This is a genomic window from Acinetobacter sp. A3 (assembly GCF_012371415.1).
Lineage (GTDB): Bacteria > Pseudomonadota > Gammaproteobacteria > Pseudomonadales > Moraxellaceae > Acinetobacter.
The window spans coordinates 1-49,697 of the sequence record NZ_JAAZQW010000019.1 but is presented as its reverse complement, the minus strand read 5'-3'; the positions used below and the strand labels follow the sequence as shown (position 1 = coordinate 49,697).

Sequence of the window (49,697 nt, the reverse complement as noted above, 5' to 3'; positions counted from 1 at the left end):
TCCCCACTTGTTTTTAAGTGGGGACTAAATTAAGGCTTATAGGATGAATTCATAAGGTGTGTTCAGCGGACGCTTACGTTTAATCGAGCGAATCACCAAACTGTTTACATCAAACAATAACCTTGTACAGCAGATTGAATTGATATTGAAGTTTCAGCTCTTAAACCTTATATGAATCAGGGATGGCAATATATTCCACAAGAAGATGAGCGGGATAAAATATCCAATAAAAAAGGACTGAATTCCTTAAAACTCAGCCCTTTCAAGATCTAAGCAAAACAAACTCGTTTAGACATCTAAATAATCCAAAATACCTTCTGCTGCCTGACGACCTTCCCAAATTGCAGTCACGACCAAATCAGAGCCACGAACCATATCGCCCCCTGCAAAAATTTTCGGGTTTGAGGTTTGGAACTTAAATGTTTGCTGTTCTGCTGCCACCACACGACCTGAACCATCTACCCCAATATTGGCAGTGCTAAACCAATCCGCAGGGCTGGCACGGAAACCAAAAGCAAGTAATACGGCATCTGCAGCTAAAACTTCTTCTGAACCTGGTACAGGCTCTGGGCTGCGACGGCCACGGCTATCAGGCTCACCCAATTGAGTTGTCACAACTTTCACACCTGTGACTTTGCCATTTTCTCCGACAATTTCAATCGGCTGACGATTAAATAAGAAATTCACCCCTTCTTCACGTGCATTGGTCACTTCACGGCGTGAACCTGGCATATTGGCTTCATCACGACGGTAGGCACAAGTGACTTCCTGCGCACCTTGACGAATTGAAGTACGGTTACAGTCCATGGCAGTATCACCACCACCCAGTACAATCACTTTCTTGCCTTCAACACTGATGTATTCTGTAGGGTCTTTTTCCCAGCCTTGGCAACGGTTGACATTGGCAATCAAGAAATCCAGCGCATCATAAACGCCATCTAAATCTTCACCGGCAAAGCCACCTTTCATATAAGTGTATGTGCCCATGCCCATAAATACCGCATCGTAATCTGCAAGCAGTTGTTCAATGGTGATATCTGTACCAATTTCAGTATTTAAACGGAATTCAACCCCCATGCCCGAGAAAATTTCACGGCGGCGTTTCATCACGTCTTTTTCCATTTTAAATTCTGGAATACCAAAGGTCAGTAAGCCACCAATTTCAGGGCGTTTGTCAAAGACGACAGGCTTTACCCCGTTACGCACTAAAATATCGGCACAGCCCAAACCCGCAGGGCCTGCGCCAATAATGGCAACTTTTTTATCAGTCCATTTCACATGCGACATGTCTGGACGCCAGCCTAAAGCGAAAGCAGTATCGTTGATGTACTTTTCAGCATTACCAATGGTCACTGCACCAAAGCCATCGTTCAGAGTACATGCACCTTCACACAAACGGTCTTGTGGGCATACCCGTCCACATACTTCAGGCAAAGTATTGGTTTGATGGCACAATTCTGCTGCCTGAAAAATACGGCCTTCCGAAATCAGTTTAAGCCAGTTTGGAATGTAGTTATGCACAGGGCATTTCCATTCACAGTATGGGTTACCACAGCCCAAACAACGATGGGTCTGATTGGCCGCTACTTCTGCAGTAAACGGTTTATAAATTTCCACAAACTCATTTTTGCGGACATCGAGATCTTTTTTCTCTGGATCTTGGCGTGCTACATCCAGAAATTGAAAGTCATTATGTAGGCGTTCTGCCATGTCTTTCTCCGTAGGTGGGTGTAGATAACTTCACTTTTACACTGGGTATAAGTCTAAAGTTATCCACACCTGCCGAATGCTGAGTCGTGGATTATTGTGGATCTGCTTGGGTAGTTTTCAACAAAGTCTGCAAGTTGGCAGCTTTTGGTTTCACTAACCAGAATTTACGGCTATAGAAATCAAACTCATGGCGGATTTTATAAGCCCACGCACTGCCTGTTTCGGCAATGTGTTCATCTAAAATACGTCCTAAGAATGCTTTATGTTCTTCCATCGCTTCCGTTGAAATACGATTCAGCTCAATCAGTTCATGGTTGTAACGGTCAACAAAGTCATTATCTAAGTCCAGTACATAGGCAAAACCACCTGTCATACCTGCACCGAAGTTATGTCCCACTTTGCCAAGTACAGTCACAATCCCGCCTGTCATATATTCACAACAGTGGTCGCCTGCACCTTCAATCACCGCAAATGCGCCTGAGTTACGCACCGCAAAACGCTCACCTGCAGTACCCGCAGCAAATAATTTACCACCAGTTGCACCATATAGGCAGGTATTACCAATAATAGCCGTATTCTGCGTTTGGAATGGCGAACCTTTTGGTGGGAAGATGGAAATACGTCCACCCGCCATGCCTTTACCAACATAGTCATTGGCATCGCCTTCAAGTTTGATATGCAAACCTCCTGCATTCCAAACACCTAAAGATTGACCCGCAGTACCTGAAAGATTCACTTTGACAGGATGATGCTCCATGCTCAAGTTACCATAACGACGAGCAATTTCACCTGAAATACGTGCACCAATAGAACGGTCACAGTTACTCACGTTAAAGTAATACTCGCCGCCTGTACCTGCTTCAATTGCAGGCAACATCTCTGCAATCATTTTTTCAGCCAAAACGCCTTTGTCAAATGGTGCATTGCCTTCAACTTGGCAGTATTGCGCTTTGCCTTCTGCCGCAGGGTGCGATTCCAACAAAGCACTTAAATCTAAGTGCGCATGTTTTTCGGTTTCACCTGGTAAAATTTCTAGCAAGTCGGTACGGCCAATCAAGTCTTTCAAGCTCGCCACACCCAATGCGGCTAACCATTCACGGGTTTCTTCAGCAATAAATGTGAAGAAGTTGATTAGCATTTGCGGTTCACCAATATAGTGTTCCTGACGCAAATGATCTTGTTGAGTCGCTACCCCTGTTGCGCAGTTATTTAAGTGGCAAATACGTAAGTATTTACAACCCAAGGCAATCATTGGGGTTGAACCAAAGCCGAAGCTTTCTGCACCTAAAATTGCCGCTTTCACCACATCTAAGCCAGTTTTTAAGCCACCATCGGTTTGCACACGAACTTTGCCACGCAAGTCATTCACACGTAATGCCTGATGCGCCTCACTTAAACCCAACTCCCATGGCGAACCTGCATGGTGAATAGAGGACAATGGCGATGCTGCTGTACCGCCATCATAGCCCGAGATGGTAATGAAGTCGGCATAGGCTTTGGCTACACCTGCTGCAATGGTCCCCACACCTGGTTCAGATACCAACTTGACTGATACCATGGCTTGTGGATTGACTTGTTTTAAATCAAAAATCAATTGTGACAAGTCTTCAATCGAATAAATATCGTGGTGTGGTGGTGGTGAAATCAAAGTTACACCTGGCACAGAATAACGTAACCGTGCAATCAACCCATTCACTTTACCGCCTGGTAACTGACCACCCTCGCCTGGTTTTGCACCCTGTGCCACTTTAATCTGCAACACTTCTGCAGAGGTTAAGTAAGCAGGCGTTACCCCAAAACGTCCCGAAGCAATCTGTTTGATTTTCGAGTTACGAATCGTGCCATAACGTGCAGGGTCTTCACCGCCCTCACCTGAGTTTGAACGTCCACCAATGGTGTTCATGGCAATAGCAATAGCTTCATGCGCTTCTGGCGACAAAGCACCTAAAGACATCCCCGCAGAGTCAAAACGTGGCAAAATTTGCTCAACCGATTCTACTTGATCTAAGGCAATTGAATTGTCTGTTTTCAATTTAAAGAGATCACGAATAGTCGCAATAGGGCGATTGTTCACGATTTCTGCATATTCTTTAAAATCTGCATAATTGCCTGAACGTACCGCTTTATGTAACGCATTGATCACATCTGGGTTAAAAGCATGGTATTCCTTGCCAAAGACAAATTTCAGCAAACCACCCTGATCAATTGGCTTACGTGATTTCCACGCAGTGTCTGCCAGTTTTTTCTGATCATTTTCAAGGTCGGCAAAGGTAGCGCCCTGAATACGGCTCGGTACACCAATAAAGCAGGTATTCACCACTTCAGCAGACAAACCAACCGCTTCAAATAATTGTCCACCACGGTAAGAAGCTACAGTTGAGATACCCATTTTTGATAAGACTTTGAGCAAGCCTTTTTCAATGCCTTTGCGGAAATTGCTTTGTGCATAGACAGGGTCACCCAATAACTCACCTTTGGCAATCAAGTCATTGATCACATCATAAGCCAAATATGGATATACCGCAGTTGCACCAAAACCGAGCAATACTGCAAATTGATGTGGGTCACGAGCAAAGCCAGTTTCGACAATAATGTTGGCATCGGTACGTAAACCGACTTGAATTAAGTAGTGATGTACCGCACCTGTGGCCATGACGGCATTGGCAGGCAAATAACCTTCACGGATTTTTTTATCAGTAAGCACCAATAAAGTTTTTCCATCACGCACCGCTTGCGCAGCTGCTTCACAAATACGCTGAATAGCAGCTTGCAAACCTTCACTTTCTGCATAGTTCAGATCGATGTCGGCAATTTCATAGCCTTTACGCCCCAAAGTGCGAATCTGATGCATTTTAGAATTGGTCAGTACAGGGCTTGAAATAATCAAGCGGTCTGCATGTTCTGGGCCTTGCTCAAATACGTTTTGTTCACGACCTAAACAAGTTTCCAACGACATCACGATAGATTCACGCAATGGGTCAATCGGTGGATTGGTTACCTGTGCGAACTGCTGACGGAAATAATCCGACACATGGCGTACTTGACGTGACAATACCGCCATTGGGGTGTCATCCCCCATTGAACCAACAGCTTCCTGACCACTTTCTGCAATTGGACGCAATAACTGGTCACGTTCTTCAAAGGTCACCATAAACATTTTTTGTGCAGCTTTTAAGGCATCACCTTTTAAGCCGTGATCACATAAATATTCTTCAAGCTCTGGGCTACCTTGTAAACGGATTGAATTTTCACGTAACCATTCACGGTAAGGACGCATTCTTTTCAGATGGTTATTCACATCCTGCGTATCGAGCACTTTGCCAGTAAAGGTATCGACTACCAAAATTTGACCTGGGCCAACACGTCCTTTAGAGATCACATCTTCAGGCTCATAACCCCACACCCCAATTTCAGAGGCCAAGGTGATGTAGCCATTTTTGGTAATCACCCAACGTGCAGGACGTAAGCCATTACGGTCCAGCATACAGATTGCATGACGGCCATCCTGAATGACTAAACCTGCAGGGCCATCCCACGCTTCCATGTGTTTAGAGTTGAACTCATAGAAAGCACGTAAATCGGCATCAATGGTTTCTACGTTCTGCCATGCAGGCGGAACTAACATACGTAGAGCACGGAATAAATCCATTCCCCCACCCACCAGAATTTCCAGCATGTTGTCTAAGCTAGAAGAGTCAGAGCCTGTACGGTTCACAATAGGCTTCAGCTCAGTTAAACCTGGCAAAAGTGGGTTTTCAAATTTAGGCGTACGTGCCATCGCCCAGTTACGGTTTGCGGTAATGGTGTTGATTTCACCATTGTGTGCCAAATAACGGAACGGTTGTGCCAATGGCCAACGTGGTAAGGTGTTGGTCGAAAAACGCTGGTGGAATACCACGATATGTGATGCCAAACGTTCATTGGCAAGGTCCGTATAGAAGTCTGCAATCGCAGCAGGCATCATCAAACCTTTATAACTGATCACAGTTGAACATAAGGTGGTCACATAAAAATATGGATCAGCAGTTAATTGTTGCTCTGCACGACGACGTGCCAAGAATAACTTGCGGTTAAACTCAACTTCTGTCACACCAATTGGGCAGTTGACAATAATTTGCTCAAAGGCCGGCAAAGATTGCATCGCAATTTCGCCCAATGCCTCATTATTGGTTGGCACCACACGCCAAGCCAAAACTTTACAGCCTTCAGCTTCAATTTCTTTAGTCAGAATATTTTTAGCACGAGTCGCCAAGGCAGGGTCTAGATTTAAAAACACTGTACCTACGGCAAAGATTTCGCTTAGGGTAATGTCACTTAAGCGTTTTGCCTCTTCACGGAAAAATTGCTTTGGCATTGCCAACAGCAAACCACAGCCATCCCCTGTTTTACCATCTGCGGCAATCCCGCCACGGTGGGTCATACAACTTAAACTATGAATAGCCGTTTTAACGAGATCATGGCTTGCATCACCCTGCATATGGGCAATTAAACCGAAACCACAGTTATCTTTAAACTCATCCGGTTGGTATAAACCTTGAGCGGGAGCTACAGTATTAGGCGATGGCATGTGCATAGCGTACCCTTCTTTTACTTGCCCAATTGGGCCAATTAAACAATCTAGTTTTGCGATTTAACTCAATTTACTTCTCTAAACATCAATCTTATGTAAATGAAGTTTCACGCATTTGTTTAAGTCTGATTTGGCTTAAACCTCAAACGTGTCATTCATCATTTACACAACTTTTACACTTTAATGTAGCAGGCAAATTTGACAGTTTCGCACAATCATTGAATCTTTTTTGCGCCAAAATAGGGACAACAACTCAATTCACGCACCAATAAAAGCAAAAACAATGCCAACTTTAATTTTTAGTTATACACGCGCTAAACATCAGCATCATTCAAGAAAAATCGTAGTTAGTTCACATTTTTGCTATAAATTCGCACTATTTTTGTGCACTTCATTATTTTTATACACCATGCTGCGCCATTTTAGAACGTATTTTTAATTCAGGATGATCAATTTTTTAGATCAAATTGGTGCAATGGAGCCAAAATAGCTCAACTTAAAAATAAATGAAAAAGACGAGTAAAAGTGAAGCTTAAGCAATCGCTTAATTACGACATTGTAGTAAAAAGCGGTGAAGAATTTAAATTATTAATTAAAAGGGTCGTGCACTTCTTCAGATTCTGGTGTATCAGGCTGAACCTGAGCAGGGACAGTACCGCTTTGAGATTGCTGCACATCCACCACATTACCTGCCTGATCACGACGTGTAATTGTGGTACTGGTGGTGCTATTTTGCGGAGAAGTAGGTTGGGCACTTGCTGCTGTATTTGGTGTCGCCTGCGGACGTGTTAAGACACTTTCATCTATTTTTGGTACAGCAGCAGGCCGTAAATTTACCGCGTGTAATTTGGTATTTAGCCCCATCTCATCTGCCCCTAAGTCATTCACATAAGGAATATAATCTTCCCATTGCACAACAACAGGCTGAATGGTTTCAGGAAACTGGAAAGGTAAATTCGCAAGGTCTTGAGTGGCTTCACGTTTATTTTTATAGTTGCCATACAGCATCACATATTGTTCTGCCTGTCCCTCGCCACTTAAACGAATATAAAATAATTTACTGCGCTCAGACTGTTTTTTTATAAAGCTTTTAATGACATTTTCATCACTGACTCGAAACAGCTCAATACTACTGTTATTCTTTTGTTCCTGAATGAATTTTGTGCCACGAAACTCAGCTTCATGTACGCCTGATGCTGTTAAGCGAGCAGTCAATTCCAATGGACGAACTTCTTCAAGCAACCCACCTAAGTATGTGGTTGCTGCCACTTTTTCAGGCTGAATTTGTAATTCAATTTCAGACTCAGGCTGTTTTTCAATTTCAACCAGTTCTTCACGGTCAGTCACTGCCCAGAAAATAAGGGCTGCCAATAAACACAGCACCGCACCCAGCAACCAAATCGACTGTTGAATTTTTTGCCAGTGTGTACGCAGTGCTGTCATAAGCTGCCTTTATGCTTGGTTAGCTAAAATTGCCTGTTTCATCAATTCCAGATCAAACTCTTTGGTGATGATGGCTTGACCCAATTGCTTCATCAGCACCAAACGCAATTGACCATTCAGCACTTTTTTATCGTGTGCCATATAAGCCAAGAACTGATCCAGTGGAATCTGCGGACATACTATCGGTAAATTGGCTCTAGCAATGATATTTTTTGTACGCTGCACATCTTCTGCAGAAATCCAGCCCATTCGCTGTGATAAATCTGCTGCCATCACCATCCCTGTAGCCACAGCTTCACCATGCAACCATTCACCATAGCCTAAATATGACTCAATGGCATGCCCAAAGGTATGACCTAAATTCAGTAAAGCACGCTCGCCCTGTTCTTTTTCATCATTGGCGACAATTCGAGCCTTATGCGCACATGAGCGATAAACCGCTTCTGCCAACAACACAGGATCTCGCGCCACCAGAGCTTCCATGTGAGTTTCCAACCATGTTAAAAATTCAAGATCACCCAACAGTGCATATTTGATGACCTCAGCCAAACCTGCAGACAGTTCACGCTCAGGCAAGGTATTCAGCTGAGACATATCTGCCAACACCACTTGTGGCTGCTGAAATGCACCAATCATATTTTTGCCTAGTGGGTGATTAATCCCTGTTTTACCACCGACACTAGAATCGACCTGCGACAACAAGGTGGTTGGTACTTGAATAAAATACACCCCACGCTGGAAACTTGCCGATGCAAAACCTGCCATATCACCAATCACACCACCGCCTAAAGCCAACACGGTGCAATCACGGTTAAAGCCTGCTTCCAACAGCGCATCAAAAATAAGGGTCAAATGCTGAATATCTTTGTATTTTTCCCCATCAGGCAAAATACATGTTGCCACTTTCTTTCCAAGTGCTTCAACGGCAGTCACATAATGACTCAAATACAAGGGTGCAACTGTGGTGTTGGTGACAATCATCACTTGCTGCCCCTTAATATAAGGAGCCAATAAGTCTTTGGGTTGAAGGTCACTGCCTATGAAAATGGGATAACGGCGATCGCCGAGTTCAACATGTAAAGTTTGCATGAAAAGAGTCGCTTTCTACCTAAGATATTTGCTCTGAAACAATCGTATTTAAGATTTTTTGCGCCAAATCTCGCGCAGCACCCTGATTGGTTTCAATAATATAATGTGCTACCTCACGATACAACGGATCACGTATTGCAAGCAAATCACGTAGTCGTTGTTCGGGATTTTCGACTTGAAGTAAAGGGCGGTTTTTGTCGCGATAGGTTCGCTGGAGTTGAATTTCGACAGGAGTATACAGATAAACAACAATACCGCGTTGTTTTAAAAACTCACGATTAGGGGCTTGAGTTACTGCACCACCACCTGTGGCCAGCACAAGTTTATGTCGCGTAGTTAACTCATCAATGACCGCTGTTTCACGACTACGAAACCCTGATTCCCCTTCTTTTTCAAAGATCCATGGAATCGTTGCACCTGTTTTACGCTCAATTTCATGATCACTGTCTAGAAATTCACGCCCTAACAATTCTGCTAAATGTCGTCCTACAGTAGTCTTGCCTGCCCCCATCGGCCCTACCAAATAGATATTTGGTAGGGTTTCAAACTCTTTGCTTAGCAAGGAGTCACCTATAAATTTTGTTTAAATTGAAAATATATTAATGATTTCTTGAAACACTGTCATTAACAATTCGTGGTGTAACAAAAATCAGCAACTCACGTTTGTTATCCGACTTGATATCTTTACGGAATAAACGTCCGATATAAGGGATATCGCCCAAGAACGGAACCTTGGTTTGTGAGTTGGCAGTTTGTTGCTCAAAAATACCACCCAAGACCACAGTTTCACCATTATCTACCAAGACATTGGTATTGACTGCGTTCTTGTTAATAGTGAGCTGACCTGTTGGTGTTGGTGTACCTGGTGAGTCACTAGTGATATTCAATTGCATTTGCACCTTGCCATCTGGCGTAATACTTGGCGTCACGTCCAGACTTAAAGTTGCATCAATAAATTCAGTGGTCGATACAGCATTGGCACCGCCACCTTCAGAAGATTGATATGGAATTTGAGTACCCGATGCGACTTTGGCATTTTGCTTATCTGCAGTCAGTACTTTTGGTGTTGAAATCACTTCACCATAGCCGTCGGCTTGTAATGCAGACAATTCCAAATCCAACATAAAGTCAGATAAACTGATTAAACCAAAGGCAATACGGCTTGCCCCAGGACTGGTCACGCCTAAATCGACATTCAGATTTTGTGGACGTTCAATTTCATATTCCCAACGACCAATACCACCTTCTTCCTCAAACTCTGGCTCACGTAAGTTCCACAAGGTCGTGTCACTACCCCCGACCAACAAATGATTATTGTTGGTGATCCCTTGTGACAAGATGCCCCATTTCACACCCATCTCTTTGGTGAAATCTGTGGTTGCACGTACGATACGTGCTTCAATCATCACTTGCTTCACAGAGACATCAAGCAAGTCAATCATCTGACGGATTTGATCAATTTTTGCTGAAGTATCATTAATAATTAAGGTATTGGTACGTGGATCTACAGACACTGTACCGCGAGGGCTGAGCAAACTGCCCACGCTATCGCCTAGTGGATCAATATTTGAACTAGCATTTACACTTGAACCACCACGTGAATTGGAAGCATTTTTTCCTTCCGTAATAAGCTTCTCAATATCTGCAGCTTTAGCATAGTTCAACTGAATATATTCAGTTTGCAGAGGTGCCAATTTAACACTCTGTGCAATCGCTTTAGCTTCTTCTTCTTCTGCTTTAATCAATTCAGACACTGGCGCAATCCAGATCACGTTACCATTACGACGCTTGTCTAAATTTTTGGTTTTCAGAATAATGTCTAAGGCTTGATCCCAAGGCACATCTTTTAAACGTAAGGTGATATTGCCTTGTACGGTATCTGCAGCCACCATGTTGATGCCAGTAAAGTCTGCTAACAGCTGTAATACACGACGCACTTCGATATCTTGGAAGTCTAATGAAATCTTTTTACCTGTATAGCTTTGTGCTGCACGTGGCTTAAACGGGTTTTTATCAACTGGGCGTTTTAAGCTGATGGTGAGCTTGTCTTCTGCCTGATAGGCCATATATTCATAGCTACCTGCAGCCTGAATGGTGATCACGCCATTGCTACCATCATTATGCGCATCAATGGTTGATACTGGGGTTGCAAAGTCATTCACATTCAGGCGACGAGCCAAATGCGCAGGGACTTTATTGCCCAAAGTACGTACGACAATTTTGCTGCCTTGTTGCTGTACATCTACAGGGGTGTTGCTACCCAATAGGTCAATTACCACCTGACCTTCACCTTCGCCACCACGTTGGAAGCCAATATTGGAAATTCCTTGTGCGCTACGTTGTGCAGTCACTGCTGCAACAGGTGTGGCTGTAGTTGAGTTGATCTTTAAAATAAAGGTATTGCCTTCAACACGTGTCGTAAACGCACCTGCATCAGCCAAGTTCACAGTTAAACGTGAACGCTGCGCATCTGAGCTGACCTCTACAGAACTGGCTTCTTTGGTCGCCACTGCAATACTGTTTTGTTTCAACGTTTGTTGTGCTTTATCAAAGTCTAGAATCAAACGCGCAGGTTGTTCCAACTGATATGCCGCTGGCTGTGGTGGTAAGCCATTGAACATGACACGAATTTCCGTGCCTTGTCCCGGAATTTGCATTGGTACAATATTGGTAATGCTCACTTGGGCATTAGCCACTTGCATCACCGCCATTGCGACTGCGCCCATTGAAAACTGACGGAACAAATTGTTCATTGTATTACCATCCCCAAAAATAAAATCTTTCACACTGTTATTCATTTTTATTCCTTTAATTTATGGCGCAGGCCCAATTAAAACCAAACTTCTTGGACGTTCTACATAACCTTCACGACCATCTGGAATAATCTCGATTAAATCAATTTGCGTTGGTGTAATGTTCACCACACGACCATGATTTACCCCCATATAACTGCCACGCTGGATACGCTCAATTTCACCATCTGGTGTTTGAATCAATGCCAAAATTTGACCATTTTGACGCATACTACCTTTCATGGTCAGTGATTCAAGTGCGTAGTTTTCCAGCGGTTGTAACTGGCGAGCAAGGTTCGGATAAACACGCTTCCCTGCCATAATTTTAAGTTCAGCGGCCAAAGAACTTGGCATAAATGGGCTTTTCAGCTGATGCGCTGCATAGTTGAATGTTGGCGCAGGCTCAAACACGGGTGCAGGCTCAATTGGCAATGGTGGCTGATTACGGATTTCAGCCATTTGTGCATTCACTGCATCAATACGAGAATCACAACCCACCATTAACACAGTTGCTAGTAGAGCCAACGAAAGCTTTTCAATTTTCATTACTGTGCCCCTCCAGCAGTGTTAGCCGCAGTTTGTGTATCTGCACTACCCACGTAACGATATGTCTTCGCTTGCGCTTTATATGTCACTTGTGGAATATCTGTTTTCTTGTCTTTATTTTCAGTCGCCACAATTTCAAAATCATGCATGGTCACAATACGCGGCAATGCAGCGGTACCACTTACAAAAGAACCAAAAGCGTGATAGTCACCTGTTGCTTCAATCGAAATTGGCTGTTCAATAAAGAACTCTTGTTTAATCTCATTCTCTAAGCGAATGTTTTTAAACTTCAAGCCTGAATTAACACCTGTTACGTTGATGTCTTCAACTAAGCCAGGAATCTCAGTTTCTTTCGGCAATTGCTCAAGCTGCTGGTTAAAGTTAGCTTCCATTTCTTGTAATTGCACTTGATATTGTTGCAAATTACGCAATTTAGAATCTTTTTCACGGAACTCGTTTAATAAATTCTGCTCTTGTGCATGCGCTGCAGCAATGGCATCTAACTTCGGCTTAATTACAACAAAGTAACCTAGTGCCGCAATTAAGAAAATAATGAAAATCCAGCAGGTAATTTTGACCGAAAGTGGCCAACCACCATAGTTATTTGGATCAAGGGTATTAAACTGCTGAAAAAACTTCTCAACGGTCATTTTCTTTTTCGGAGCAACAGCAGCTTCCTGATTTACTTCATCAAATTCATCGAGACTCATTGTGCTGCCCCCGCTGCTGATGTTGAATTAGGATCTGTAGCGGTCACTGGAATTGCGATTTCTTCTAAATCAGAAGTCACCACAAATGTGCCATAACTTTCCTCAACACGAGGAACTACAGAACTTGGTGCTTTATCTTTATTTTCTTCTTTGGCTAAGAATGAATTCATAAATGCATTGCGATACCACGGCGATGCTTCCAAATTACGTAAGAATTCTGCAACCGTATTTGGACTTTCTGCCTTGCCTTCAAAGGTAAATTTATTGCCAGTACGCGTCACTTTGGTCAAATACATATTGCTTGGTGTCACACGCACAAGCTCATCCACCAAACGTACTGCAATTGGACGTTGGCTTTGTAAGCCCTGAATCAGCTTCATACGCTCTACAATTGCATTACGCTGTTCTTGTAAGCCTTCCAAAGATTTTAATTGTACATCTAGGTTTTGGTTGGTACTGATGACCAATTGATTGGCTTGTTCTTGATCTGCCAATTTTGCATTGTAGAAAAACCATGCCAATGCGACGGCCAACACCCCTACAGCAGCTGCTGCAATACAAAATACAATAAATTCTTTTTTACGTTTTTCTCTTAGCTCATCGCGCCAAGGGAGTAAGTTAATCTTTGCCATTAATCAAAACTCCTCATTGCTAAACCACATGCCACCATCAAAGATGGTGCATCACTTTCAATTCTTTTAATGTCGATTTGTGGAGAGAAGCCCATTTGCAAGAATGGATTGGCAATGGTCACACGGTAGCCCAGTTTTTGCTGCAATAATTTCGCAAGACCTGGAATATTGGCATTCCCCCCTGCCAATAAAATGTGATCAATTTCGTTAAATTGTGAAGATGAAAAGAAGAACTGCAATGAACGTGCGGCTTGTTGTACCACAGCCTCCAAGAACGGTTCTAACACCTCAACGTCGTAATCATCTGGCAAGGTACGGCTCTTTTTGGCACGTCCCGCTTCTTCATACGATAGACCATAACGGTTTTGAATTTCTTGAGTCAGCTGTTTACCGCCAAAGGTTTGCTCACGCGTGTAAATAATTTTGTTATTTTGCAGAACCGACAATGTGGTCATGGTGTGACCAATGTCTAAAATACCAATCGTGTTCACACCCATTGGCAGGGTATCGGAGAACACTTTAAAGGCATTTTCAATTGCAAAACTTTCAACATCAGCAATTTTGGCAGTCAATCCACCCAACTTTAATGCTTCAACTCGTGCTTCCACGTTTTCTAAACGGGTGGCCACCAGTAACACATTGACACGGTTTGGATTGGCTAAGCGATCTGGTAAAACTTCAAAATCCAGACTGACTTCGTCTAATGGGAATGGAATATATTGCTCGGCGTCCATACGAATTTGAACTTCACGCTCATCGCTGGTCATATCTGCATCCATTTCAATGATTTTGGTAATTACCATTGATGTTGGAATTGCTAAAGCTGCAGATGTAGATTGCGTGTTTGCTAAGTTCAATGCACGTTCAAGCGCATCCCCGACTGCTTCTGGATTGAGAATATTTTTTTCGACCACACTGCCTTCTGGAAGAGGGACCAGCGCATAGCTTTCGACCCAATATCTCCCATTCTTAACAGAGAGTTCTAATAACTTAACAGAAGTAGAACTAATATCTACACCTATTAACCCCTTACTTGGCTTACGATATAACCTACGCACAATAGTACCATTCCTATTATTTTTTTATCCCCAAAAAAATTTAACCTACTAATCTGCGCTGGTCTATAATTTTTTACGGATACAATAATTCATCTAACAATCCGTAAATCTACTCGCTATACTGACCAGCAATTAGTTTGCTATTAGCGCTTATTAAAACGCACTTGTTATGAAAAAGCTATCTTGTTCGGGTCGTGTTCATCCATTTTTTTTGATCATTATTATAATTTTGGTCGCAATACCGATGGGTTTCTATGGCATGTATCTCTATATTGCCCCATCTTTGCCAGAAATGACCACCTTAAAAAAAGCACCATTACTAAAGCCATTGCAGGTTTACAGTGCCGATAATGAGCTGATTGCAGAGTACGGTGGCAAACTTTCTGTACCTGTTGATTACGAACATATTCCTGAAAAATTTATTTTAGCTTTTTTGGCTGCCGAAGATTCTGCCTTCTTTGAACACAGTGGCATTAGCTTCAAAGGCCTTGGGCGTGCTGTGAGTGAAGCGGTAACGGGCTCTAATGTGCAAACAGGTGGCTCTACCATTACCATGCAAGTTGCGAAAAATTATTATTTAAGCCCTGAACGCACCCTAAAACGCAAACTGACCGAAATTTTTTTAGCACGAAAAATTGAACAGAACCTGAGTAAAGAAGAAATTTTGACCTTGTACGTCAATAAAATCTTTTTGGGTAAAAATGCTTATGGTATCGCGGCAGCTGCAAAAATTTATTACAACAAAAGCTTAGAAGAACTCTCTATTGCACAAATGGCAATGATTGCAGGTTTACCCAAAGCACCGTCACGCTATAACCCTGTCGTCAATCCTGAACGTGCTTTAGAACGTCGTAACTGGATTTTAGGACGCATGTTGCAATTAGGGTATATCAACCAAAATGAATACCAAAAAGCGATCGCTGAACCCATTAATCTAGATATGCCTGATCGTAGCATCAGCAATAAACACCCATATATTGGCGAAATGGTTCGTTCAGAATTGGTGAAAAAGTTTGGTGAACAAGCGGTAGATTCTGGCTACAAAGTCTACACCACAGTAGACAGCAAGCGTCAAATGTACGCAGAACAAGCCGTACAGGAAGGTTTGGAAGCCTATGATCGCAGACATGGCTGGCGTGGCGCTGAAGCGCATGACAAGCCTCTTACAGAGTTTCGTGCCTATGCCAATACCTACCCGGCCCAAGTCACGAAAGTGCTGAACAATTCTTTTGAAGCCTTAATGCAAGATGGTTCAACCGTAACGGTACCTTGGTCTGGGATGTCTTGGGCACGTCCCTACCGCAATGCCAATAGCGTTGGCAATGCACCCAGTCGTGCTGCACAAGTTGTAAAAGTTAAAGATATTGTACGTTTACGTCCAAATGACAATAAAACCGCATGGGCATTGGTACAAGTACCCAAAGTGCAAGGACAATTGGTTGCAATCAACCCCAATAACGGTGCCATTGAAGCGTTGGTCGGTGGTTACAACTTCTATCAATCTAAATTTAACCGCACCTTACAGGGTTGGCGCCAGCCAGGTTCTATCATTAAACCCTTTGTTTATGCACTGGCTTTAGAGCGTGGCATGACCCCACACACCATGGTCAACGACAGCCCCATTACCATTGGAAAATGGTCGCCACGTAACTCCGATGGTCGCCATTTGGGTATGATTCCATTGCGCCGTGCGTTGTATTTATCACGTAACACAGTATCTGTACGTTTATTACAGGACGTTGGGATTGAACGTACCCGTCAGTTGTTTATGGATTTTGGTTTGCAGGAAGATCAGATTCCGCGCAACTACACCATTGCATTAGGCACACCACAAGTCTTGCCTATTCAAATGGCGACAGGTTATGCCACCTTTGCCAACGGCGGTTACCGCATTCAACCACACTTCATTAACCGCATTGAAGATGCCTATGGCAAAGTGATTTACCAAGCCAACCCTGAATATGCTTGTATTACCTGTATTAATGCCAAAGAACAAATGATAGAAAGTGCCGAAGCCACAACACCTGATGATGAAGTGATTGAAGTCACCAATCAAAAATTGGCAGAGGCAGAAGTTGCGCAAAATTCAAAAATTTTGGCAGAACGCAGTCAGTACAAACAAGCTCAGCGTATTCTAAAATCTAGTTCTGCCTATGATATGTCCAATATTTTACGTGATGTGATTCAACACGGTACTGGTCGTGCTGCGCTCAGAATTGGCCGTGGTGATATTGGCGGAAAAACAGGAACCACCAATGATGCCAAAGATGCATGGTTTGCGGGCTTTAACAGCAAGCTGGTGACTGTGGCCTGGGTCGGGTTTGACCAACCGACCACTTTAGGTCGTCGTGAATACGGTGGTGTGGCCGCTTTACCAATTTGGACGGACTTTATGGGCAATGCGCTCAAAGGCACACCCGAAGCCTGGGTAAGCTTGGACAACAAAGCCAAAGCACCACAGCGTGAGCTGAATCAACTGACGGCAGAACAGCAACAAGATTACCGTGCATCTCCACCTTTGGCACGTCCGTTGTATCGCCCTGCACCTGCTGCACCGGTACGTGCGCCTGAACGCGATTTTGATGACTTGCCAGGCGAGGAAGTATTGATTCCAGACAACAACACGCCACCACCAATGCAAACGCCAGAAAATGCACCGACCAAACCAACGCCTGCACCTAAACCTGCACCCGATGCTTTGGAAAACTTAATTGATGAAGTCTTGTAAGCACAGACACCATCAGCTAGCAAAAAGCCCTCATTCGCAATGATGAGGGCTTTTTTATGAGCACAGCTTGGACTTGAATAGCAGCCCGATTTTTAAAACCTAGCGCTTACTTTTTTTGGAACAGGTAAATTTGATGTTGTGCAGATAGTTCAAATTGAGCATGTTGCTCTAATGCCTGACGACGCTCAGGTTTGGCCTTATAGGCATAAGGTGTCATCGCAATCAAATGTTTTAAATCTGTTTGACTGAGCTGTAACGGTGTCTTCACCACACTGGCATCCACCAATTCAAAAGCATCTTGTAATTGAGTAACAAATTTTTCAGGCTCATGCGGTTTGACATCTTCAAACAAGGCCTGACGCATGGCCAGCAAGTGTTCAGGCGCTGGCGTAACCACCAGCAAATAGCCTTGGGGCTTGAGTACCCGTAAAATTTCCTGCTTGGGTATTGGACTAAACAAACTGCTGCAAACATCAATGCAATGATCCAACACAGGCAAAGTTGCACCTGTACCCACCACCCAAGTCACTTCTGAATTCAGTTTAGCCGCCACTTGTACTGCATTTTTGGCAATATCTACCCCTACACATTGCATGACTTCAGCTTGCATAGCTGCCGTGTAATAACCTTCGCCACAACCAATATCTAGCAGGTTTTCTATACGCAGTTCACGCAATTTTTGTACCACTGCCTGTTGCAAAGGTGCATAGTGCCCCGCACTTAAAAAGGCACGGCGCGCCTGTACCGAAGCAGGTGTATCCCCTGGGTTTTTACTGTGTTTATGCTGCACGACATGCAAGTTGACATAGCCTTGTTTCGCAACATCATAACTGTGGTTGCTGGCACAGCGCCACGTTCTGTCATGCAGTTGTAAGACCTGTCGACACACAGGACACATCAGCAGATTCATGATTTTCTCCAAAGCAGGCGGCATAAAAAAGTCGGCAGGTGCCGACTTTTCAAGGTTTTTCGGTTCTTTTGGCTTAGCGTAATTTTAAGGTCATTAGACCCAAAACCACCAGCATAATTGTAATAATCCAGAAGCGAATCACTACTTGGGTCTCACGCCAGCCTTTCTTTTCGTAGTGGTGATGCAACGGCGCCATTAAAAAGACACGTTTATTGCGCATGCGCAGTGAACCAATTTGCAGGAATACTGAAATGGCTTCCACCACAAATACACCGCCCATAATTGCAAAGACGATTTCCTGACGTACCATTACAGCAATAGTACCCAGCATTGCCCCCAAAGACAGTGCGCCCACATCGCCCATAAACACTTGTGCAGGATGCGCGTTATACCACAGGAATGCCAAGCCAGCACCAATCATTGCTGCGCAGATCACCACCAGTTCAGAGGCATATTTCACATAAGGAATATGTAGATAATCTGCAAAGCGAACATCCCCCGCCAAGTAGGCAAATACGCCCAAACCTGCAGCAACCAGTACGATTGGCATAATTGCCAAACCGTCTAAACCATCGGTCAGGTTGACTGCATTCGAGGCACCGTTAATCACCAAATAGGTAAAGATAATAAAGCCAATACCCAATGGAATTAGTGACAAAGGAATGCTGAAATCTTTAAAGAATGGGATCAAGACATCCAGCATATCTGCAGTTTGCGCAGGGTTTGGCTGTTGGGTTGCAATCACATACAACGCAATACCTGCCCCTAACGATGCCACCGAAGTCCAGAAGAACTTTTTACGTGCTGGCAAGCCAGCATTGTCTTTGTAGCGAATTTTAATCCAGTCATCCGCCCAGCCTACAGCGCCAAAGATCACCATGACCGCAAGTACAATCCAGACATAAGGGTTAGATAAGTCTGCCCATAACAACGTGGAAATACCAATCGAGAGCAGGATTAATACCCCACCCATGGTAGGTGTACCCATCTTTTTGGCATGCCCTTCTGGCGCATAAGAACTGACTGCTTGACCGTATTTCAATGCTTGCAGTTTACGAATCATCACAGGGCCAAGCACCAAGCCAATGCCAAGTGCAGTCAATACACTCAGTAATGAACGTAATGTTAAATAACGAACCACTTGAAACGAACTGTGATAGCCCGCAAGCTGTTCAAATAACCATAACAGCATTTAAATTTTCTCCATCAATGCAGCCATCAACGTTTCCATATGGGTATAACGAGAACCTTTGAATAGGAAACTCATGGACTGAGGTTGATGTGTTTTTACCAGATCAATTAAAAATGGCAAGGCTTGTTCCTGCGTTACAAAGGCCTGTAATTTTTTTCCAAATTGGGTGCTACGTGCGCCCTCTTGAGTCGCAGGTGAAAATTCACCCACAGCCACCACAAAATTAATGCCACGAATAGAAACTAAATCCCGTCCTAGCATATAGTGTTGCTGTGCCGCACTATTGCCGAGCTCACCAATATCACCTATCACCATGACCCGCACACCCGTTTGCTGCGCCAAAACTTCACCTGCAGCACGCATAGAAGTTGGATTGGCATTATAGGTGTCATCAATGAACAAATGTGCGCCTTGATGAATAAAGTTTAAACGGCCTTTTGCCCCTTGTGCTTGCTCCAAGCCCGCCACAATATCATCTAAACTCACTCCAATTGCCAGTGCAAAGGCTGCAGCAGCCGTAGCATTTTTTACATTGTGTTCGCCGGCAAAAGGTAAATTGACCTGACGTATGCCTTGTGCGGTATTTAAGCAAAAACTTGCCGATTGTGGCTGCAACTGAATTTCTGTGGCAAAAACATCACCGCCTTCACCAAAACTTAGACGCTGTTCTGACTGAACGGCTTGTTGAATCTGTTCAGCAAAATCATCGGCAGCAGGCACAATGGCAGTACCTTGTGGTGCAAGATGTGCATAGATTTCTGACTTCGCCCGACAAATGCCCTCACGTCCACCAAATTCACCCAAATGTGCCGTACCAATATTGATAATGCCTGCCACATGCGGCTGCACCAAGTTTGAAGTGTAATCGATTTCACCTTGATGACTGGCACCCAATTCCATTACGGCATATTGATGGCTTGTGTTCAATTCCAGCAACATCATCGGCACTCCCAAATCATTATTCAGGTTGCCACGGGTAATTAAGGTCGGTGCCAAACGTGACAAAATACTGCCGAGCATTTCTTTGGTGGTGGTTTTACCACTGCTGCCTGTTAAAGCAATCACTTTTAATTGTGGATGTTGCTGACGACGAAAGGCACCCAAGTGTCCTAAGGCTAAACGGGTGTCAGATACCACGAGCTGACAAATATCTGCGTCGACAGGCTGGCTGACAATCGCCATTGAACAGCCCTGGGTCGCCACTTGAGCCACAAAGTCGTGTGCATCAAAACGCTCACCTTTTAATGCCAAAAAGGCATCGCCTGCTTCTGCATGCCGTGAATCAGTCAAAATACGTTTAATCTCGCCCTGTGGTGTTTGTCCGTTCAGCCAATAACCTTGTGTTGCCTGTTGCAATTGTTCTGTAGTCCAAGGTTCTAAAATTGCAGTACTGGTGGTGGAAGTGTGCATACAAATTCCTTATTGCGCAGGGTAAGCAGAAGGTGAGCAATGTTGTGCATCTATCGCAGCTTGCACTTCAATCACATCATCAAACCAGTGTCTTACCCCATCTATTTCTTGATAATTTTCATGACCTTTGCCTGCAATCAACACAATATCACCTGCCTGTGCATGTTGAACGGCATATTTAATCGCTTCGCGGCGATCATGAATTTCATGTGTTTGTGCCACTGACAAATCTACACCTGCCTGCATATCGGCAAAAATTTGCAAAGGATCTTCTGTGCGTGGGTTATCTGAGGTCAAGAGCACGACATTGGCATAATCCAGTGCTGCTTGGGTCATAAGTGGGCGTTTGCCACGGTCACGGTCACCACCACAACCAAATACTGCCCAAAGCTGTGCGCTGACATGGCGTTTTAGGGTTTGCAGTACTTGAATCAAGGCATCTGGGGTATGTGCATAATCCACCACAAATAAACGCTCTGCATCACGCAGCACTTGCATACGGCCTGGCGCACCTTTCAGTTGTGGTACAGTCGCAATCAAGTCAGTCAACTCAAAACCTGCCTGCTCAGCCGCAATTAAACTCGCCACCAAGTTTTCAACATTAAAATGCCCGAGCAATGGACTTTGCACCACATATTCTGCCGTAGCAGTTTGTAAATGGAAACGTACGCCATTCAGACTGTATTCAATTTGCTGTACTTGATAATCAGCCGCTTGCTGAGTTGAATAAGTCAAAATTTTCGGTTGTGCAGGATTCTGCTGCGCAGCTTGCAGCATGATCTCAGCATATTCATCATCCAAATTAATAATCGCGACTTTTAAACTGGCAAACTGAAACAACATGGCTTTAGCGGCAGCATAGGCTTCCAAAGTGCCGTGATAATCCAAATGATCACGGCTCAGGTTGCTGTATACCGCAATTTCGATGTCGCAACCATTTAAGCGACCTTGCTCTAAGCCATGTGAACTGGCTTCAATTGCAGCAAATGCTGCCCCTTGCTGGGCGTAATTGTGCAAAGCATTTTGTAGTTGCAAGGCATCCAACGTCGTGTGCGTTGAAGCTTCTAAATTCGGTAAAATGCCGTTACCTGTTGTGCCCATGACCGCGCAGCGTTGATCTTGCAACATCAACAATTCAGCAATTAAACGTGAAATGGTGGTCTTGCCATTGGTGCCTGTGACCGCAAGTATGCGTGCCAAACGTACAGGTTGCACGGCTTGTAAATATTGTTTTTGCCACTGCCCCATGCGCTGACGCACATCTGACACCACCAAATTATGCGCTACCGCCAATGGTATTTCTGAAATCACTGCCAAAGCACCTTGTGCTAAAGCGGCTTGGGCAAATGCAACGGTTTTTTCAGGCTGTGACAAACTGGTCAGGGCGATAAAAATTTGACCTGAACGTACATGACGGCTGTCCAGTTGAAAGCCCTGAAATTCTTGTGTCATCCAATCTGCAACGCTTGCTGTGCGGTAAATATCTTGAAAGCGAATCGACATGCGTCACCTGTTATGGAGTGTTGGGAGTTTCTAAAGGTTTATCTAAAGGTACGTTCATTAAACGTAACGATTCTTGCATCACACGAGCAAACACAGGCGCTGCCACCAAACCACCATAATACTGACCCGTTGGGTTTTCTACGACCACCACCATCGCCAAACGTGGATCACTCACTGGGGCAACCCCTGCAAATAAAGCACGATATTCAGTTTGTGAGTAACCTTTACGGTCTGCACGAAGTTTATGTGCCGTCCCTGTTTTACCTGCAACCCGATAGCCTGGAATATTGGCTTGACGAGCAGTACCGCCTGGCAAGGTCACCGCTTCCATCATCAGCATCACTTGATCGGCAATTTTGGCATCCACAATTTGCTCACCTTTGGGCTGTTCTTCCAGCTTATATAGGCTAAGCGGCATTTTAACGCCTTTATTGGCCAGCATGGCATAAGCATCTGCCAATTGCAGCACAGTGGCATTTAAACCATAGCCATAGGACATGGTCGCCACTTCTGATACATTCCATTTACTTGGCGGCAAGATTAAACCTGCACTTTCCCCCGGGAATTTAACGGCAGAACGTGCACCAAAACCGAGTCGTTTATAGAAAGTTGGTAAAGTTGCATAAGGCAACGACAAAGCAATTTTCGCCACACCTACGTTAGATGATTTTTGAATAATCCCCGCCAAAGTCAGTGACCCATAATTACGAGTATCGCGAATGGTGTGATTGCCCACCCGCATTGAACCACCACTTAAATTAACCACGGTATTCGGTGAATATTTACCGCTTTCCAGTGCCATTGCCACTGTCATTGGTTTCATGGTCGAACCCGGCTCAAAAGAATCGACCGCGCCACGGTTACGCATCGCATCTTTGTTCGATAAGCTTTTTTTGTCATTCGGGTTGTAAGATGGCCAACTGGTCATTGCCAGAATTTCACCTGTTTTGACATCCACCGCAATTGCAGTTGCCGAACGTGCATTATTGGCGACACCAGCTGCGGTTAATTCACGGTACATAATGTACTGCAAACGTGAGTCAATACTTAAGGTGATATTTTCACCCGGTTCTACTTCTTTAATGACTTCAGGGTCTTTAACTCGGTTGCCTTTTTTGTCACGGATGATTTGCTGTTCGCCATCTACACCAGCCAAACGGGTATTCAGCTGCATTTCCAAGCCTTCAATACCTGTGCCCTCACTGTTGGTCAAACCAATAATTTGTGCATTCGGCTGCGGCTGTGGGTAATAACGCTTATAGTTTTTTTCGGTATATACCCCTTGGAAATTGCGTTTTAAAATCAGTTCTGCCTGTTGCGGTGGCACTTCTTTTTGCAGCACCAAATAACGTGAGCGTGGACGCTCATTCATTTTTTGTTTGAGTTCCTGACGATCCATGCCAACCGCATCGGCCAATTCATCTAAATTTAAGTTTTTATCTGGTAACTGACGACGCAATTTACGGCTAGTCGGATTTTTCTCCAGCTCTGCGGTAATTTCATCAAACAGCTTTTCATTGTCAAAATAATCACGTGGATCAATCACCACTTTCATAATTGGGGTACTAATTGCCAAAGGCACGCCATTGCGGTCATAAATCACCCCACGCATGGCTTTTAGTTTTTCAGTTCTTAAAATATTGGCATTGGCTTTGTTTTGTAAAAAATCATGGTTGATAATTTGCACATAGAATGCCCGCCCCACCAGTGCCACGAACACCAGTAGAACCACGTTCCACATTAAGTAAAAACGCCACATTTCAACATGAATGGCATTTTTTCCAGTGACCGATTGTTGTTTCTTTCGGGTTTGCTTTTTACGCGCATCAACCATGTGCCAGCCGCCTTATTGTTCTGAAGTTGTAGGCAAAGAAATCACCACCGTTTGTGCTGCAGGCGGAGAATACATGCGCAGCTGCGTCACAGCACGGGTACCAATTTGTGCTGTTGCCCCAAAGGTTTGTTGCTCAATCAGTAAACGCCCCCATTCTGCATTTAAGTCGTCACGCTCGCGGTTAAACGAACTGAGCTGACGATAATCATGACGATACTCAAACACTTGAAATACCACCATAATTGCACTAATAAACACCAGTGCCAACAAAATAAAATAAGCGACCATTTTTTTTAGTCGTGATGGCGTTAGATTTTTTTCTACAGCGTCTGTTTTCATTATTGGCCTTTTCAAGCTAATCGTTCTGCAACACGTAACCATGCACTGCGTGAGCGTGGGTTGGCTTTCACTTCAGCATCACTGGCACGTACCCGCGCAATTTTTTTCAGGCGTCTCGTATCTTGTTGCTGTTGTGGCAAGCCCCAGCCCGTATCTTCAGGCAAGCTCGATTCTTTTTGAATAAACTGTTTGATTAAACGATCTTCCAAAGAGTGGAAGCTAATCACCGCCAAACGGCCTTGGGGCTTTAACACCTCGACCGCCTGCGGCAAGAAGGTTTCAATATCTTCTAATTCTTTATTAATCGCAATACGAATGGCCTGAAAGGTGCGAGTAGCAGCGTGTTTGTTCTTTTCCCATTTCGGGTGCGCCACTTTTACAATTTCAGCCAATTGTGCCGTGGTCTCAATATAGCCTGCCTGTTTAATGGCTTTGGCAATACGGCGGCTATAGCGCTCTTCGCCATATTGGAAAATCACATTGGCCAAAGCTTCTTCTGCAATATCGACTAACCATTCTGCTGCAGTTGGCCCCTGAGAGTTGTCCATACGCATATCGAGTGGACCATCTTTCATAAAACTAAAGCCACGCTCGGCCTGATCCAATTGCGGTGAAGACACACCTAAATCGGCCATCACACCATCTACCTGTGTAATGCCTAAAGCATTCAATTCTTGCTGTAGGTCGGCAAAACTGGCATGAATAATCTGAAAACGAGAATCTTGCTGAGCCAATTCCGCTGCCACTGCCAATGCTTGCGGGTCTTTATCAAATGCATAGACCCGTGCCTGTGCATCAAGTTTGGACAATAACAAACGGGTATGACCACCACGACCAAAGGTGGCATCGACATAAATTCCTGTATTGCGATCTGCCAACATGGCATCAACAGTTTCATGAAGTAATACAGAAATATGCGACATAGGGTTCAATCAATACAGCTAAAATGTAACTGCACATTATTACCTTGTTTTGACAAAGCTCCAAACGTCTTTTTGTAGATAAATATTACTTTTCATAGGGAAATCCGTTTTTGGCTTTTTTTAGACACAAAAAAATCTCCGTAGAGATTTTTTTGTGTGTTGATCTGATGATCAATCAGACGACAGCGAAGTATTGCTTAACGCTTAGAATTATAAATTTGGTCAAAAATCGCACCATTCACAAAGTGTGTTTTTTGTGCATTTGCCCAACCACCAAAAACTTCATCAATAGTGAACGTTTTTAGCTTTGGAAATTGTGCTGCATATTTTGCCAACACTTTTTCATTACGTGGGCGGTAGAAATGCTTAGCTGCCATTTCCTGACCTAAAGGTGAATATAAATAGTTGATATAACCTGTCGCCAACCATTTATTGCCATTTTTCTCTACCGTACGGTCTACCACAGCCACTGAAGGTTCAGTCAAAATAGAAATTGAAGGATAAACAATATCAAACTTGTCTTTACCTAAAGTTTTTAAGGTCACTAAGGCTTCGTTTTCCCAAGTTAAAAGCACATCACCAATGCCACGCTCAGCAAATGTCGTCATAGAAGCGCGTGCCGCAGAGTCCATCACTTTCACATTGTGGTACATCTTGCCCACAAATTCCTGTGCTTTGGCTTTAGAACCACCCGGTTGCTTCTCTGCATAACCCCAAGCCGACAAATACACCCAACGTGGCAAGCCGCCAGTTTTCGGGTTTGGCGTAATAATTTCTACGCCCGGTTTGGTTAAGTCCTTCCAGTCTTTAATCTGTTTTGGGTTACCTTTACGTACCATAAATACGATGGTTGAGGTATATGGCGCAGAGTTATGTGGGAACTCTTTTTGCCAACCTGCTTGGATTTGCCCTGACTTTACAATTTCTTCAATGTCGTTAGCCAAGGCCAAAGTCACCACATCGCCCTTTAAGCCATCTACCACCGAACGGGCTTGCTTGCCCGAACCACCATGCGACTGCTTGAAATTTACAGTGATACCCGTACGTTTTTTCCAGTACTGACCAAACGACTGGTTAAATTCATCATAAAATTCGCGGGTTGCATCATAAGATACATTTAAAAACTGACGATCTGCAGCCTGAGCAGTCGTTGCAGCAAAACCTGTTGCCAATAGCGCAGCAGCTAATAAAGCTTTGAATTGAGTTTTCATTACAGCACACATCATCTTTAAACTGCCGCCAATATATGCAATCCCATCACGCTGCGCAATTCAGTAAAATGAGGCAAAATATCCAAATAATTAAATCATTTCAGCTTAAGCATTTATTTTTATTCACTTTAAAGTTTAAAATCTCGCTTATTCCAAATTTATACCTTTTTGTGAATTGGATATACAAAAATCGAATAATGATTTCAGGTTATTTCGTATTTTTAATCTCCATCAAGCTCATCACAATTGTTCTAACACTATTTTTATTGTGACTTTTGTAATAATCTTCACGATCTCTCCACACTTGTTTGTTACAACATGTTCTAAATGACAGATCATCTGCAAAATCGGTATATAGTCAATCCTGATTATTTACTATTTTGAAAAAAGTGTGACGCAAGTCTACTTTTTGGATGCTTTTTTGTGATTAAATGGTAACGGTATTAGAACAACTTATAAATTGTCAGTGCATTCATAAACAAAGGGGGAAATCAGAATGACATCTAAACTGATCTTGGCAACACTCATTAGCTTAAGCTCACTTGCTACGGTTAGCCATGCTGCAGTCATAAAGTCGGCTGAAACTAAAAGCAGCCTTGCACCTGCAAAAAACTCCCTAATTGAAAAAGCCATTACCCAGCAAAAACAGGCAGACAAGCAAAAATTTGAATCAAATAATGATTTAAAAGTACTGACCTCGATTAATGTTGCACCGACACAAAGCTTCTTTGCTTTGCAAAACCAACGTTTCAGCCGTTTTGTGCAAGCCTTATTCCCGCAAGGCAACTCATAAGCAACACCCAATTTCACTGCCTTTGATCCCCTTTTCAAAAGCAGCCGAACTGCCCAAGTACAGAATGTTGAATTTAACATTAAGTACTTGGGCTTTTTCGTTATAATAGTTTCAATTTACATTTTGAATTATTTTTGGTTATGACTGTTCGTACTCGTATTGCCCCATCTCCTACTGGCTTCCCGCACGTGGGAACGGCTTATATCGCCTTATTTAACTTATGTTTTGCCAAACAGCATGGCGGTGAGTTTATTCTTCGTATTGAAGATACCGACCAACTGCGTTCAACACCTGAATCTGAAAAAATGATTTTGGATTCATTGCGTTGGTTAGGCTTAAACTGGGCAGAAGGTCCAGATGTTGGTGGTCCTCATGCACCATACCGCCAATCTGAACGTATGGACATTTACAAGCAATATGCCTTGCAACTGGTTGAACAAGGCCATGCTTTTTACTGTTTCGCAACTGCAGAAGAACTGGATCAGATGCGTGCAGAACAGCAAGCACGTGGTGAAAGCCCTCGCTATGATGGTCGTGGCTTGAATCTTTCTACAGATGAAGTACAGCGTCGTTTAGCTGCAGGTGAACCGCATGTGATCCGCATGAAAGTCCCAACCGAAGGCGTATGTAAATTTAACGATATGCTGCGTGGTGAAGTGGAAATTCCATGGGCGCAGGTCGACATGCAAATTTTGCTCAAAACCGATGGCTTACCAACTTACCATCTAGCCAACGTGGTAGATGACCATTTAATGCAAATCACTCACGTAATTCGTGGCGAAGAATGGATTCCATCTGCACCCAAACATCAATTGCTATATCAATATTTTGGTTGGGATATGCCTGTGTTGTGTCACATGCCATTGTTGCGTAACCCAGATAAATCTAAATTATCTAAACGTAAAAACCCAACTTCAATTAACTACTACAAAGATATTGGGGTACTGCCAGAAGCCTTACTGAACTACTTAGGCCGTATGGGTTGGTCAATGCCAGATGAAAGTGAAAAATTCACGTTAGCCGAAATGATTGAACACTTTGATATTCAGCGTGTATCACTAGGTGGCCCAATTTTTGATGTAGAAAAATTGAACTGGCTGAATGGTCAATGGATTAAAGCATTATCTCCTGCTGAACTGCTGGATACCTTGCTTGCATGGAAAGCAGATCGTGCCAAGCTTGAAGATATTGCGGTCGCAATTCAACCACGTATTAACTTGTTGTCTGAAGCGGTGAATTGGTCTGCTCATTACTTCAACCATTTCCCAAGCTTGAGCAAAGAACAGTTTGAAAGCAAAAAGCTATCTGAAGAACAAGTGCGTCAAAGTCTGCAATTTGCCATTTGGCGTTTAGAAAGCCTATTTACTTGGAACAATGACACCGTGAGCCAAACTCTCATGGATTTGGCCAACCAAATGGAAATCAAATTGCGTGATTTCATGCCTGCTTTCTTTATTGCTATTGCAGGTTCAACTGCGTCTACGCCAGTCATGCAAACCATGGTCACCATTGGCCCTGACCTAACTTTTGCACGTTTGCGCAATGCCTTAGAAGTTGTAGGCGGCCCAAGCAAAAAAGAAGTTAAAGTCTGGGAAAAACTGAATGAAAGCATCAAATTGCCGAAAAATGATGCAATTGATCCAGCTTAATTCATTTTTTTGTTGACGTGTGAACGCAATAGCCCTAATATTGCGCTCACACAGACTGGGGTCATAGCTCAGTTGGTAGAGCGCTACAATGGCATTGTAGAGGTCAGCGGTTCGATCCCGCTTGACTCCACCAAGTTTAAATAAGGCTTTACCTGTGTTGCCTCATCAAGTCCCTATCGTCTAGAGGCCTAGGACATCGCCCTTTCACGGCGGTAACCGGGGTTCGAATCCCCGTAGGGACGCCATATTCAAGATGAATATAAAGCACCTATCTTCATCTTATAAAGAAGCTCAAGCAACGACTTGGGCTTTTTTATTGCCCTGTTTTCTGACAGACTGTTTTTTATTTGTCGCACATTTCGTTAGAATAACAATTAGATCAGAATTTTGGAGTTGTAATGCAATACCGATGCCCTAAATGTCAAAGCCCAAAAATCATGCCTGTTGCACAGGCAGGTCAAGCAACGCCACGTCCTGTTGTGCCTAAAAGCTTGGTGATGCTCATTCCTGCGGTATTTGTATTATTGCTTCTGGTTTTAATTAGTATTGCCATGTGGATTTTTGGCGATGGTGCAGGCACGACTTTACAAAGCATTACTGTAGCGGTATTTGTTGTATGTGTGATTGCAGGCTTCTTGTTCTACCGTGATTTGCCTGATTTTAAAATTTCCATGCAGGCCTTTATGCAGTCGCAAAAACAATGGAAGTGCCGTGAATGTTCACATGAGTGGGAAGTTTAAACACTGTTACTCTTTTCAGATTTCACATCATGCTGTTGTTTTGATACTCAATCAGCATGATTGAATGAACACAAAAAAACCAGCCCTAAGGCTGGTTTTTTATTTAGAAACGTCCGGAATAATTACACACCGATTTTGCGATATTTTTGACGCTTGGTTACTAAGTCATCACCATCACGTTTGCGACGATATTCTTCGAATTCAGTATAGTTACCAGTGAAGAATTCTGGTGTTTCACCTTCAAATGACAAGATATGCGTTGCAATACGGTCTAGGAACCAACGGTCATGCGAGATCACCATTACAGTACCTGGGAATACCAGAATGGCATCCTCAAGTGCACGTAAAGTTTCGATATCCAAGTCGTTTGACGGCTCATCCAGCAGGATCACGTTAGCGCCCATTTGCAGGATTTTGGCAAGTTGTAAACGGTTACGCTCACCACCCGACAATTGACCCACACGTTTTTGCTGATCTTGACCTTTGAAGTTAAAGCGACCGATATAGGCACGAGATGCGATTTCGTATTCACCAATACGCAAGATGTCTAAACCGCCAGACACTTCTTCCCAAACAGTTTTGTTGTCGTCTAAGGTGTCACGAATCTGACCCACGTAAGCCACTTTAACCGACTCACCCAGCGTTACCGTACCGGTATCTGGTTGCTGTTCGCCAGTCATCATACGGAATAGCGTCGTTTTACCTGCACCGTTCTCACCGACAATACCAACAATGGCACATGGTGGTACTGAAAAGCTCAAGTCTTTATACAGGGTACGGTCGCCAAACGATTTGCTGATCCCTTCAACTTCAATCACCTTGTTGCCCAGACGTGGACCAGGTGGAATGTAGATTTCAGAAGTTTCGTTACGTTGCTGGAATTCACGCGAGTTAAGCTCTTCAAAGCGTTCCATACGTGCTTTGTTTTTCTTTTGCTGACCTTTGGCATTAGAACGAACCCATTCAAGTTCTTTTTTCAATGCTTTCGCAAAAGACTCTTCTTGCTTCTGTTCTTGCTCTAGACGCGCGTTCTTTTGCTCTAACCAAGAAGAGTAGTTACCTTGGTATGGAATACCATGTCCACGGTCAAGTTCTAGAATCCATTCAGCCACGTTATCTAGGAAGTAACGGTCGTGCGTAATCGCGACGATGGTACCTGGGAAGTCTTTCAAGAAACGTTCTAACCATGCAACAGATGAGGCATCCAAATGGTTGGTCGGTTCGTCTAGTAGCAACATATCTGGTTTAGACAAAAGCAAACGGCAAAGTGCTACACGACGGCGTTCACCACCAGAAAGCTTAGAAACGTCTGCGTCCCAAGCAGGCAGGTTCAGTGCTGCAGCAGCTTGATCCATCTGGTTTGCAAGGTTGTGTGCATCCCAAGTTTGAATAATAGCTTCAAGCTTTTCTTGCTCTTTGGCTAGTGCGTCAAAGTCAGCATCTTCAGCCGCATATTCAGCGAAGACTTCATCAAGACGAGCCAAAGCATCAAGTGGCTCACGCAAGCCATCTTCCACGTTACCACGAACGTCTTTACTCTCGTCCAAAGGTGGTTCTTGCTCAAGATAACCAATTTTGATGCCTGGCTGCGCACGTGCTTCACCCGAGAAATCTTTGTCTACGCCCGCCATAATACGGAGCAACGTCGATTTACCTGCACCGTTTAAACCAAGCACACCAATTTTCGCACCTGGGAAAAATGATAAAGAGATGTCTTTCAGGATTTCGCGCTTAGGCGGAACCATTTTCGACACTCGGTTCATCGTATAAATATATTGGGCCACGTAGGACTCCTCAATAGAAAACCAAATCTGGGGCTCAGATGAGCAGCCCCTGCTCTAATGAGCGAAAAAATAATCGGGTATTATACCTGAATACAGAGAAAAAATAAGACACCCCAAACATCTTGCACGCTTTGTTACAACTCTGTCTTTAAGCTTGCAGCCCGCCCATCTACTTAAGTGCTATATCAACTTTCACGCTAAATATTGCAATATTTTGACGCTTTCTTTCATATTGAAAAATGCTAGACTCAAGCCAATTTAACTCACGAAGATGAAGTAAACATGACCTATAAAGACGAAACCTTGGCGATTCATGCAGGATACAGCCCAGAACCGACCACCAAAGCAGTAGCTGTACCAATTTATCAAACTACATCGTATGCCTTTGATAATACACAACATGGTGCCGATTTATTCGATTTAAAAGTACAAGGCAACATTTATACCCGTATTATGAACCCGACCACTGCGGTGTTGGAGCAACGTGTTGCTGCACTTGAAGGCGGGATTGGCGCCTTGGCTTTGGCATCAGGTATGGCTGCTATTACTTATGCGATTCAGACCATTACCGAAGCAGGTGACAACATTGCTTCAGTATCGACTTTATATGGCGGGACATACAACTTATTTGCTCATACTTTGCCAAAACAAGGCATTGAAGTGCGTTTCTTCGATTATCAGAATCCAGAAGCACTGCGTGACTTGATTGATGACAAAACCAAACTGGTATTTGTAGAGTCAATTGGTAACCCACTGGGCAATATTATTGACCTTGAGGCGATTGCCAAAATTGCACACGAATACGGTATTCCTGTAGTGGTAGATAACACTGTGGCCACGCCTGTATTGCAAAAATCATTTGATTTCGGTGCAGATATCATCATCCACTCACTGACCAAATATATTGGCGGTCATGGTACCTCTATTGGTGGCATTATTGTCGATAGCGGTAAATTCCCTTGGGGCAAATATCCTGAACGCTTTAAAGCACTCAACACACCAGACCCAAGCTATCACGGTGTCAATTATGTAGAAGCCATAGGTGCTGCAGCTTATATCGCACGTGCACGTGTAGTACCACTACGCAACACAGGTGCAGCCATTAGCCCGCACAACGTATTCCTGATTTTGCAAGGCCTAGAAACCCTAAGCTTGCGCATGGAACGCCATACCGAAAATGCGCAAAAAGTAGCGGAATATTTACAGGCTCATCCAAAAGTAAAATGGGTCAATTACGCAGGTTTAAAAGACCACCCTCAACATGCATTGGCGCAAAAATACGTAAAAGGCAAGCCATCGGCAATTCTGTCTTTTGGTGTACAAGATGGCCGTGAAGGTGGCACCCGCTTTATTGATGCCTTACAACTGTTCACTCGTTTGGTAAATATTGGTGATGCCAAGAGCTTAGCATGCCACCCTGCGACCACCACACACCGTCAGCTAAATGCCGATGAACTGAAAGCCGCAGGCGTAAGTGAAGATATGGTGCGTTTATCTATCGGGATTGAACATGCCGATGACTTAATTGCCGATTTGGAACAGGCTCTCGCTGCTGTATAAAAACTCATCAGTTCAAGTTTTATACTGGCATCCTGCTGATTTATTTCAACAGGATGCCTTTTTATTTTAATTTTTCCTTGAATGTCTTTGCATTAGCTTTATTTCATGGTAAAAAAAAGAATAGCCAGCGTATTAAAATAGAGTAATTACTCTAAATTCATCTGAAAATTCAATCACTTATTTCATAGCTTTTTTTACACAATCGGCTATCATAAAGCCAAGTAAATTAGTCCAGATCACGGTAGGATTTGGATGAGCAATCTCAATAAAAACGACAATCTGGGAACTTAAATCAGGAATATTAGCGTGAAGCCAAAATTAGAGAAACTTTTTCAAAAGCGTGTAAATGGTAAAGTTGCCCTTATTACAGGTGCATCAAGTGGTATCGGTTTAACAGTGGCACATAAACTGGCCGATGCGGGTGCGCATGTGCTTTTAGTTGCACGTACTCAGGAAACCTTAGAACAAGTCAAAGCTGAAATTGAAGCCCGTGGAGGTAAAGCTTCGGTTTTCCCTTGCGACCTAAACGATATGCAATCGATTGATGCAGTATCACAACAGATTCTTGCTTCAGTCGACCATATTGATATTCTGATTAACAATGCAGGTCGTTCAATCCGTCGTGCAGTACACGAATCGGTTGACCGTTTCCACGACTTTGAACGTACCATGCAATTGAACTATTTTGGCGCGGTACGTTTGGTGCTAAATATTTTACCGCAGATGATGCATCGTAAAGATGGCCATATCATCAATATCAGCTCGATTGGTGTATTGGCCAACGCAACTCGCTTCTCTGCTTATGTTGCATCTAAAGCTGCGCTAGACGCATTTAGTCGCTGTCTATCTGCAGAAGCGCATACGCATAAAATTGCAATTACTTCGGTGTATATGCCATTGGTGCGTACCCCAATGATTGCACCAACTAAAATTTATAAATACGTGCCAACGCTTTCACCTGAACAAGCTGCAGATTTAATTGCTTATGCAATTGTGAAACGTCCGAAGAAAATTGCGACACATCTGGGTCGTTTGGCTTCAATCACTTATGCAATTGCACCAGACATCAACAACAAACTCATGTCAATTGGTTATAACCTGTTCCCGAGTTCAAGCGCTTCAGTCGGCGAACAGCAAAAACTCAACTGGGTACAAAAAGCGTATGCGCGTTTATTCCCAGGTGAACACTGGTAATTCAACCTGCTCAAATTTGAATTTAGGCGACCAATCGGTCGCCTATTTTATGGCTTCATTTTTACATCCCTTGCAATACCACAACATCAATTCAACAGTTCTTGAATGGTTTCAAGCTTTGTTTTCATGCAAATTTAAGCAAATTTTAATCTTGGCTTAAGAAAGCAACATCACAATAAGTGCAAGAATGAAAGGGACAATAAAATGAAAACACTGTATTTTTTTAAGCTGTTTTGTTTTTCTGCTGCGGCTTTGAGCGCCTACCACTTATATGCTGAGCTGATGCACAATCCTATAAATATTTTCCAAGTGATTACTTTGGCAGGTTTAATTGTGGTGCTATCGGAGCTCGGCTATCGCAGTCGACTTACAACTTCTGTTCCTGCAAGCTCTGCAACACAAGCAGATGCTCCAACAGACTATGCTTATCTGTGTTCTAAATTGGCAGCAAGCAGTATTGCTACCTGTTTTATTGTGCAAAGCTGGATGGCTTAAAACATTCCTCCAACAATCTAAACCACCACGTGTAATCCGACAAAACATTCAATTGATGGATTGTTTTATGCTATAACACAGCTGTTTTAAGTCGTTTGAATGAATTATGCGAGCCCTAGCCCTCATTTTACAATATGGCTGTTTTGCCTTTGCCTTGTTTCTGAGTTATCAGGTTGCAATGGCGCTTTATCAGCAAGAATATGAATTACTGGAAATTGTTGCAGATATCGGCACGATTTTAATTTGTATTGATTTGGGCGTATTTTTATTTAGCAGTAAAGCTTCACAAGGTTTAAGCCTTCAGGAATATGCCCGCCAACTTGAAGCACCGCCCTCTAAATTAGTGGCCGTCACACGTAAACTTGGGCATTTGGGAATTATGCTCATTTTAGTGAGTTGGATTGTGCCGTTGATATAAATTGAATTTAAAAATCTACAGCTAAAAATTAGCTGTAAAACAAAAAGCTCCCTCAATTCGGGAGCTTTTTGTTTTTGTAATTAAAGATTACTTCGAACCTTTAATCCCTGCTTGTAACAACAAGGCACCTAAACCACCAATTTTATTCTCTTGTGGTTTAGCAGCTTGTGGCTTTTTAGCCTGTGGGCGATCCGCCTGAGGGCGCGACTGCTGTGGACGCTTCGCCTGTGGCTTACGCTCTGTACGTTGCTCTTGATCACGACGTGCTGGACGTGCCGCTTTAACAGGTGCAGCCGAACCTTCTGGACGCATCGACAAGTTTACACGGTTACGCTCTACATCAACCTGTAACACACGCACTTGAACAATTTGACCTGGTTTCACCACTTTATGCGGATCAGCCACAAACTCATTGGCCAATTCAGAAATATGTACCAAACCATCCTGATGCACGCCAACATCTACAAATGCACCAAAGTTAGTTACATTGGTCACCACACCTTCAAGCTGCATGCCTTCAGTCAGCTGTGCCACCTCAGTAATATCTTCACGGAACTTAGCCGTACGGAATTCAGGACGTGGGTCACGACCTGGTTTTTCCAATTCAGATAAAACATCCTGAATGGTAGGTAAGCCGACTTGCTCATCCACAAACTCTTCAGCATTCACTGAACGGATAATTTCAGTATTGCCAATAATATCTTTGACTGTAGTCGCTTTAGCAGCCGCAATTTTTTGTACCAAACCATAAGATTCAGGGTGAACAGCTGAGGCATCTAAAGGCTCAGAACCCGCTTGAATACGCAAGAAACCTGCAGCTTGTTCAAAAGTACGCTCGCCTAAACGTGGTACGTTTTTCAAGGCTTGGCGGTTATCAAAACGACCATGTTCTTTACGGTAATCTACAATTTGCTGTGCAATGGCTTTATTCAAACCTGCGATATAACCTAAAATTGCTGAAGATGCCGTATTGACATCAACACCTACCGAGTTCACACAGTCTTCGACCACGGCTTCTAAGGTTTTTGCCAAACCTGCCTGATTCACGTCGTGTTGATACTGACCTACACCAATTGATTTCGGATCAATTTTAACCAATTCAGCCAATGGGTCCTGTAAACGACGGGCAATAGACACTGCACCACGAATCGACACATCTAGCTCTGGCAACTCTTGCGATGCCGACTCAGAAGCTGAATATACCGATGCACCTGCTTCAGATACAGATACACGCGTCAATTTTAAGTCGCTGTGTGCAGCCATCATTTCTGCCACCACCGCTTCAGTTTCACGGCTTGCAGTCCCGTTACCAATCGCGATTAAATCAACATGGTGCTCACGGCATAAACGTGCAAGCTCTTCAATCGCGCCTGCTTTGTCTTCTTTAGGTGCAAATGGATAAACCGTGCTATGTGCAACCACATCGCCAGATTGGTTCACCACAGCTAGTTTCACACCTGTACGGATACCAGGGTCAACGCCTAGCGTACATCGTGCACCTGCAGGTGCAGAAAGCAATAAATGACGCAAGTTTTCTGCAAAGACATCCATCGCTTCGGCTTCGGCAGCCAAACGTTTTTCAGTCAATAATGAATGTTCGATTTGTGGACGTACTTTGCCCAACCAGAACAATTTTGCCGTTTGTTTTAAAAAGTCCTGACGTGCTTGCGGCTGAATCTGATCTAAATTATATTCAGTTTCAATACGTGCCAAAGGTGCACTGTCTTCACCATCAACTTTTAAGCCCAAGACGTTTTCTTGGCGACCACGCAACATCGCCAATAAACGATGGGATGGCACTTTGTTCAGGTTTTCTGAAAAATCAAAGTAATCGCGGAATTTTTTGCCCACTTCTTTTTTCTCATCAGAAGCAACCAAGCTTTTTAATACCGCTGTTTTGGCAAAAATTTCTTTTAATTCGGTGGTCAAGGCAATATTTTGTGCCCATTCATCAATTAGAATGTGTTGCACAGCATCTAGCTGACTGTCTACATCTGGATAGTCTGCATGGCTAAAGCCTGCTAAAGCTTCGCTTGGCTCGACTTGTTCTGCAAAAATTCGCGCTGCAATTGGACCTAAACCTGCTTCTTTGGCTTTAAACGATTTACTAGTACGTTTAGGACGGTAAGGCGCATAAATTTCTTCTAAGGCATTTTTGGTTTCAGCAGCGTTTACCCGTGCCAATAAATCATCAGATAATTTATCTTGTTCTTTGAGTGATTCTATTACTTTTTCGCGACGCTCATATAAATCACGTAAATACGATAAACGTGTATCGAGCTGACGTAGCTGCGTGTCATCTAAACCTTGCGTCACTTCTTTACGGTAACGTGCAATAAATGGAACGCTAGCACCTTCATCAATAAGTTTGATGGCAGCTTCTACTTGATTTGGTCGTACGGCAAGTTCTTTTGCTAACTGCTGAACTAAGTCAGTCATCGTGTGTGATCCTACAAGGATAAGTACTAAAAGCCATGATTATAAAGACCAAGACTATAAAATCCACAATTGTTTTATGAATTTTATAAATGGTGGTGTTTTGGCGATTTTTGCCAATTCGGGAAAATTTTATAAATCTAAATAAAATTCAGGCTTATGTTAGACTCAAATGGGCAAATATGTCAGTTTTTGTCATGGGAATGCTGTATATATTTGGTATCTATGTCTTGATTTTATCTGCAATATTTGTTGCTTTAGAGCATAGGCAAAAGATACCAATGAATCGTATACTCAAAGCCAACTCAACTTTTTGTTTACGATGACAATAAAGAATAAAGGAGCACATCATGAGTTTAGTTGTACCTGCTGAAAAAACAGATGCCGTACACAACGAAACTGACCGCGTTGAACGCATTCTCGTTGTGGATGATGATGTGCGTTTACGTACCCTGTTACAACGTTTCTTGGAAGATAAGGGATTTGTGGTTAAAACCGCCCACGATGCAACGCAAATGGATCGTTTGTTACAGCGTGAACTGTTCTCTTTAATCGTACTGGATTTTATGCTGCCTGTAGAAGATGGTTTAAGTATTTGCCGTCGTTTACGTCAGTCCAACATCGATACGCCAATTATTATGCTGACCGCTCGCGGCAGTGATTCAGACCGTATTGCAGGACTTGAAGCAGGTGCAGATGATTATTTGCCAAAACCATTTAATCCAAACGAGCTGTTAGCACGTATTCGTGCCGTATTGCGTCGTCAAGTGCGAGAAGTACCGGGTGCACCAAGTCAGCAAATGGAAGTGGTCGGTTTTGGCCCATGGTCGCTAGATTTATCGACCCGTACTTTAACGCGTGAAGGTCAAGTTGTAACACTGACTACAGGTGAATTCGCGGTACTCAAAGCTTTGGTACAACACCCACGCGAACCTTTGACCCGTGACAAATTGATGAATTTGGCACGTGGCCGTGAATGGGGTGCGATGGAACGCTCGATTGATGTTCAAGTTTCTCGTTTACGTCGTTTAATTGAAGAAAACCCTGCTCGTGCGCGTTATATTCAAACGGTTTGGGGGGTAGGTTATGTATTTGTTCCAGATGGTGCGGAATAAGTTAGAAATGATGTGAGGCTTTAGCCTCACATCTTCACACAATGATCAAAATTTATACATACTGATCATTGTACAAGATTTAAAGAATAGACATTCCAATAAAAAGTATATTCATCATAAAATTTCACTCACCAAATTCGCTTTACAACCTCTGCCACAGGACAAGATGTGAAACTCGAACCCATCGACCCACAAGAATTTACCGATTATGTGGCGTATTCTGAAAAGAAACGTACCCGCTGGGAGCGTTTTTTAGACAAAATCAAACCACGTTCTGCCGCTATGCGCACTGCGGTACTGGTGGTTTTTGTGGTGCTATTCAGTCTGTTTATGTCGTTGTGGTTCTTTTGGCGCACTTTGTATTTACCTGAAATTCAACAGCATGCACGCTATTTAGCAGTTGAGCTGGAAATTTTAAATAATCCTGATTTACGCATTTTTCATAATGAAGCCGAAGTTGATGTAGATGCTTGGCTAAAAAATCGGGTCGGGATTGAATATGTGACCGATCCACGTGAGTATCCGAATGTACGGGAAAAAGTCATTGCCGAATTTTTTACCCGACAAATTGAAAAAAAACTGGCAACTGAATTAAAAATGCAGGATGTCACAGTATATTTCCAGTTTAAGCCAAGCCCTCGTATTTGGATTCAAACCCCAGAAATGAATGGCAACTGGGTACGTGAGCCGCTAAAAACCTATGCCAACTACAGTCCTGAACTGGTGTTTGGCTGGCTTTTAGGTATCCCGCTTTTCGCAGCCGCGATTATTTTAACTTTGGTGCGCCAGCTAAACCGCCCTTTGCGTCGTCTGCAAAATGCTGCCAATAGCTACAGTAAAACAGGCAAAGCACCCTATTTGGAAACCAATCACGGCCCACAAGAAATTCGTGAGGTCAATCAAGCCTTTAACCAAATGATTTATACCTTGGAGCAGACTGAACGTGATCGTCGGATCATGCTGGCGGGTATTTCTCATGACCTGCGCACGCCTCTCACACGAATTCGTTTAAGTGCTGAAATGATGCCCGATGAAGACTTTTTAAAAGAGGGCTTAATTTACGATGTAGAAGATATGGATGCGATTTTGAATCAATTCATTTCTTATATGCGTGATGGTTCCGATGAAGAATTACAAGAAACAGATTTAAATGTGTTGTTGCAGGAATTGATTATTCAGTTTAAACCTTTGGATATTCGCTATACCGCACAGGAACTACCTCTAATTCAGGCGCGTAGTTTGTCACTAAAACGTCTGATTGGTAACTTAATTAACAACTCTAAACGCTATGGGGCAGAACCAATTGAACTTTCTGCAGAAGTGCTGGAGGATCAGATTCGGATTAGTGTTGCCGACAACGGCACAGGAATTCCTGAAGACCAGATTGCTGATTTAATGCAGCCGTTTGTACGTGGCAATGAAGCGCGCACCGTACAAGGCAGTGGTTTAGGCTTAGCAATTGTAAAACGTATTGTCGATATTCATCAGGGCGAACTGACCATTCAAAACCGCGAACAAGGCGGATTAGAAGCCATTATTACCTTGCCACTACAACCCGAACAGGTTGAGGAAAAAAACAGCCTTGGCACACTAGAAAAAATCAAGCAAAGCCTGAGCGAGCACTTTTAATTGCCCTCAGCTTTGTATGCTGTTGAAATGGCTATATACCAAATTCAGACCAACAGCAAATCTGAAGTGCAATCAAAGCAAAAACTTCTCACAGCGCATATCAAAATTGTATAAAAATATATCAAATAAATTTTTACATTTATCAAGCGACATATAAATAAACTATTAAATTCAACTATTTATATATTATTTAATATTTTTATACCACCATTTAGGCAAAAAATTAGACCTTAGCCTAACACCTATGCAAAATACCTTTTTTGATCGGTACAATCGGTATCAGTTTAGTATTTTACGAGAGTTCACCATGTCTTTAGATCGCATCCGTTTAGCCTCCCTCCACGACAAAGTAATCAGCGCAGAACAAGCTGCTGAATTCGTTCAAGATGGTATGACCGTAGGTATGAGTGGCTTTACTCGTGCGGGTGAAGCAAAAGCAGTTCCACTTGCATTGGTTGCACGTGCAAAAACCAATCCTTTAAAAATTGATTTAATTACAGGTGCAAGTCTAGGTAACGATTTAGACAAGCAATTGACTGAAGCAGGTGTTTTGGCACGTCGTATGCCGTTCCAAGTAGACAACACTTTGCGTAAAGCAATTAACCAAGGTCAAGTTATGTTTATTGACCAGCACTTGTCTGAAACTGTTGAGCAAATGCGTAACAATACGCTTAAACGCCCAGACATCGCGATTGTTGAAGCAGTAGCAATTACTGAAGACAGCTTAATTATTCCAACAACTTCTGTAGGTAACTCTGCAAGCTTTGTTGAATTTGCAGATAAAGTCATTATTGAAATCAACACTACGGTAAGCACAGAATTTGAAGGTCTACACGACATTTACATTCCTGAAGCACGCCCAACACGTGGTCCAGTACCGTTAACTCACGTTGACCAACGCATTGGTACCAAAGGTATTCAGTTAGACCCAGCGAAAGTTGTAGGTATTGTATTTAACGATACTTTGCTTGACTCTCCATCTAACGTGACCGATCCAGATGACGAAACTCAAGCAATTGCAGATCACTTGATCGCATTCTTTGAAAATGAAGTTGCACAAGGTCGTTTACCGAAAAACCTAGCGCCATTACAAGCAGGTATCGGTTCAATTGCAAACGCAGTATTAACAGGCTTCAAACACTCTAACTTTGAAGACTTGGTCATGTACTCAGAAGTACTTCAAGACTGTACCTTTGAATTGATTGATGCAGGCAAAATGAAGTTCGCTTCTGGCTGTTCAATGACTTTGTCTGAAAAATGTGGTGATCGCGTATTTGGCAATCTTTCACACTACAAAGACAAATTCATTTTACGCCCACAAGAAATTTCTAACTTCCCAGAGTTAGTTCGTCGTTTAGGCATCATTGGTATTAACACTGCACTTGAGTTTGATATTTACGGTAACGTGAACTCAACACACGTATGTGGTACAAAAATGATGAACGGTATTGGTGGTTCAGGTGACTTCGCACGTAACGCACACTTGGCAATTTTCGTAACCAAGTCAATTGCGAAAGGCGGTGACATCTCATCTATCGTTCCTATGGCTGCACACGTAGACCACAACGAACACGACGTTGACATTTTGGTAACTGAACAAGGTTTAGCAGACTTACGCGGTCTTGCACCACGTGAACGTGCTCGTGCAATTATCGACAACTGTGTACACCCAATGTACCGCAATGCATTGAATGACTACTTCGAGCGTGCATGTGAAAAAGGTGGTCATACTCCTCACCTACTTCGTGAAGCATTGTCTTGGCATGCAAACTTTGAAGAACACGGTCACATGTTGACACCTGCACAACAAGAAGCGGCTCAACCAGCGTAATTCATGTGCAATAAAAAACGCCCTGATTTTTCAGGGCGTTTTTTTATGTCTTAAGTTTTTACGTCTCATAAATTATCACAACGTCATTTGTGACAACGCACTCGACTTTACTCAAATGCCAAAGCTTTAAATTCATCTATAAAATGCTGTCCTAACTGACGCAAACCATCCACACTGAGTGTGGTTTCAATCACACCTAAAGACACGACATCACGTTGAATTTGCAGCACGGTTTGACCTTGCGGGTTGATATAAAAACGAGAACCCAAAGTTGCAAATTTGCTTGCTAAGTCTAGGTTTTGTTCAGCTCGAACTTGATTCACCACATCTTGCGCGGTAAAGCGGTATTGATCATGCAGCAAATTTAAGCTGTTGGATTGCCCATATTCTGCACTTAATGCACAATCATCCAAGACCTGTAAAGGCTGATCAAGATTGGCAAAAGCAGTCGCAGGGAGACTCAGCGCAAGACTGAATAAAATAGGGAGAGAAAATTTTAACATTGGACACCTCGCACATAGGTAAATTACACCTGTGGAGAAACATCCTTTTTTCACCAACTTATATTTTAAGTTCAAAAATCACTCAATACATTGACTTTTTATACCAAACGACCTAAACGCAGCAACACGGGGAACTGAATACCAAACACCTGAGTAGGCTGCTGCCGTAACAATTGCTGTAGTTCAAGCAAAGGCGTTTCTGTATGCTGCTTTAAATAATGCTGCAGCCCCGACCAAGTATTTAAATAATCCAACAACTGAGCTGCCGACCAACAATATTTCAGGCAAAGTTCAGGCGTGACTATTTCTTGGAATGGAAAAGGAATTGTGCGATATAAGTCATCAATATAACGGCGCTCGGCATCCCAATAGCCCTTTAAAGTCTGAGCATACAAGCGCTGAATTTCAGTATTCACTGCCTTATCTTCTACCTGAATCAGACCATAGCCCACCGCAGCAAACACACCACTGGGTTTTAGTACCCGATGTACTTCGGCATAAAAAGCATCAAAGTCGAACCAGTGAATCGCTTGTGCGACCGTAATTAAATCTACACTTGCATCCGCCAATCCACTGTCTTGCGCCAAGCAGGTACGATAACTCACATTTGCCCACTGCGTTGCCAACTCCAACTGTGCTTGACTTAAATCTGTGGCTAAAATCTGCTGAAAATGTGGCACCAATAACTGGGTAAACTGCCCTGAACCTGCACCACAGTCCCACGCCAAACGGCGCTCGGGTACATGCTGCAAAATCGTATTGACGATTTCAGTTGAATACTGTGGACGCGCCTGACGATACAACGCACTTCCCTGCGAAAACAAATCTTTCATGCTGTATTTCTTGTCCCTGACCCTGACCATTTGATTCTAATACAGCTTTTGAAATGGATAGTGTGTACTTTGGATGAAGCGAGAGAGAGCCGATTTGTATTCAACATTTATATTTGGGTATAAAAAAAGCCTCAAACAGTGTTTGAGGCTTTTTGAATATGGTGGCGAGACCCAGGATCGAACTGGGGACACACGGATTTTCAATCCGTTGCTCTACCGACTGAGCTATCACGCCAATGCCGTGTATTAAGCCGTATCTCGGCTGAATAGTCAATATAAATCATGACTTTTTTATTTGATCGCATAAATTTTATGCAAAAAAAATCTCTGATGGGATCAGGGATTGAAAACGTTAAATCGTTTTGAATATGGTGGCGAGACCCAGGATCGAACTGGGGACACACGGATTTTCAATCCGTTGCTCTACCGACTGAGCTATCACGCCAATGACGCGTATTAAACAGTTTCAGTGATAAATCGTCAATAGTCTTTTTTGCTTTTCAGTGCAAATGTTTACTTTTACAGCAAAACCAAGATTATTTTGATGAAAAATCACCCTATATAATAGACTGAGTGTCTATACCGACTCACAACTTGCCCAAATGCGCCAAACAACGGTGAATTGCGCCACAACCCGGCTGGAAATGCTGCACCCCTTTGGCTTCTTCCATACGGCATACCTCACTCACCAAACGGTCTGCTACCCCTCGCCCACGATTTGCAGGATGCACCACGATATATTCAAGCGTCCGACTGTCCTCTTGTCCCGTGCACCAAATCGCCCCAATCACTTTAGTATTAAATTCTGCCGTGTAAAGTAGGGTATACTGAGCTAAGTTCTGCTCAAGTTGGTTTACCGCATCTTGCCCATCGCCAAATTCAGGGCTGGTATCATACAGTCGCTCAAGCTGGCTGCGCACTTCGTTATTTTCTAGTGAAGTATAGGCATGTACGGTAATAGGCATTGATTAACCCTCCTGAGCAATCTAATATGCTGAGACTTCGTCACAGCGAAAACATATTTACATCAATCATTTTTGACGTTTTTTGAGGAACGTGTCTATGACCCAACGTATCAGTGAAGTGGTAAGAAATACCAACGAAACTAAAATTCGAGTTCGTGTGAATCTGGACGGTACGGGTCAAGGCACACTCAATACTGGCATTCCATTTTTAGACCATATGATTGATCAAATCAAGCGACATGGTTTGTTTGATATTGATATTCATTGTGATGGCGACTTGGAAATTGATGATCACCACACCGTAGAAGACTGCGGGATCACGCTTGGACAAGCTTTTGCTCAAGCCTTGGGTGATAAAAAAGGTTTAAAACGCTACGGTCACTTTTATGCACCGCTCGATGAATCTTTAAGCCGTGTCGTGGTGGATTTATCAGGCCGCCCAGGTTTGTTTATGGATATTCCATTTACCCGTGCCCGCATTGGTAGCTTTGATGTAGATTTATTCTCAGAATTCTTCCAAGGCTTTGTCAACCACGCGTTAATGACGCTGCACATTGACAATCTTAAAGGCAAAAACAGCCACCACCAAATTGAAAGCGTATTTAAAGCATTTGCACGTGCTTTACGCATGGCATGTGAAGTAGACCCACGTGCTGAAAATACTGTGGCATCGACCAAAGGGACACTCTAATGACCCGAATTGCCCTTCTTGACTATGGCATGGGAAATTTACACTCGGCAGCCAAAGCTTTAGAGCATGTGGGTGCCACGGTGGATGTCACCAATGATCCAAAACTGATTGCTCAAGCCGATAAAATCGTCTTTCCTGGCGTGGGTGCCATGCGTGACTGTATGCAAGGCATGTATGAAGCAGGAATTGATGAAGTGGTACGCAACGCAGTCTTTAATAAGCCTGTACTCGCTATTTGTGTGGGCATGCAGGCCTTGATGCAGCGTTCTGAAGAAAATGGCGGTGCAGATGCGTTGGGTATTTTTGCAGGTACGGTTAAACGCTTTCCAGAAGTGGAAGGCTTAAAAGTACCGCACATGGGTTGGAATCAGGTACATCAACATGACCCGAGCCACCCAATGTGGAACAACATTGAACAAGACGCGCGTTTCTACTTCGTGCACAGTTTCTATGTTGAACCGCAAGATGACAGCATTGTGGCTGCAACCTGTGATTACGGTCTAACCTTCTGTACCGCACTGCATCAAGACAACTTGTTTGCAACGCAGTTCCACCCTGAAAAGAGCCATACTGCGGGCTTACAGCTACTTAAAAATTTTGTGGAATGGAAAATTTAAGTTTTTAAAAGCACTGAATTTTTTCTAAAGCCGAGTGAATCTCGGCTTTATTTTTGCGTGAATGTTTTTCACTTTTCATCTGCTATTTTATTGTTTAAAATTAGCACGTTTTTTATACCTTTAATTCAAAAAAATTTTAACTCAATTTAAAAACCAAGGAATTACAACAATGAATCAATATGTAGAAGATTCTGCACTGAGTGCAGCGGGGCGTTTTGGTCGCATGTCTTTTTTAGCTTGGAACTGCTTACTCAGTTTCGTACTGACCCTGCTTATTTTAGTCATTGCAATTATTGCACCTAATCTTTTGGTCGATCTAAGCTCAGGCTCTATGGGCATTGGCATGATCTTACTTGTTATTATTTATATCGTTGCATTCTATTTTAGCTTTATTTTTACCATCCGTCGCCTACATGACCGCAATCATACGGGTTGGTTGTCTTTGCTGATTTTAGTGCCTGTGGTCAATATTATTCTGGGTTTATATCTGATCTTTGCCCCGGGCGATGACCGTCAGAATAGCTATGGTGCTCCACGTCCAACCGCAGGTTGGGAAAAAGTACTGGCTTGGATTTTCATTGTCCTGATTATTTTGGCAATCCTTGGCGGCTTATTTTCTGGCTTTATGGCATAACAGCCTAAATCATACCCATTTGAAGTTTAAGAATAGTCCACACCGCTTGGGCTATTTTTTTAACTTTTAAAATTTTCAAGCAAAGCGATATTTCAATATTTTAGACTTTGCCAAATTCTGCAAAATTCTTTAGGCTAAAACGGCTTCTTTACCGCTTTGAATATTATGGATCAAACCCGTTTGCGCACCCTGCCAAGCCCTGAGCAAATTCAACAATTACCACGCTTTGAAAATCTGCCCCGCGCGCAGATTATGCTGATTCAAACGCTGGAACAGTGCCTTGAAGTGGAAGCAGAATTAAAAACCGCAGCCGTTTTGGGTTTCGACTCCGAATCCAAACCTACCTTTAATGTCGGTGAAGTGTCTACGGGCCCGCATTTAATTCAACTGGCAACGCTAGAAAAAGCCTATTTATTTCAGGTCAATGCCGATATTTGGCAATTTTTACAACCGATTTTTGCCAATCGGGATCAAATTAAAGTCGGTTTTGGGCTTAAAAATGATGCCCATTTATTTCGTAAAAAAGGCATGCAGCTGAATAGCGTGATTGAATTATCCAAGTGCTTTGTTAGCTTTGGCTTTAAAAGTCCATTGGGACTCAAAAATGCCATGGCCCTGTTATTTCATGTGAATTTTCCCAAAAGTAAAAGCATCAGCACCTCAAACTGGGCACGTCAATCACTTAGCGAAGCGCAAATTGCCTATGCCGCTGCCGATGCCTACGCACCTGTATTGGTATTTGAAGAATTAGGGCGTTTAGGTTTATTGCCCGATCACATTCCCAACAGTTCACTCAAATTGCGGATTCGCCCATCTAAAACAAAACCTGCAACAGATGCTTAGAGATTTAACAATACTTTGTTAAGATGCACAGATTGAATTCATTAAGTTTTTGGCAAGGAGCGAAAGCATGCTGATCATCCCTGCAATTGACCTGAAAGATGGCAAGTGTGTTCGTTTAAAACAAGGTCGTATGGAAGATGATACTGTATTTTCTGACGATCCAGTGGCGACTGCACAGCACTGGGTAAATGAAGGCGCGCGTCGCTTGCATTTAGTCGATTTAAACGGTGCTTTCGCAGGTACGCCAATTCATAAGCCTGTGGTCGAAGCCATTGCAAAATCACAACCTGAGCTTCCAATTCAAATTGGTGGTGGTATTCGTTCACTCGAAACCATTGAACACTATTTAGATGCTGGCGTGTCTTTCGTGATTATTGGCACTAAAGCCGTGCAAGAGCCTGCTTTTGTAGAAGAAGCATGCAAAAAGTTTGCAGGACACATTATTGTCGGAATTGACGCCATGAATGGCATGGTGGCAACCGATGGTTGGGCCAACGTGACTGACGTCAAAGCGACTGATTTAGCCAAACGTTTTGCCGATGCAGGCGTATCTAGCATTGTCTATACCGATATTGCCCGTGACGGCATGATGCAAGGTGTAAACGTTGAGCAAACCGTGAACTTGGCGCAATATTCAGGCTTGCCTGTGATTGCGTCGGGTGGTGTAACCAACTTAGATGACGTACGCAACTTAAAAGGTCAGCCAGGCATTCTAGGCGCTATTACAGGTCGTGCAATTTATGAAGGCACTTTAAGCCTGCGTGAAGCGCAATTGCTGTTAGATGAACAAGCCTTGTAATTGGTTCTGAGATGCTCAAAGAGGTCTACGGACCTCTTTTTTATTGATTTTTGCTCTTCCTCACCTATTCTTGATCCATTTCTATGCCTCATCTTACCCATACATTGCGTCATAAAGCACCTCAACTGGCGTTAATGTTCATCACGCTGATTTGGGGTGCGACCTTTATTACGGTGCAATATGGCTTGAATTTCAGCAGCCCAATTTTATTTGTGGCCTTACGTTTTGCTGCAGCAACTTTAGCCGTTGCACTGCTGTCACGGCGTAGTTTAAGTGCGATCAACCTATATGAAGTTTTTGCAGGTTTTACAATTGGTGCTGTGATTGCACTGGGTTATGCCACCCAAACCATAGGTTTACAAAGTATCAGCAGCAGTGAATCTGCATTTTTGACTGCGCTGTATGTCCCGCTTGTGCCGCTGCTGCTCTGGTTATGCTTTGGTCAGCGTCCGCATGTTATGACTTGGCTGGGCGCAGTCTTGGCTTTTATGGGACTGCTATTGCTCACAGGCAATGGCTTGGGTGCGCTGCAATTTAATTTTGGGCAAATCATGACGCTCATTGGCGCCATTGCGATTGCATTTGAAATTATTTTGATTGGTTATTTTGCCAAACGGGTCAATTTAAAACGTGTGACGCTGCTACAACTGGCTTTTGCTTCATTGCTGTGTTTTGCTGTTGCACCTTGGCTAGGTGAAACGCAACTGCCTGAATTTCGGCTGCCCTTGGTTGTGGTTTTACTGGGTTTGGGGATGGCCAGTGCCCTGATTCAATGGGTGATGAACTGGGCACAACGTCAGGTAGACCCTGCGCAAGCCGCCATTATTTATGCAGGTGAACCGGTGTGGGCAGCCCTGATTGGGCGTTTAGCAGGAGAACGTTTACCCATTCTGGCATTATTTGGTGGGCTTTTGGTTGTTTTAGGCGTATTCATCAGTGAATGGCGGCCTAAACTTTTTAAATCTAAAACTAAACCCCAAACCTAAACCTGAACATAAACCATGCCTTAAAACACTTGATACAGGCATCCCGACAGCCCGACCTTTGCAGCGCTGTTGTGGTTTAAAATAAGTGTAGGATTTTTAATGGTACATCGGCAGATTATCATTCACCCGAATTAAACCACGAATGGCACGATAAACAATCCATAACCATGACAGCCCCACCACGCTGATACAAAACAGGGTGGCAAACAGTGTCATACTGGCAAAGCCTTGTACATCCTGACTGAACAGCACAAAAACAAAGGGAATGAATGCCACGATATTCCAGACCAAATACCACCAAAAGCTACGAATTTGCCAAGTAAAATGACTGGCAAAAATTGAACCTTGCACATCACCACGTTTTAAATAATTGATGATTAAAGCAATAACAGCCAATATCCCCGCTGAAAAAATTGCCACGATATACAACACATATAAAATCATGGTCAATAAACGATGTGGGTCTTGATCGACTGTGTATGGATGGACTGAATCTGACATGGTGCTGTTCCTTAAAATGTAGTCAAACATAGTCAAGGACTAATTCGCACTCTGTTAATGTCTTGTTGCCAAGCGTGTAAC

The 49,697-nt window shown here is 43.3% G+C and carries 40 protein-coding genes, 4 tRNA genes and 1 pseudogene; 19 read left to right on the top strand and 26 right to left on the bottom strand.

What is annotated here, in order from left to right:
• Window positions 1-288 precede the first annotated feature (288 nt).
• The 10 genes from HHA42_RS08030 to HHA42_RS07985 all read right to left on the bottom strand — a co-directional run bounded on the left by HHA42_RS08030 (window position 289) and on the right by HHA42_RS07985 (window position 14,550).
• On the bottom strand, window positions 289-1,710 hold the full coding sequence (locus HHA42_RS08030; RefSeq protein WP_168526072.1) for an FAD-dependent oxidoreductase: 1,422 nt from the start codon (window positions 1,708-1,710) through the stop codon (window positions 289-291).
• A 91-nt stretch (window positions 1,711-1,801) separates the two neighbouring features.
• A complete protein-coding gene (gene gltB, locus HHA42_RS08025) occupies window positions 1,802-6,277 on the bottom strand; it encodes a glutamate synthase large subunit (RefSeq protein ID WP_171525581.1) in 4,476 nt (1,491 codons plus the stop codon).
• A 591-nt stretch (window positions 6,278-6,868) separates the two neighbouring features.
• A complete protein-coding gene (locus tag HHA42_RS08020; RefSeq protein ID WP_168526068.1) occupies window positions 6,869-7,723 on the bottom strand; it encodes a hypothetical protein in 855 nt (284 codons plus the stop codon).
• 9 nt (window positions 7,724-7,732) lie between these two features.
• On the bottom strand, window positions 7,733-8,812 hold the full coding sequence (gene aroB, locus HHA42_RS08015; protein ID WP_168460758.1) for a 3-dehydroquinate synthase: 1,080 nt from the start codon (window positions 8,810-8,812) through the stop codon (window positions 7,733-7,735).
• Between the two features lie 19 nt (window positions 8,813-8,831).
• Entirely contained in the window at window positions 8,832-9,374 is a 543-nt protein-coding gene (gene aroK, locus HHA42_RS08010) for a shikimate kinase AroK (RefSeq protein ID WP_096901281.1), read from the bottom strand.
• Between the two features lie 37 nt (window positions 9,375-9,411).
• Window positions 9,412-11,565, bottom strand: coding sequence for a type IV pilus secretin PilQ family protein (locus tag HHA42_RS08005; RefSeq protein WP_168526066.1), 2,154 nt, complete (start codon window positions 11,563-11,565; stop codon window positions 9,412-9,414).
• A 60-nt stretch (window positions 11,566-11,625) separates the two neighbouring features.
• Window positions 11,626-12,150, bottom strand: coding sequence for a pilus assembly protein PilP (locus HHA42_RS08000; RefSeq protein ID WP_104852650.1), 525 nt, complete (start codon window positions 12,148-12,150; stop codon window positions 11,626-11,628).
• Window positions 12,150-12,860, bottom strand: coding sequence for a type 4a pilus biogenesis protein PilO (locus HHA42_RS07995; protein ID WP_168526064.1), 711 nt, complete (start codon window positions 12,858-12,860; stop codon window positions 12,150-12,152). The genes HHA42_RS08000 and HHA42_RS07995 overlap by 1 nt, the downstream gene beginning before the upstream one ends.
• Window positions 12,857-13,492 (bottom strand): PilN domain-containing protein, encoded by a 636-nt coding sequence (locus HHA42_RS07990; RefSeq protein WP_104852652.1) that lies wholly within the window; start codon window positions 13,490-13,492, stop codon window positions 12,857-12,859. The genes HHA42_RS07995 and HHA42_RS07990 overlap by 4 nt, the downstream gene beginning before the upstream one ends.
• Entirely contained in the window at window positions 13,492-14,550 is a 1,059-nt protein-coding gene (locus HHA42_RS07985; protein WP_168526062.1) for a pilus assembly protein PilM, read from the bottom strand. The genes HHA42_RS07990 and HHA42_RS07985 overlap by 1 nt, the downstream gene beginning before the upstream one ends.
• A gap of 169 nt (window positions 14,551-14,719) precedes the next feature.
• Between HHA42_RS07985 and ponA the strand changes: the two genes are divergently transcribed.
• Entirely contained in the window at window positions 14,720-17,278 is a 2,559-nt protein-coding gene (gene ponA, locus HHA42_RS07980) for a penicillin-binding protein PBP1a (RefSeq protein ID WP_168526060.1), read from the top strand.
• A gap of 106 nt (window positions 17,279-17,384) precedes the next feature.
• Here the strand turns inward: ponA and HHA42_RS07975 are convergent, their stop codons facing one another.
• From HHA42_RS07975 to HHA42_RS07940, 8 genes are all read right to left on the bottom strand, one after another.
• The gene (locus HHA42_RS07975; protein WP_168418908.1) at window positions 17,385-18,188 is read right to left on the bottom strand and encodes a putative RNA methyltransferase; all 804 of its coding nucleotides are present in this window, start codon (window positions 18,186-18,188) and stop codon (window positions 17,385-17,387) included.
• Between the two features lie 73 nt (window positions 18,189-18,261).
• Entirely contained in the window at window positions 18,262-19,380 is a 1,119-nt protein-coding gene (gene mraY, locus HHA42_RS07970) for a phospho-N-acetylmuramoyl-pentapeptide-transferase (protein ID WP_168418907.1), read from the bottom strand.
• Window positions 19,381-20,790, bottom strand: a complete 1,410-nt coding sequence (gene murF / locus HHA42_RS07965) for a UDP-N-acetylmuramoyl-tripeptide--D-alanyl-D-alanine ligase (protein ID WP_168526058.1) — start codon at window positions 20,788-20,790, stop codon at window positions 19,381-19,383.
• Between the two features lie 9 nt (window positions 20,791-20,799).
• Complete coding sequence (locus HHA42_RS07960) at window positions 20,800-22,293, bottom strand: UDP-N-acetylmuramoyl-L-alanyl-D-glutamate--2,6-diaminopimelate ligase (protein ID WP_168418905.1); 1,494 nt, start codon at window positions 22,291-22,293, stop codon at window positions 20,800-20,802.
• A 10-nt stretch (window positions 22,294-22,303) separates the two neighbouring features.
• Window positions 22,304-24,127, bottom strand: a complete 1,824-nt coding sequence (gene ftsI, locus HHA42_RS07955) for a penicillin-binding protein PBP3 (RefSeq protein WP_168526056.1) — start codon at window positions 24,125-24,127, stop codon at window positions 22,304-22,306.
• Between the two features lie 12 nt (window positions 24,128-24,139).
• Complete coding sequence (gene ftsL, locus HHA42_RS07950; protein WP_168418903.1) at window positions 24,140-24,466, bottom strand: cell division protein FtsL; 327 nt, start codon at window positions 24,464-24,466, stop codon at window positions 24,140-24,142.
• Window positions 24,467-24,477: 11 nt separating this feature from the next.
• Window positions 24,478-25,389 (bottom strand): 16S rRNA (cytosine(1402)-N(4))-methyltransferase RsmH, encoded by a 912-nt coding sequence (gene rsmH, locus HHA42_RS07945; protein ID WP_168418902.1) that lies wholly within the window; start codon window positions 25,387-25,389, stop codon window positions 24,478-24,480.
• A gap of 197 nt (window positions 25,390-25,586) precedes the next feature.
• Entirely contained in the window at window positions 25,587-26,600 is a 1,014-nt protein-coding gene (locus HHA42_RS07940) for a sulfate ABC transporter substrate-binding protein (RefSeq protein ID WP_168418901.1), read from the bottom strand.
• A gap of 496 nt (window positions 26,601-27,096) precedes the next feature.
• Between HHA42_RS07940 and HHA42_RS07935 the strand changes: the two genes are divergently transcribed.
• From HHA42_RS07935 to HHA42_RS07915, 5 genes are all read left to right on the top strand, one after another.
• Window positions 27,097-27,393 (top strand): hypothetical protein, encoded by a 297-nt coding sequence (locus tag HHA42_RS07935; RefSeq protein ID WP_168418900.1) that lies wholly within the window; start codon window positions 27,097-27,099, stop codon window positions 27,391-27,393.
• 140 nt (window positions 27,394-27,533) lie between these two features.
• A complete protein-coding gene (gltX, locus tag HHA42_RS07930; protein WP_168526054.1) occupies window positions 27,534-29,042 on the top strand; it encodes a glutamate--tRNA ligase in 1,509 nt (502 codons plus the stop codon).
• A gap of 57 nt (window positions 29,043-29,099) precedes the next feature.
• Window positions 29,100-29,175: transfer RNA gene (locus tag HHA42_RS07925), tRNA-Ala, on the top strand.
• Window positions 29,176-29,211: 36 nt separating this feature from the next.
• A tRNA-Glu gene (locus HHA42_RS07920) sits at window positions 29,212-29,287 on the top strand.
• A gap of 153 nt (window positions 29,288-29,440) precedes the next feature.
• Complete coding sequence (locus tag HHA42_RS07915) at window positions 29,441-29,782, top strand: membrane protein (protein ID WP_026438243.1); 342 nt, start codon at window positions 29,441-29,443, stop codon at window positions 29,780-29,782.
• Between the two features lie 122 nt (window positions 29,783-29,904).
• Here HHA42_RS07915 and ettA read toward each other — a convergent pair whose 3' ends face one another.
• Window positions 29,905-31,566, bottom strand: coding sequence for an energy-dependent translational throttle protein EttA (ettA, locus tag HHA42_RS07910; protein WP_096901294.1), 1,662 nt, complete (start codon window positions 31,564-31,566; stop codon window positions 29,905-29,907).
• A gap of 282 nt (window positions 31,567-31,848) precedes the next feature.
• On the opposite strand from ettA, the gene HHA42_RS07905 reads away from it, so the two are divergent.
• The 4 genes from HHA42_RS07905 to HHA42_RS07890 all read left to right on the top strand — a co-directional run bounded on the left by HHA42_RS07905 (window position 31,849) and on the right by HHA42_RS07890 (window position 35,233).
• Complete coding sequence (locus HHA42_RS07905) at window positions 31,849-33,126, top strand: aminotransferase class V-fold PLP-dependent enzyme (RefSeq protein WP_168526052.1); 1,278 nt, start codon at window positions 31,849-31,851, stop codon at window positions 33,124-33,126.
• Between the two features lie 306 nt (window positions 33,127-33,432).
• On the top strand, window positions 33,433-34,320 hold the full coding sequence (locus tag HHA42_RS07900; RefSeq protein WP_168526050.1) for an SDR family NAD(P)-dependent oxidoreductase: 888 nt from the start codon (window positions 33,433-33,435) through the stop codon (window positions 34,318-34,320).
• A 204-nt stretch (window positions 34,321-34,524) separates the two neighbouring features.
• Window positions 34,525-34,815 carry a hypothetical protein gene (locus HHA42_RS07895; RefSeq protein ID WP_168460774.1) on the top strand — a complete coding sequence of 97 codons (291 nt, stop codon included), beginning with the start codon at window positions 34,525-34,527 and terminating at the stop codon, window positions 34,813-34,815.
• 106 nt (window positions 34,816-34,921) lie between these two features.
• A complete protein-coding gene (locus HHA42_RS07890) occupies window positions 34,922-35,233 on the top strand; it encodes a hypothetical protein (RefSeq protein ID WP_168460776.1) in 312 nt (103 codons plus the stop codon).
• An 87-nt stretch (window positions 35,234-35,320) separates the two neighbouring features.
• Here HHA42_RS07890 and HHA42_RS07885 read toward each other — a convergent pair whose 3' ends face one another.
• The gene (locus tag HHA42_RS07885; RefSeq protein WP_168526048.1) at window positions 35,321-37,672 is read right to left on the bottom strand and encodes a Tex family protein; all 2,352 of its coding nucleotides are present in this window, start codon (window positions 37,670-37,672) and stop codon (window positions 35,321-35,323) included.
• A gap of 347 nt (window positions 37,673-38,019) precedes the next feature.
• Here HHA42_RS07885 and ompR point away from each other — a divergent pair, with 347 nt between their 5' ends.
• From ompR to HHA42_RS07870, 3 genes are all read left to right on the top strand, one after another.
• The gene (gene ompR / locus HHA42_RS07880) at window positions 38,020-38,784 is read left to right on the top strand and encodes a two-component system response regulator OmpR (protein ID WP_168460780.1); all 765 of its coding nucleotides are present in this window, start codon (window positions 38,020-38,022) and stop codon (window positions 38,782-38,784) included.
• A gap of 168 nt (window positions 38,785-38,952) precedes the next feature.
• Window positions 38,953-40,413 carry an ATP-binding protein gene (locus HHA42_RS07875; RefSeq protein ID WP_168526046.1) on the top strand — a complete coding sequence of 487 codons (1,461 nt, stop codon included), beginning with the start codon at window positions 38,953-38,955 and terminating at the stop codon, window positions 40,411-40,413.
• A gap of 307 nt (window positions 40,414-40,720) precedes the next feature.
• On the top strand, window positions 40,721-42,244 hold the full coding sequence (locus HHA42_RS07870; protein ID WP_168460784.1) for an acetyl-CoA hydrolase/transferase family protein: 1,524 nt from the start codon (window positions 40,721-40,723) through the stop codon (window positions 42,242-42,244).
• A gap of 107 nt (window positions 42,245-42,351) precedes the next feature.
• On the opposite strand, the gene HHA42_RS07865 is transcribed toward HHA42_RS07870, so the two are convergent.
• From HHA42_RS07865 to HHA42_RS07845, 5 genes and pseudogenes are all read right to left on the bottom strand, one after another.
• Window positions 42,352-42,747 (bottom strand): hypothetical protein, encoded by a 396-nt coding sequence (locus HHA42_RS07865; protein ID WP_004974410.1) that lies wholly within the window; start codon window positions 42,745-42,747, stop codon window positions 42,352-42,354.
• An 82-nt stretch (window positions 42,748-42,829) separates the two neighbouring features.
• A pseudogene (locus tag HHA42_RS07860) lies at window positions 42,830-43,580 on the bottom strand (class I SAM-dependent methyltransferase).
• Window positions 43,581-43,739: 159 nt separating this feature from the next.
• Window positions 43,740-43,815 (bottom strand) — tRNA-Phe (locus HHA42_RS07855).
• 134 nt (window positions 43,816-43,949) lie between these two features.
• Window positions 43,950-44,025 (bottom strand) — tRNA-Phe (locus HHA42_RS07850).
• Window positions 44,026-44,167: 142 nt separating this feature from the next.
• A complete protein-coding gene (locus HHA42_RS07845; protein ID WP_168526042.1) occupies window positions 44,168-44,545 on the bottom strand; it encodes a GNAT family N-acetyltransferase in 378 nt (125 codons plus the stop codon).
• 97 nt (window positions 44,546-44,642) lie between these two features.
• On the opposite strand from HHA42_RS07845, the gene hisB reads away from it, so the two are divergent.
• The 6 genes from hisB to HHA42_RS07815 all read left to right on the top strand — a co-directional run bounded on the left by hisB (window position 44,643) and on the right by HHA42_RS07815 (window position 49,115).
• Window positions 44,643-45,236 (top strand): imidazoleglycerol-phosphate dehydratase HisB, encoded by a 594-nt coding sequence (gene hisB / locus HHA42_RS07840; protein ID WP_004974403.1) that lies wholly within the window; start codon window positions 44,643-44,645, stop codon window positions 45,234-45,236.
• Window positions 45,236-45,853 (top strand): imidazole glycerol phosphate synthase subunit HisH, encoded by a 618-nt coding sequence (gene hisH, locus HHA42_RS07835; protein ID WP_168526040.1) that lies wholly within the window; start codon window positions 45,236-45,238, stop codon window positions 45,851-45,853. The genes hisB and hisH overlap by 1 nt, the downstream gene beginning before the upstream one ends.
• 169 nt (window positions 45,854-46,022) lie before the next feature.
• Window positions 46,023-46,487: a DUF805 domain-containing protein gene (locus tag HHA42_RS07830; protein WP_168526038.1), complete on the top strand. Its 465-nt coding sequence runs from the start codon at window positions 46,023-46,025 to the stop codon at window positions 46,485-46,487.
• Between the two features lie 165 nt (window positions 46,488-46,652).
• Window positions 46,653-47,330, top strand: a complete 678-nt coding sequence (locus HHA42_RS07825; protein WP_168526036.1) for a 3'-5' exonuclease domain-containing protein 2 — start codon at window positions 46,653-46,655, stop codon at window positions 47,328-47,330.
• Between the two features lie 67 nt (window positions 47,331-47,397).
• A complete protein-coding gene (gene hisA / locus HHA42_RS07820) occupies window positions 47,398-48,129 on the top strand; it encodes a 1-(5-phosphoribosyl)-5-[(5-phosphoribosylamino)methylideneamino]imidazole-4-carboxamide isomerase (protein ID WP_168526034.1) in 732 nt (243 codons plus the stop codon).
• A gap of 83 nt (window positions 48,130-48,212) precedes the next feature.
• Window positions 48,213-49,115, top strand: coding sequence for a DMT family transporter (locus HHA42_RS07815; RefSeq protein WP_168526032.1), 903 nt, complete (start codon window positions 48,213-48,215; stop codon window positions 49,113-49,115).
• A 96-nt stretch (window positions 49,116-49,211) separates the two neighbouring features.
• Here HHA42_RS07815 and HHA42_RS07810 read toward each other — a convergent pair whose 3' ends face one another.
• Complete coding sequence (locus tag HHA42_RS07810) at window positions 49,212-49,616, bottom strand: hypothetical protein (RefSeq protein ID WP_168419391.1); 405 nt, start codon at window positions 49,614-49,616, stop codon at window positions 49,212-49,214.
• Window positions 49,617-49,697 lie beyond the last annotated feature (81 nt).

What these genes read in the sequence shown, in the direction of transcription:
- HHA42_RS08030 (WP_168526072.1), bottom strand. Translation starts at nt 1,710, where the DNA reads ATGGCAGAACGCCTACATAATGACTTTCAATTTCTGGATGTAGCACGC.
- gltB (WP_171525581.1), bottom strand. Translation starts at nt 6,277, where the DNA reads ATGCCATCGCCTAATACTGTAGCTCCCGCTCAAGGTTTATACCAACCG.
- HHA42_RS08020 (WP_168526068.1), bottom strand. Translation starts at nt 7,723, where the DNA reads ATGACAGCACTGCGTACACACTGGCAAAAAATTCAACAGTCGATTTGG.
- aroB (WP_168460758.1), bottom strand. Translation starts at nt 8,812, where the DNA reads ATGCAAACTTTACATGTTGAACTCGGCGATCGCCGTTATCCCATTTTC.
- HHA42_RS08005 (WP_168526066.1), bottom strand. Translation starts at nt 11,565, where the DNA reads ATGAACAATTTGTTCCGTCAGTTTTCAATGGGCGCAGTCGCAATGGCG.
- HHA42_RS08000 (WP_104852650.1), bottom strand. Translation starts at nt 12,150, where the DNA reads ATGAAAATTGAAAAGCTTTCGTTGGCTCTACTAGCAACTGTGTTAATG.
- HHA42_RS07995 (WP_168526064.1), bottom strand. Translation starts at nt 12,860, where the DNA reads ATGAGTCTCGATGAATTTGATGAAGTAAATCAGGAAGCTGCTGTTGCT.
- HHA42_RS07990 (WP_104852652.1), bottom strand. Translation starts at nt 13,492, where the DNA reads ATGGCAAAGATTAACTTACTCCCTTGGCGCGATGAGCTAAGAGAAAAA.
- ponA (WP_168526060.1), top strand. Translation starts at nt 14,720, where the DNA reads ATGAAAAAGCTATCTTGTTCGGGTCGTGTTCATCCATTTTTTTTGATC.
- HHA42_RS07975 (WP_168418908.1), bottom strand. Translation starts at nt 18,188, where the DNA reads ATGAATCTGCTGATGTGTCCTGTGTGTCGACAGGTCTTACAACTGCAT.
- mraY (WP_168418907.1), bottom strand. Translation starts at nt 19,380, where the DNA reads ATGCTGTTATGGTTATTTGAACAGCTTGCGGGCTATCACAGTTCGTTT.
- murF (WP_168526058.1), bottom strand. Translation starts at nt 20,790, where the DNA reads ATGCACACTTCCACCACCAGTACTGCAATTTTAGAACCTTGGACTACA.
- HHA42_RS07960 (WP_168418905.1), bottom strand. Translation starts at nt 22,293, where the DNA reads ATGTCGATTCGCTTTCAAGATATTTACCGCACAGCAAGCGTTGCAGAT.
- ftsI (WP_168526056.1), bottom strand. Translation starts at nt 24,127, where the DNA reads ATGGTTGATGCGCGTAAAAAGCAAACCCGAAAGAAACAACAATCGGTC.
- ftsL (WP_168418903.1), bottom strand. Translation starts at nt 24,466, where the DNA reads ATGAAAACAGACGCTGTAGAAAAAAATCTAACGCCATCACGACTAAAA.
- rsmH (WP_168418902.1), bottom strand. Translation starts at nt 25,389, where the DNA reads ATGTCGCATATTTCTGTATTACTTCATGAAACTGTTGATGCCATGTTG.
- HHA42_RS07940 (WP_168418901.1), bottom strand. Translation starts at nt 26,600, where the DNA reads ATGAAAACTCAATTCAAAGCTTTATTAGCTGCTGCGCTATTGGCAACA.
- HHA42_RS07935 (WP_168418900.1), top strand. Translation starts at nt 27,097, where the DNA reads ATGACATCTAAACTGATCTTGGCAACACTCATTAGCTTAAGCTCACTT.
- gltX (WP_168526054.1), top strand. Translation starts at nt 27,534, where the DNA reads ATGACTGTTCGTACTCGTATTGCCCCATCTCCTACTGGCTTCCCGCAC.
- HHA42_RS07915 (WP_026438243.1), top strand. Translation starts at nt 29,441, where the DNA reads ATGCAATACCGATGCCCTAAATGTCAAAGCCCAAAAATCATGCCTGTT.
- HHA42_RS07905 (WP_168526052.1), top strand. Translation starts at nt 31,849, where the DNA reads ATGACCTATAAAGACGAAACCTTGGCGATTCATGCAGGATACAGCCCA.
- HHA42_RS07895 (WP_168460774.1), top strand. Translation starts at nt 34,525, where the DNA reads ATGAAAACACTGTATTTTTTTAAGCTGTTTTGTTTTTCTGCTGCGGCT.
- HHA42_RS07890 (WP_168460776.1), top strand. Translation starts at nt 34,922, where the DNA reads ATGCGAGCCCTAGCCCTCATTTTACAATATGGCTGTTTTGCCTTTGCC.
- HHA42_RS07885 (WP_168526048.1), bottom strand. Translation starts at nt 37,672, where the DNA reads ATGACTGACTTAGTTCAGCAGTTAGCAAAAGAACTTGCCGTACGACCA.
- ompR (WP_168460780.1), top strand. Translation starts at nt 38,020, where the DNA reads ATGAGTTTAGTTGTACCTGCTGAAAAAACAGATGCCGTACACAACGAA.
- HHA42_RS07870 (WP_168460784.1), top strand. Translation starts at nt 40,721, where the DNA reads ATGTCTTTAGATCGCATCCGTTTAGCCTCCCTCCACGACAAAGTAATC.
- HHA42_RS07865 (WP_004974410.1), bottom strand. Translation starts at nt 42,747, where the DNA reads ATGTTAAAATTTTCTCTCCCTATTTTATTCAGTCTTGCGCTGAGTCTC.
- HHA42_RS07845 (WP_168526042.1), bottom strand. Translation starts at nt 44,545, where the DNA reads ATGCCTATTACCGTACATGCCTATACTTCACTAGAAAATAACGAAGTG.
- hisB (WP_004974403.1), top strand. Translation starts at nt 44,643, where the DNA reads ATGACCCAACGTATCAGTGAAGTGGTAAGAAATACCAACGAAACTAAA.
- hisH (WP_168526040.1), top strand. Translation starts at nt 45,236, where the DNA reads ATGACCCGAATTGCCCTTCTTGACTATGGCATGGGAAATTTACACTCG.
- HHA42_RS07830 (WP_168526038.1), top strand. Translation starts at nt 46,023, where the DNA reads ATGAATCAATATGTAGAAGATTCTGCACTGAGTGCAGCGGGGCGTTTT.
- HHA42_RS07825 (WP_168526036.1), top strand. Translation starts at nt 46,653, where the DNA reads ATGGATCAAACCCGTTTGCGCACCCTGCCAAGCCCTGAGCAAATTCAA.
- hisA (WP_168526034.1), top strand. Translation starts at nt 47,398, where the DNA reads ATGCTGATCATCCCTGCAATTGACCTGAAAGATGGCAAGTGTGTTCGT.
- HHA42_RS07815 (WP_168526032.1), top strand. Translation starts at nt 48,213, where the DNA reads ATGCCTCATCTTACCCATACATTGCGTCATAAAGCACCTCAACTGGCG.
- HHA42_RS07810 (WP_168419391.1), bottom strand. Translation starts at nt 49,616, where the DNA reads ATGTCAGATTCAGTCCATCCATACACAGTCGATCAAGACCCACATCGT.